At 57.9% G+C, this 55,920-nt stretch carries 57 protein-coding genes (1 of these 57 only partly in view); 38 read left to right on the top strand and 19 right to left on the bottom strand.

What is annotated here, in order from left to right; translation table 11 throughout:
• On the top strand, positions 1-511 hold the 3' end of the coding sequence (locus tag ACR0LX_RS16170; protein ID WP_480784593.1) for an amidase. 773 nt of this gene lie to the left of the window's left edge; only the last 511 of its 1,284 coding nucleotides appear in the window; its start codon lies beyond the left edge, outside the window; the stop codon is at positions 509-511.
• A gap of 73 nt (positions 512-584) precedes the next feature.
• Here ACR0LX_RS16170 and ACR0LX_RS16165 read toward each other — a convergent pair whose 3' ends face one another.
• Genes ACR0LX_RS16165 through ACR0LX_RS16150 form a run of 4 tightly spaced genes read right to left on the bottom strand, consistent with a single transcriptional unit; the run spans position 585 to position 5,484 of the window.
• Positions 585-1,082 (bottom strand): sarcosine oxidase subunit gamma, encoded by a 498-nt coding sequence (locus tag ACR0LX_RS16165; protein ID WP_480784592.1) that lies wholly within the window; start codon positions 1,080-1,082, stop codon positions 585-587.
• 1 nt (position 1,083) lies between these two features.
• Positions 1,084-3,954, bottom strand: coding sequence for a 2Fe-2S iron-sulfur cluster-binding protein (locus ACR0LX_RS16160; RefSeq protein WP_480784591.1), 2,871 nt, complete (start codon positions 3,952-3,954; stop codon positions 1,084-1,086).
• The gene (locus tag ACR0LX_RS16155; RefSeq protein WP_480575989.1) at positions 3,941-4,198 is read right to left on the bottom strand and encodes a sarcosine oxidase subunit delta; all 258 of its coding nucleotides are present in this window, start codon (positions 4,196-4,198) and stop codon (positions 3,941-3,943) included. The genes ACR0LX_RS16160 and ACR0LX_RS16155 overlap by 14 nt, the downstream gene beginning before the upstream one ends.
• 14 nt (positions 4,199-4,212) lie before the next feature.
• The gene (locus ACR0LX_RS16150; protein WP_480784590.1) at positions 4,213-5,484 is read right to left on the bottom strand and encodes an FAD-dependent oxidoreductase; all 1,272 of its coding nucleotides are present in this window, start codon (positions 5,482-5,484) and stop codon (positions 4,213-4,215) included.
• A 285-nt stretch (positions 5,485-5,769) separates the two neighbouring features.
• Between ACR0LX_RS16150 and ACR0LX_RS16145 the strand changes: the two genes are divergently transcribed.
• A complete protein-coding gene (locus ACR0LX_RS16145; RefSeq protein ID WP_480784589.1) occupies positions 5,770-6,558 on the top strand; it encodes a phytanoyl-CoA dioxygenase family protein in 789 nt (262 codons plus the stop codon).
• Between the two features lie 212 nt (positions 6,559-6,770).
• Positions 6,771-7,247, top strand: a complete 477-nt coding sequence (locus ACR0LX_RS16140; protein WP_480784588.1) for an N-acetyltransferase family protein — start codon at positions 6,771-6,773, stop codon at positions 7,245-7,247.
• A 45-nt stretch (positions 7,248-7,292) separates the two neighbouring features.
• On the opposite strand, the gene ACR0LX_RS16135 is transcribed toward ACR0LX_RS16140, so the two are convergent.
• Complete coding sequence (locus ACR0LX_RS16135) at positions 7,293-8,339, bottom strand: aromatic ring-hydroxylating dioxygenase subunit alpha (RefSeq protein ID WP_480784587.1); 1,047 nt, start codon at positions 8,337-8,339, stop codon at positions 7,293-7,295.
• Positions 8,340-8,441: 102 nt separating this feature from the next.
• Positions 8,442-9,365 carry a LysR substrate-binding domain-containing protein gene (locus ACR0LX_RS16130; RefSeq protein ID WP_480784586.1) on the bottom strand — a complete coding sequence of 308 codons (924 nt, stop codon included), beginning with the start codon at positions 9,363-9,365 and terminating at the stop codon, positions 8,442-8,444.
• A gap of 96 nt (positions 9,366-9,461) precedes the next feature.
• Here ACR0LX_RS16130 and ACR0LX_RS16125 point away from each other — a divergent pair, with 96 nt between their 5' ends.
• From ACR0LX_RS16125 to ACR0LX_RS16115, 3 genes are all read left to right on the top strand, one after another.
• Positions 9,462-10,547 (top strand): hypothetical protein, encoded by a 1,086-nt coding sequence (locus ACR0LX_RS16125; RefSeq protein ID WP_480784585.1) that lies wholly within the window; start codon positions 9,462-9,464, stop codon positions 10,545-10,547.
• A 153-nt stretch (positions 10,548-10,700) separates the two neighbouring features.
• Positions 10,701-11,642 carry a fatty acid desaturase family protein gene (locus tag ACR0LX_RS16120; protein WP_480784584.1) on the top strand — a complete coding sequence of 314 codons (942 nt, stop codon included), beginning with the start codon at positions 10,701-10,703 and terminating at the stop codon, positions 11,640-11,642.
• A gap of 3 nt (positions 11,643-11,645) precedes the next feature.
• The gene (locus tag ACR0LX_RS16115; protein ID WP_480575968.1) at positions 11,646-11,963 is read left to right on the top strand and encodes a non-heme iron oxygenase ferredoxin subunit; all 318 of its coding nucleotides are present in this window, start codon (positions 11,646-11,648) and stop codon (positions 11,961-11,963) included.
• 21 nt (positions 11,964-11,984) lie between these two features.
• Here the strand turns inward: ACR0LX_RS16115 and ACR0LX_RS16110 are convergent, their stop codons facing one another.
• The 4 genes from ACR0LX_RS16110 to ACR0LX_RS16095 are packed head-to-tail and all read right to left on the bottom strand — an operon-like array spanning position 11,985 to position 15,383.
• Positions 11,985-12,866, bottom strand: a complete 882-nt coding sequence (locus ACR0LX_RS16110; protein ID WP_480784583.1) for an amino acid ABC transporter permease — start codon at positions 12,864-12,866, stop codon at positions 11,985-11,987.
• Between the two features lie 55 nt (positions 12,867-12,921).
• Positions 12,922-13,755, bottom strand: coding sequence for a transporter substrate-binding domain-containing protein (locus ACR0LX_RS16105; RefSeq protein ID WP_480575963.1), 834 nt, complete (start codon positions 13,753-13,755; stop codon positions 12,922-12,924).
• A 36-nt stretch (positions 13,756-13,791) separates the two neighbouring features.
• Positions 13,792-14,634, bottom strand: coding sequence for an amino acid ABC transporter permease (locus ACR0LX_RS16100; RefSeq protein WP_480575960.1), 843 nt, complete (start codon positions 14,632-14,634; stop codon positions 13,792-13,794).
• A 2-nt stretch (positions 14,635-14,636) separates the two neighbouring features.
• Positions 14,637-15,383 carry an amino acid ABC transporter ATP-binding protein gene (locus ACR0LX_RS16095; RefSeq protein WP_480575958.1) on the bottom strand — a complete coding sequence of 249 codons (747 nt, stop codon included), beginning with the start codon at positions 15,381-15,383 and terminating at the stop codon, positions 14,637-14,639.
• A gap of 287 nt (positions 15,384-15,670) precedes the next feature.
• Between ACR0LX_RS16095 and ACR0LX_RS16090 the strand changes: the two genes are divergently transcribed.
• The 3 genes from ACR0LX_RS16090 to ACR0LX_RS16080 are packed head-to-tail and all read left to right on the top strand — an operon-like array spanning position 15,671 to position 18,240.
• Positions 15,671-16,249: a carboxymuconolactone decarboxylase family protein gene (locus tag ACR0LX_RS16090; RefSeq protein WP_480784582.1), complete on the top strand. Its 579-nt coding sequence runs from the start codon at positions 15,671-15,673 to the stop codon at positions 16,247-16,249.
• 11 nt (positions 16,250-16,260) lie between these two features.
• Positions 16,261-16,848: a helix-turn-helix domain-containing protein gene (locus ACR0LX_RS16085; protein WP_480784581.1), complete on the top strand. Its 588-nt coding sequence runs from the start codon at positions 16,261-16,263 to the stop codon at positions 16,846-16,848.
• A gap of 12 nt (positions 16,849-16,860) precedes the next feature.
• Positions 16,861-18,240, top strand: coding sequence for an MATE family efflux transporter (locus tag ACR0LX_RS16080; RefSeq protein ID WP_480784580.1), 1,380 nt, complete (start codon positions 16,861-16,863; stop codon positions 18,238-18,240).
• A gap of 159 nt (positions 18,241-18,399) precedes the next feature.
• Here the strand turns inward: ACR0LX_RS16080 and ACR0LX_RS16075 are convergent, their stop codons facing one another.
• Both ACR0LX_RS16075 and ACR0LX_RS16070 read right to left on the bottom strand, forming a co-directional pair.
• Positions 18,400-18,978 carry a histidine phosphatase family protein gene (locus ACR0LX_RS16075; RefSeq protein ID WP_480784579.1) on the bottom strand — a complete coding sequence of 193 codons (579 nt, stop codon included), beginning with the start codon at positions 18,976-18,978 and terminating at the stop codon, positions 18,400-18,402.
• Between the two features lie 59 nt (positions 18,979-19,037).
• Positions 19,038-19,919, bottom strand: a complete 882-nt coding sequence (locus ACR0LX_RS16070; RefSeq protein WP_480784578.1) for a LysR family transcriptional regulator — start codon at positions 19,917-19,919, stop codon at positions 19,038-19,040.
• A 125-nt stretch (positions 19,920-20,044) separates the two neighbouring features.
• On the opposite strand from ACR0LX_RS16070, the gene ACR0LX_RS16065 reads away from it, so the two are divergent.
• The 11 genes from ACR0LX_RS16065 (at position 20,045) to ACR0LX_RS16015 (ending at position 29,126) form a co-directional block, all read left to right on the top strand.
• Positions 20,045-21,457: a form I ribulose bisphosphate carboxylase large subunit gene (locus tag ACR0LX_RS16065; protein ID WP_480575940.1), complete on the top strand. Its 1,413-nt coding sequence runs from the start codon at positions 20,045-20,047 to the stop codon at positions 21,455-21,457.
• A gap of 41 nt (positions 21,458-21,498) precedes the next feature.
• Positions 21,499-21,831 (top strand): RuBisCO small subunit-like domain-containing protein, encoded by a 333-nt coding sequence (locus ACR0LX_RS16060; RefSeq protein WP_480575937.1) that lies wholly within the window; start codon positions 21,499-21,501, stop codon positions 21,829-21,831.
• A gap of 42 nt (positions 21,832-21,873) precedes the next feature.
• The gene (locus tag ACR0LX_RS16055; protein WP_480784577.1) at positions 21,874-23,832 is read left to right on the top strand and encodes an alpha-carboxysome scaffolding protein CsoS2; all 1,959 of its coding nucleotides are present in this window, start codon (positions 21,874-21,876) and stop codon (positions 23,830-23,832) included.
• Positions 23,829-25,343, top strand: coding sequence for a carboxysome shell carbonic anhydrase (locus ACR0LX_RS16050; protein WP_480784576.1), 1,515 nt, complete (start codon positions 23,829-23,831; stop codon positions 25,341-25,343). The genes ACR0LX_RS16055 and ACR0LX_RS16050 overlap by 4 nt, the downstream gene beginning before the upstream one ends.
• On the top strand, positions 25,340-25,606 hold the full coding sequence (locus ACR0LX_RS16045; RefSeq protein WP_480784575.1) for a EutN/CcmL family microcompartment protein: 267 nt from the start codon (positions 25,340-25,342) through the stop codon (positions 25,604-25,606). The genes ACR0LX_RS16050 and ACR0LX_RS16045 overlap by 4 nt, the downstream gene beginning before the upstream one ends.
• Positions 25,603-25,887 carry a carboxysome peptide B gene (locus ACR0LX_RS16040; protein ID WP_480784574.1) on the top strand — a complete coding sequence of 95 codons (285 nt, stop codon included), beginning with the start codon at positions 25,603-25,605 and terminating at the stop codon, positions 25,885-25,887. The genes ACR0LX_RS16045 and ACR0LX_RS16040 overlap by 4 nt, the downstream gene beginning before the upstream one ends.
• A 28-nt stretch (positions 25,888-25,915) precedes the next feature.
• Positions 25,916-26,215 (top strand): alpha-carboxysome major shell protein CsoS1, encoded by a 300-nt coding sequence (gene csoS1 / locus ACR0LX_RS16035; RefSeq protein WP_180888108.1) that lies wholly within the window; start codon positions 25,916-25,918, stop codon positions 26,213-26,215.
• A gap of 91 nt (positions 26,216-26,306) precedes the next feature.
• Positions 26,307-26,606, top strand: a complete 300-nt coding sequence (locus ACR0LX_RS16030) for a 4a-hydroxytetrahydrobiopterin dehydratase (protein WP_480784573.1) — start codon at positions 26,307-26,309, stop codon at positions 26,604-26,606.
• Positions 26,607-26,781: 175 nt separating this feature from the next.
• Positions 26,782-27,768 (top strand): NUDIX domain-containing protein, encoded by a 987-nt coding sequence (locus tag ACR0LX_RS16025; protein WP_480784572.1) that lies wholly within the window; start codon positions 26,782-26,784, stop codon positions 27,766-27,768.
• Positions 27,762-28,772, top strand: a complete 1,011-nt coding sequence (locus ACR0LX_RS16020; protein ID WP_480784571.1) for a sodium-dependent bicarbonate transport family permease — start codon at positions 27,762-27,764, stop codon at positions 28,770-28,772. Before ACR0LX_RS16025 ends, ACR0LX_RS16020 begins: the two co-directional genes overlap by 7 nt.
• 30 nt (positions 28,773-28,802) lie before the next feature.
• Entirely contained in the window at positions 28,803-29,126 is a 324-nt protein-coding gene (locus ACR0LX_RS16015) for a P-II family nitrogen regulator (protein WP_480784570.1), read from the top strand.
• Here the strand turns inward: ACR0LX_RS16015 and ACR0LX_RS16010 are convergent.
• A complete protein-coding gene (locus ACR0LX_RS16010) occupies positions 29,123-30,040 on the bottom strand; it encodes a LysR family transcriptional regulator (RefSeq protein ID WP_480784569.1) in 918 nt (305 codons plus the stop codon). The two genes, ACR0LX_RS16015 and ACR0LX_RS16010, sit on opposite strands and share 4 nt — an antisense overlap.
• Before the next feature lie 126 nt (positions 30,041-30,166).
• On the opposite strand from ACR0LX_RS16010, the gene ACR0LX_RS16005 reads away from it, so the two are divergent.
• The 11 genes from ACR0LX_RS16005 (at position 30,167) to ACR0LX_RS15955 (ending at position 41,875) form a co-directional block, all read left to right on the top strand.
• Positions 30,167-31,156 (top strand): class 1 fructose-bisphosphatase, encoded by a 990-nt coding sequence (locus ACR0LX_RS16005; protein ID WP_480784665.1) that lies wholly within the window; start codon positions 30,167-30,169, stop codon positions 31,154-31,156.
• A 15-nt stretch (positions 31,157-31,171) separates the two neighbouring features.
• On the top strand, positions 31,172-32,044 hold the full coding sequence (locus tag ACR0LX_RS16000; protein WP_480575907.1) for a phosphoribulokinase: 873 nt from the start codon (positions 31,172-31,174) through the stop codon (positions 32,042-32,044).
• Between the two features lie 10 nt (positions 32,045-32,054).
• Positions 32,055-34,052, top strand: coding sequence for a transketolase (tkt, locus tag ACR0LX_RS15995; protein WP_480784568.1), 1,998 nt, complete (start codon positions 32,055-32,057; stop codon positions 34,050-34,052).
• 10 nt (positions 34,053-34,062) lie between these two features.
• Positions 34,063-35,064, top strand: coding sequence for a type I glyceraldehyde-3-phosphate dehydrogenase (gene gap / locus ACR0LX_RS15990; RefSeq protein ID WP_480784567.1), 1,002 nt, complete (start codon positions 34,063-34,065; stop codon positions 35,062-35,064).
• Positions 35,064-36,272, top strand: coding sequence for a phosphoglycerate kinase (locus tag ACR0LX_RS15985; RefSeq protein WP_480784566.1), 1,209 nt, complete (start codon positions 35,064-35,066; stop codon positions 36,270-36,272). Before gap ends, ACR0LX_RS15985 begins: the two co-directional genes overlap by 1 nt.
• Before the next feature lie 14 nt (positions 36,273-36,286).
• Entirely contained in the window at positions 36,287-37,366 is a 1,080-nt protein-coding gene (gene fba, locus ACR0LX_RS15980; RefSeq protein ID WP_480784565.1) for a class II fructose-bisphosphate aldolase, read from the top strand.
• Positions 37,363-38,118: a triose-phosphate isomerase gene (gene tpiA, locus ACR0LX_RS15975; protein ID WP_480784564.1), complete on the top strand. Its 756-nt coding sequence runs from the start codon at positions 37,363-37,365 to the stop codon at positions 38,116-38,118. The genes fba and tpiA overlap by 4 nt, the downstream gene beginning before the upstream one ends.
• Positions 38,115-38,795, top strand: a complete 681-nt coding sequence (gene rpe / locus ACR0LX_RS15970) for a ribulose-phosphate 3-epimerase (RefSeq protein WP_480575889.1) — start codon at positions 38,115-38,117, stop codon at positions 38,793-38,795. The genes tpiA and rpe overlap by 4 nt, the downstream gene beginning before the upstream one ends.
• A gap of 26 nt (positions 38,796-38,821) precedes the next feature.
• Positions 38,822-39,376 (top strand): thioredoxin family protein, encoded by a 555-nt coding sequence (locus ACR0LX_RS15965; RefSeq protein WP_480784563.1) that lies wholly within the window; start codon positions 38,822-38,824, stop codon positions 39,374-39,376.
• 2 nt (positions 39,377-39,378) lie between these two features.
• Positions 39,379-40,050 carry an HAD-IA family hydrolase gene (locus tag ACR0LX_RS15960; protein ID WP_480784562.1) on the top strand — a complete coding sequence of 224 codons (672 nt, stop codon included), beginning with the start codon at positions 39,379-39,381 and terminating at the stop codon, positions 40,048-40,050.
• 409 nt (positions 40,051-40,459) lie between these two features.
• Entirely contained in the window at positions 40,460-41,875 is a 1,416-nt protein-coding gene (locus ACR0LX_RS15955) for a tetratricopeptide repeat protein (protein ID WP_480784561.1), read from the top strand.
• 27 nt (positions 41,876-41,902) lie between these two features.
• Here the strand turns inward: ACR0LX_RS15955 and ACR0LX_RS15950 are convergent, their stop codons facing one another.
• On the bottom strand, positions 41,903-42,799 hold the full coding sequence (locus tag ACR0LX_RS15950) for a LysR family transcriptional regulator (protein ID WP_480784560.1): 897 nt from the start codon (positions 42,797-42,799) through the stop codon (positions 41,903-41,905).
• A 125-nt stretch (positions 42,800-42,924) separates the two neighbouring features.
• On the opposite strand from ACR0LX_RS15950, the gene ACR0LX_RS15945 reads away from it, so the two are divergent.
• Together ACR0LX_RS15945 and ACR0LX_RS15940 are read left to right on the top strand one after the other, a co-directional pair.
• Complete coding sequence (locus ACR0LX_RS15945) at positions 42,925-44,118, top strand: phosphoglycerate kinase (RefSeq protein WP_480784559.1); 1,194 nt, start codon at positions 42,925-42,927, stop codon at positions 44,116-44,118.
• Positions 44,115-44,843, top strand: coding sequence for an HAD-IA family hydrolase (locus ACR0LX_RS15940; RefSeq protein WP_480784558.1), 729 nt, complete (start codon positions 44,115-44,117; stop codon positions 44,841-44,843). The genes ACR0LX_RS15945 and ACR0LX_RS15940 overlap by 4 nt, the downstream gene beginning before the upstream one ends.
• A 12-nt stretch (positions 44,844-44,855) precedes the next feature.
• Here the strand turns inward: ACR0LX_RS15940 and ACR0LX_RS15935 are convergent, their stop codons facing one another.
• Both ACR0LX_RS15935 and ACR0LX_RS15930 read right to left on the bottom strand, forming a co-directional pair.
• Complete coding sequence (locus tag ACR0LX_RS15935; protein WP_480784557.1) at positions 44,856-45,695, bottom strand: LnmK family bifunctional acyltransferase/decarboxylase; 840 nt, start codon at positions 45,693-45,695, stop codon at positions 44,856-44,858.
• Positions 45,696-45,718: 23 nt separating this feature from the next.
• The gene (locus ACR0LX_RS15930) at positions 45,719-46,879 is read right to left on the bottom strand and encodes an MSMEG_0568 family radical SAM protein (RefSeq protein WP_480784556.1); all 1,161 of its coding nucleotides are present in this window, start codon (positions 46,877-46,879) and stop codon (positions 45,719-45,721) included.
• Between the two features lie 367 nt (positions 46,880-47,246).
• On the opposite strand from ACR0LX_RS15930, the gene ACR0LX_RS15925 reads away from it, so the two are divergent.
• Entirely contained in the window at positions 47,247-48,629 is a 1,383-nt protein-coding gene (locus ACR0LX_RS15925) for an aminotransferase-like domain-containing protein (RefSeq protein ID WP_480784555.1), read from the top strand.
• Between the two features lie 20 nt (positions 48,630-48,649).
• Here ACR0LX_RS15925 and ACR0LX_RS15920 read toward each other — a convergent pair whose 3' ends face one another.
• Complete coding sequence (locus ACR0LX_RS15920; RefSeq protein ID WP_480784554.1) at positions 48,650-49,279, bottom strand: helix-turn-helix domain-containing protein; 630 nt, start codon at positions 49,277-49,279, stop codon at positions 48,650-48,652.
• Between the two features lie 172 nt (positions 49,280-49,451).
• Here ACR0LX_RS15920 and ACR0LX_RS15915 point away from each other — a divergent pair, with 172 nt between their 5' ends.
• Positions 49,452-50,423, top strand: coding sequence for an AIR synthase related protein (locus tag ACR0LX_RS15915; protein ID WP_480784553.1), 972 nt, complete (start codon positions 49,452-49,454; stop codon positions 50,421-50,423).
• A 3-nt stretch (positions 50,424-50,426) separates the two neighbouring features.
• Here the strand turns inward: ACR0LX_RS15915 and ACR0LX_RS15910 are convergent, their stop codons facing one another.
• Both ACR0LX_RS15910 and ACR0LX_RS15905 read right to left on the bottom strand, forming a co-directional pair.
• Entirely contained in the window at positions 50,427-50,969 is a 543-nt protein-coding gene (locus tag ACR0LX_RS15910; RefSeq protein ID WP_480575853.1) for an MSMEG_0567/Sll0786 family nitrogen starvation N-acetyltransferase, read from the bottom strand.
• A 148-nt stretch (positions 50,970-51,117) separates the two neighbouring features.
• Positions 51,118-51,759 carry a hypothetical protein gene (locus ACR0LX_RS15905; RefSeq protein ID WP_480784552.1) on the bottom strand — a complete coding sequence of 214 codons (642 nt, stop codon included), beginning with the start codon at positions 51,757-51,759 and terminating at the stop codon, positions 51,118-51,120.
• Positions 51,760-51,950: 191 nt separating this feature from the next.
• On the opposite strand from ACR0LX_RS15905, the gene ACR0LX_RS15900 reads away from it, so the two are divergent.
• From ACR0LX_RS15900 to ACR0LX_RS15890, 3 genes are read left to right on the top strand one after another with little or no spacing between them, the layout of a single operon-like run.
• Positions 51,951-52,958 (top strand): carbamate kinase, encoded by a 1,008-nt coding sequence (locus tag ACR0LX_RS15900; RefSeq protein WP_480784551.1) that lies wholly within the window; start codon positions 51,951-51,953, stop codon positions 52,956-52,958.
• A complete protein-coding gene (locus ACR0LX_RS15895) occupies positions 52,958-54,550 on the top strand; it encodes an acyl-CoA synthetase FdrA (RefSeq protein ID WP_480784550.1) in 1,593 nt (530 codons plus the stop codon). The genes ACR0LX_RS15900 and ACR0LX_RS15895 overlap by 1 nt, the downstream gene beginning before the upstream one ends.
• Positions 54,551-54,571: 21 nt before the next feature.
• Positions 54,572-55,732: an MSMEG_0565 family glycosyltransferase gene (locus tag ACR0LX_RS15890; RefSeq protein WP_480784549.1), complete on the top strand. Its 1,161-nt coding sequence runs from the start codon at positions 54,572-54,574 to the stop codon at positions 55,730-55,732.
• Positions 55,733-55,920: the final 188 nt, after the last annotated feature.

Here is a 55,920-nt window from a genome sequence, read left to right as displayed (position 1 = left end):
CACGCGCGCGCTGGCCACCCTTGCCACAACCGGGGCCGAGACCGGAGAAATCGCCCACCCGCCGATTTTTTCCCAACTCACTCAGGCTCAAATCGTTGTCATGGGATACGAGGTCGCGCGGCAACGCGCACATGAATACGCTGTCGGTGTTCCCGGCATCAGCCCACAGTTTCATGACCTCGTCACCGCAGGGTTGGCGGTCAGCGATATTGACTACCGCGCAGCGCTGGACCTGCGGGATCACGCAGGTGCGATGCTGGATCAAATGTTCCGCGACGTGGATGCTCTGTTGGTTCCGTCCGCGCCCGGACCAGCACCGTTGGGATTAAATGCGACCGGAGATCCGCTTTATTCTCGGATGTGGAACCTGTTGCAAGTACCATCAGTCGCCTTGCCCTTCGGAGCTGACCAGCGAGGCCTGCCTTTGGGCATTCAGCTGATCGGGCGAAAGGGCGGCGATGCCCGCCTTTTGGACATCGCGACGTGGGTTCATCGACACCTGTCGAAATGACCTGCCACAAAAGCACGCGGTCCCGCCGATTGCCCAGCGCGTCCGAAGACGCCCTGCCCGTGGTATCCTGCGATCAGGCCATGGCCCTTGCCACATAGTCTTCGACCATATCGGCAAAACTCTGCTCTACGGCGAACTCAAAGCCATCCTGAAACCGCATCACCAATGCCTTGAGGCCAAAGACCTCGGTATAGGTTACTGCATCCGGCGCAAACACCGCGTCGTGCAGATCCAACGGACAGGCAATTGCCATGATCTCGCCCGCATCCGGGCCGGTCACCTTGAAAAAAGTCATCGTGTCCGAGACCCGCACAATGCTGATATCCGCCGGGCAGTCTGTGGGTTTCAGGGCGGCATCCAACGGCTCTTCCTGCTCAAGCGGTGCGCGCACGATCCAATGATTGCGGCCGATATAGAACAGCTCTTTGCCATCCTTTTCGGTTCGATGGTTGGGACGGTCCGGAAAGCCCGGCAAAGCATCGCCAACCCAGGCCTCAATCCCCTGCGACAGGCCTTTGAGGTCGAACAGAGCCATCATCCCGCAGCGTTGAAACATGACGTCATAGCTCATCTCAGGACCTCAGCAGTTTGCCTTCGGGATCATGGAACACCGGTTTCGTCACCGTCACGGGGATCACATCATCCTGCAGCCGGACATGGGCAGTTTCACCCTGACGTGCGCGGCCGTTTTCCAACAGCGCCAGCCCGACCCAGCGGTTGTTCACCACGCTCCAGACGCAGGCTGTGACCAGCCCGTCCGTGGCCTCTTTCCGACCTCCCGGAGTCAGGGGCGCACCTTCGGGGACCTGCCGGTTCGGGTCTTCGGCCAGAATGCCCACCAACTCGCGCCGTGGAGCCCCGCGCGCTCGACGCAGCGCAATCGATCGTTTGCCCAGATAATCCGGCTTTTTCTTCGACATCGCCCAGCCCATGCCCAGATCATAGGCATCCACGGTGCCGTCAACCTCGTGTCCCAGCGACAGGAACCCCTTTTCGACCCGCAGCACGTGGCTGGATTCCGAGCCAACCGGCAAAATCCCAAAGGGCGCGCCGGCATCCATCACCTTATCCCAAAGCTCGACCATGTGGCGCGGGGCAACATTCACCTCATAGGACAGCTCTCCGGTAAAGCTGACGCGAACCACGCGTGCTGGCAGGCCCGCGACAGTGCCATCGCGGAAAGACATGAACGGGAACGCCTCGGGTGACAGGTCGATATCCGTGCCCAGCGCCTGCATCACCTCGCGCGCCTTGGGGCCGCAAATGGTGGCGTTGTTCCACTGGCTCGTGACGGTGGTGATCATCACCTGCCAATCGGGGAACTCGGTCTGCAACAGCTTTTCCATATGCTGGTTCACCGCGTCCGCATGACCGGTCGAGGTCGAGATCAACCAGCGATGTTCATCCAGCCGAAACGCAACGCCATCGTCCAGGATCAGTCCATCCTCGGACAGCATCAGCCCATACCGCCCGTCGCCCGGTTTCAGGCTCGACATGACGTTGGAATAGATGAAATCGAGGAATTTCGGAACGTCCCGGCCCTTTAACTCGAATGTCCCGAGCGGAGAGCCGTCGTAGACCCCGACGCCTTCGCGCACCGCGCGGCATTCGCGATTCACGGCCTCCTGCAATCCTTCGCCCGGTTTCGGGAAATATCCCGGTCGCCGCCAGCGGGCGCCTGCTTCGTACATTACCGCGCCATTGTCCTTGTTCCATTGCGTCACTGGGGTATGGCGGTACGGGAACAGACCCCAGCCTTCGCGCAGACCACCTATCGCGCCGAATGACACCGGGGTGTAGGGCGAGCGGAACGTCGTTGTGCCGACCTCTTGCAACGGCAGCCCCTTTTGCATCGCTACAGTACCGATGATGTTGATATTGCCGGTTTTGCCCTGGTCGATCCCCATGCCGCCGGTCGTGTAGCGTTTGACATGCTCGACATTGTCATAGCCTTCGCGCAGAGCCAGATGCACATCACTGACGGCGACGTCGTTCTGAACGTCCAAAAACGCCTTTCCGCGTTGACCCGCAACATCCACGCGCCAGAGCGGTTCGATCGCATATGGCAGGTCTACGCCGCCCTCAATAATAAGATCGAGCGTCAAATCACCGGCGGCGGCACCAACGGCCCGACAGGGTTGTACCGCCTGATCGGGACAAAAAGCGGCCAGATTTTCGTCGAACCGCAACGTGCTGCGAGACTGAGACCACAGGTGCACGGTTGGATTCCAGCCCCCGGAACACGCGAGCAGATCGCAGGTGATCCAGGTCCCGGGACCGCCTGTGTTGGGTACTGCCTTCACGGCGCGGATGCCTTTGTGGCCCCGGACCTCGCCAACCACGGTTCCGGAATAAACCGTAATACCGGTGACTAGGTCCAACGCCGAATTCGGTACCGTTTCGCGGCTGTCGAGGATCGCCGCGACAGCGACCCCAGCGGCCGACAAGTCAGCCGCTACCGCATATACGCTGTTGTTATTGGTAAAGAGGACCGCGCGCTGTCCAGGCGTGACGCCCCAGCGGTTGACATATGCCGGTACCGAAGAGGCCAGCATCACTCCGGGTCGGTCATTGTTGCCGAACACCATCGCGCGTTCCGTGGCCCCGGTGGCGATGACAACCTCTGCCGCGCGGATCCGCCAACTGCGCTCGAGGATCGCGTGCTGTTTGGGCTCGCGCTCGTTCACGATCATCAGATTGTGTTCTCGATAGGCCCAGACGGTTGCATTTTGCAGATGGATCACGTTCTCCATCCGGTCCAATTCGGCCACTGCATCGGCCACCCAGTCCATCGCCGGACGGCCATTGATGGTCAGGTTTCGGTTGAGCAGACTGCCACCCGCCTCGGGCCCTTCATCTGCCAGAAACACCCGTTTACCCGCGCGCGCCTCCTCAAGCGCAGCCTGCAGTCCGGCAGGACCAGCCCCGGCGACCAGCACATCGGCATGCGCATTGCGCGCCTCGAAATGACCCTTGCTTGGGGGTCTGGCGGGCGCGGCAGCCAGACCTGCGGCCTTGCGGATCGACGGTTCAAACAGGTGCCAATTGGGCCATTTGAAGGTCTTGTAATAAAAACCCGCCGGGATGAACCGCGCAAAGAGCTGGTTGATACCGCCCAGATCGAACTCTGGCGAGGGCCAGCAATTGACCGACCGGGCGCTCAGACCGTCGCGCAACGGGACCGTCGTCGCCGGACGATTGCCCGAGGCGTCTTCACCGTCCAGTTCAACCAATGTCGCCGGTTCCTCGGGGCCGTGAGCCATGATCCCGCGCGGGCGATGGTATTTGAAGCTGCGTGCCGTGACGCGCACGCCATTTGCCAGCAACGCTGAGGCAAGCGTGTCGCCCTCGAACCCTTCGTAGGGTTTGCCATTAAACGTAAATCGCAGTGGGCGGTTTCGGTCGATCCGCCCGCCCGAGGCGCGGCGATTAGCTTGTACCATCGGGCGCCTCCACAATGTCATGGGTCCGCGTGTCACGCCAGATCGTGAACCATTCTCCACATCCACGCGCATGCCACCATTTCTCGTGAACCGGGCCCAGGGGGTTCGGCGTCACCGTCAGGTATTCGACCCATTCCGCGTCGCTGGCAGCATTGGGATCGGGACGATCCGCCCCGACCGGGCCGCCATAGATGAACTCGCTTTCATTACGCTTGCCACAGAATGGGCAGGTTATAAGCAACATGATCCTGTCCTTTCCTAGCGCGCGGTGGTGGTGCCGGCTTCCATCACGAAGTCCAGATGCCGGAAACGGTCGAGGGTGAAAGGTGCCATAAGCGGATGCGGTTCTCCTTTGGCGACCAAATGCGCCAAAGTGAGCCCCCCAGCCGGAATCGCCTTGTACCCCCCCCACCATCCGGCAGTGACGAACAGGCCCGGAACCTCGGTCTGATCCATGATGGGCGAGGCATCATGAGCGATATCCAGATGTCCGCCCCATTGCCGCATCAGTTTGAGCTTTTTGAAGCTTGGGAACAGCGACAACATCGCGGTAACGGTGTCTTCGAAAACATGCTGTTTGATATCTCGGCGAAAGCTTTGCCCCATGTCGGGCGCACCGCCAATCACCATCTCGCCCTTGTCCGACTGACTGAAATAGAACCCGCTATCAGGGCAGTTCACAATCACATCGACAAGTGGCTTTACCGGTTCCGACACAAACGCTGTCAGGTTCATCGTCCGCAATGGCAGTTTCAACCCTGCGGTTTCGGTCAGAGTCGTCGTATGTCCCGAAACGGCCACGACGACCTTGCTTGCTTTTACGACACCGCGATTGGTCTCGACCCCTTCGATCGCCCCGTTCGCCCCCCGTATCAGCGATTGCACTGCGGTTTGCTGATGAATTTCAACCCCGCGCGCGTCAGCCGCGCGCGCATAGCCCCAGGCGACAGCATCATGCCGGTTTACCCCCGCATCCGTGTGGACCATCCCGCATATTACCGGCAAACGGGCCTCAGCGCCTCCGCCGGTCAGTGCCGGAATGCGACGGCGCAGTTCCTCGGTCGTAATCTGTTCATAAGTCGAACCGTAGATGTCCATCGCAAGCTGCCGTCGACGCAATTCACGCAGCTTTGGCCAGGTCTGCACGACGTCCACCATGGTGCGCTTTGAATGCATCATGTTGAAGTTCAGCTCATCCGTCAGCCCTTCGTACATGGCGACGGATTTGACATAGAACGGGATCGACTCGTCCCGCATGTAGTTCGAACGGATCGTAACGGTGTTTCGGGCGATGTTTCCGCCGCCCAGCCAACCCCGCTCAAGCACGGCAACATTTGTGACGCCGTATTCCTTGGCCAGATAGTAAGCCGTCGCCAAGCCGTGCCCACCGGCCCCGATTACGATCACATCATAGCTGTCCTTCAACGGCGGGCTGCGCCACGCCAAAGGCCAGTTGCGGTGACCGGATAGTGCATTTCGTGCCAGTGAGAAAACGGAATACTTTTGCATATTGGTAATAATATTTATCAACACGCATCTTCAGTCAATGATTTTCTACCGGCGTGGCCATCCAACCCGATGCCCGGATAGCGGCTCTATGCCGATGCCGAAAAATGGTTTAGCCTGCAGCTATGAGCCTTCGCGTAGCACAGTTCCATAACCGCCTTTCCGGCAAGTGGTCGGCACGCTCGCTGTGGCCGTGTTTCATCATCAACTGCCGCAGTTCACCTGCACTGTAACGTCAGAAAAACCGGGCGCGATGCGCCCTCCGTTTACAACCGCCTCAGCGCATGGGGCGAAAAATAGAGACGTTACATGACACAAATACCTGACCTCAAAACTCTGCAAGAGAGCTACGCGCGCGACGGAGTCGTGCTGTTGAAAAACGTGCTGTCGCAAGACTGGCTGCACAAACTGCGCCAGGCTGTCGACGACGAAACCGCCAAAGGCGATCGCTATTTTGCCTATAAGAATATGCGAGAGCATCCAGGCGTGTTTCAGGACTATTGCCTGATGTCGGATATCGGTCAGCGCGTGGCCGAAGTGGCGGACAGCCCCTGGACATCGCTGATCTACGACCAGATTTTTGCGAAAGAGCCCGGGACCAAAACCCAGACCGGCTGGCATACCGATCAGCCCTATTGGCCGGTTGCTGGGCCGATTATGACCATGTGGATCGCCTTGGATCCGGTAGACCCGGACAATGGCGCATTGGAATTTGTCCGCGGGTCACACGCTTGGGGTGCCAAGTACCGACCGTTCAAGACCGACCAGCTTGGCGGGTTCCTGCACTATCTTGAGGAAGACAACCCCGACTATATCGATATGCCCGATTTTGAGGCTAACCGCAGCGCATACGATATATTTCACTATCCGCAGATGGAGCCCGGCGACGCGTTGGCCTTTGACGGCATGACCGTGCATTCGGCGATGGGAAACCGGACATCGACCCGGCGCAGGCGCGGCTATGCAATCCGCTTTGCTGTCGATGGTGCAACCTACGAGCCCCGCGATACCGTGACCGAATGGCTTCATGACGACAGCCTGCGCCCCGGGGCACCCTTTGCTGGTGGCCGGTTTCCGGTGATCTACAGAGCAGCGTAGCCAGAGATAGACCTCACCACGTCGATCATGCATCGGGCAACTTGACGATTATCTGCCGAAGGCACATGGTTGGGTCATGATGATCATGACCCAACCTTTCGGACGCTATTGCCACGCCCCCTAATCGGTGCGGTCAACGATGTTCAGTCTGAAAATGCCGCCACAGCGCGGCATTTTTCTTTTCGCTTCTGTGGCGCCCACAGGAGAAAACGATGAGAGAAACAGACACTGACGCAACCGCGAACATCCGCGATGCAAGACCTGCAGACTTGCCGCGTTTGATCGCGATGGTTCGCGCTCTGGCCACCCATCACGGGGATATCCCAAAGGTCAACGCTGCAGCATTGCGGCGGGATGTGTTTGGGTCACCACCATGGCTTTATGTGCTGGTTGCCGAAGTGGAAGGCGACGTCGCTGCCTATACTTCGCTGTGTCCGCTGACCCAGTTGCAAACCGGTCGTCGCGGCATCGACATGCATCATCTTTTCGTGGATCAGAGGTTTCGTGGCACCGGCATTGGGCGGCAGCTTATCGAAAGCGCAAAGCAAAAGGCGTTGGCCCTATCATGTACCTACATGATGGTCGGCACCCACCCCGACAACGCAGACGCGCAGGCCGTTTATCGGGCGTGTGGGTTCGAACGACATGATGCTACGCATCCCAGGTTTTACATTTCGCTCGACACTTAGTGGGTTTCCGATCCTGTCAGACAGGCTTATGCGCGAAGCCACGCATCAAGCCCGAGCGGCAATTTCCGCCGGGCTGGCTTCGGCTTCGATGGTCCGATCCAATGTCTTGCGAAACAGTTTGGCACCTGCGTCGAGCCCCAGGTCGATATGGGGCGTTTTGGCGTGTTTCATTCCCAGATGAACCTGTTCCAGAACCTCCTTGTCCTCAAGAAAGGCCATACGCGCGCCATCATTCATGAATTTGGACACCTCGGCATTGTCGGGGTCGGAATTGCGGTGCTGAAACCAGAAATATCTGGTCCGATCTTCATCAATCGGCGTCATGAAATTGTATGAGATGTTGATGAATGTCTCGGCGACAGGAGGCTTGCCATACCCGCCAGTCCCAACCGGCGTGTAAATGGATTTGTTCAACCCGATTGCGGGCATGCACATCTCGTAGTGCTGCAAGCGATCACAATCGCCGTCAAACGCGACAAGTTTTGCGTAGTAGGGCGAAGGCGGCTTGTTCTCAATCCAGCGCGAAACGATCACTCCCCGGTCGGTCCGTTCTACATTCAGGGGCTCTTCGTCCGTGCCAGCACCGGCAAACGAAGATACGTGAACCCAGGCGACGTGACTGGGGTCAAGAAGATTGTCGCAGACCCAAAGGTAATGGCAATCGATGTCCATCACGCCGCCATCGGTCATTCCCCAGCCTGGATCGTCAAAATTATCAATCGGGAAAATCTTGTCCGGATCCGCCAGTTCCGGATCCCCCATCCAGATCCACAGGAACCGATAGCGGTCGACCACAGGATAGGATCTCACGACCGCTCTGCGAGGCGTCATGCCGCGTTGGGTCGGGCTGTCCGTGCATTTGCCCGAGCAGTCGAATTTCAGACCGTGATAGCCGCATTCAACTACATCCCCGATCAGGTTGCCTTTGGACAGCGGCAGCTTACGGTGCGGACAGGCGTCCTCGAGCGCGACAGGGGTACCATCCTGCTGTCGATAGAAAACGATATTCTCACCAAGAAACGTCTCGGCCTTCAGTTCGTGCTTGATATCCTTGCTCCAGGCGGCGACGTACCAGCAATTTCTCAGAAACATGGATAGGCTCTCCATTCGGTCAGATGGCTTGCACCAGTATGAGCGGCAGAGCCGCGTTGCGCCATGCCGGAAATGTAATGGCTTGTATAAGCCTTGCTAATTTCAAACCGCGTCCGGGTCGGGTATTTCCGGCTGCGCCTCGACCTCGGCATGAATCCAGTTCAGAAACTCTGTTACTTTCGGACTGTCCTTGGCTTCCTGGGTGCGGACCAGCCAATAGGACAGCGGCGATTGGGTCATTTCAGTGAAAGGACGGATCAAACGCCCATCCGCCAGCATATCGATGACCAGCGGCTCACGCCCTAATGCAACGCCCAGACCTTCGATCGCGGCTTGAACAACCATGTTCGATTGCCCCAATCGCCGAGTCCGCACCGTGTTGGGCAATGTCAGGCCGCATTGCCGCGCCCAGAATTCCCAAGTTGGACTGGCCGCCCCGTGGTGGAGGTTTTCATCCACCAGCAGGGTGTGCCGCGCCAGATCCTCGACCCGATGCAAATCGGACCGCAATGAAGGGGCGCACACGGGAAACAACCTTTCTGACATCAACAAATCAACCTGGTACCCGGGAAAATCGCCCAACCCATACCGGATTCCAACATCGGCATCCGAGCCAGAAAACGGGTATTGCCCTGTATCCGTGGCAATGGAAATCGACAGGTCGGGATGCGCCATGTCAAACCGCAGGAGCCGCGGAAACAACCAATTGAATGCAAAGCCAGGCAGACAGGAAATCACGATCGTCCGATCGGTACGCGTTTTGTCCCGAAGCTGCATACACACATCAGAGATACGTCCCAGCCCTTCCGAGATTGCCAGCGCAAGCTGCTCACCTTCGCGAGTGGGGCGCGATTGCCGCGCGCCGCGCACCAGCAGATCTCGACCCAACCACTCTTCCAGCGAGCGGACATGCTGACTGACTGCGCTTTGGCTAACGCCCAACTCTGTCGCCGCAGAGGAAAATCCGGAGTGCCGGACGACAGCCTCAAACGCGCGCAGGGCGGAATAGGGCAAATTCAGGATCATATTAGCCACCCTAATGACAACCATTATCACATTCAAATGGATTGGCCATGAAGCCACGCGCTACTTTAAAGCAACCGGAATCCGCAGGAGATCGCAATGTCGGACATCACACCCGAGCGCGGCGCGCGAAATCTCTTGTCGAACTGCGCCCGTGCGGTGGCAGGGGATCGGTTGTTGATCGCCTATGAACCGCCCGAGTTTGGGTATTTCGACGCCGATAGTGTCGGTATCGTCTCGGGCGTTGCCCGCTCCATGGGTTTGTCGGTCGACGCGGTGGATGTGGGGTTCAATCCCGGCAACCCAAACCTGACTCCGGAATTGCTGGCGCGGTTCGAAGATGCCGACATCATCCTGTTTCTGGCGCGCCTCGGGGACCAACTGCGGTTCTCAGATATGCCGCAGGGCAAGAAGATCATCGTCAGCTTCGCCCTCAGCCGAGAGCTGTTCGGATCAGGGTTCTCGAACGGGCATCACGACGCGTTCATGGAACTCAAAGCCGGGATCAACGCAGTGCTGAACACCGCGCAAGACGTGCGCTTTACCTGCCCTCTTGGCACGGATGTCAGGGGAAGACCAGAGATGAACCTGAACCCATCAGGCGACACTTCGATCCTGCGCTTTCCGATGTCCGTCTTCACACCGGTTCCCGCGCACAGTTTTTCCGGCCGGGTGGCATTGACATTCCTGACCGGCACGGGATCGAAGTACTATGACGACTATACGATCGAATTCGACCGCCCGGTCTTTGCCAAGCTGGACAACGGTCGGCTAACAGGGTTCGACGGTAATCCCGCCGACACCGCCCGCGCCGAGGCCCATTACGATCGGGTTGCAACGCAGTTCGATATAGACCGCAATTTTGTACATTCCTGGCACGCTGGCTTTCATCCGGGCTGCGGATATCCTTGGGACATGCGCGACAATTACGAGCGCTGGGGAGGCTCGGCCTTTGGCAATCCGCGTATTCTGCATTTCCATACCTGCGGTGCCTATGCGCCGGGCGAAATCAGTTGGAATGTGTTCGACCCGACAATCGTGATAGACGGCGTAACTTTATGGGAGCACGGAATTTTCCACGCCCATCGGTTGCCGGGCGGGTCCCGGATACTGGACCGCTATCCTTGCGCAGCCGGGCTGTTTGTCAGCCCCGACACGGATATCGGATTGCGCAGCGTTGGATAACTTTCCGGCTTGATCGGACATCCCATGCCGCGATAACCTGACGGCAATAGCGCGATCAGTATGGGCGCTATGGTGCGGAGCACTCCCGTCTCCGGTGCCGGATCATGTGGTGAGGGCGCGGCCCCCACACCGGCAAAAAAATGTGGAACTCACATGTCACAAGCAATCGTTACCCCATTGAGTCAGGCTCTGGCCGAAGGGAAACTTACGCGTGAAGAACTGAAAGGCTTCATGCAGCGGTCAAACGGCCCCGGTTTGCGCCATCTGGCGCTATGGATACTGGTGCTGGCCTTTACCACAACACTCGTCACGCTCGCGTGGAACAGCTGGCTGATCTGGCCCGCAATGTTCCTGCAAGGCATCGTTTTGGTGCACCACTTTTCGCTGCAGCACGAGTGTGTGCATTACACCGTGTTCCGAACCCGATGGCTGAATGATCTGGTTGGCCAGATTTGCGGCCTGATCATCATCCTGCCGCATCGCTTCTTCCGCTACGAACATTGCGATCATCACACCTATACGCAATTGACCGGAGAAGACCCTGAGCTCATCCCGCTACCCAAAACCATTGGCCAATACCTGCTGTACCTGTCCGCCCTGCCCTATTGGCGCGGCAAATTCACCGAGCTGTTTCGTCACGCAAGCGGCAACCTCAGTGAGACCGAATTGCGGTTCATTCCAAAAGTCGAACATCAGGCTGTGTATCGCGATGCCCGTCGAATGCTGGTCATATATGCTGCGATTTTTCTGGGCATGGCCGTCACCGGTTGGTGGGGTCTGATCTGGTACTGGATCATACCGTTGTTTTTGGGTGAACCGGTCATGCGCTTTATCCGAATGACGGAACATGTCGGACGCCCAACCGTGGCCCAAATGTCGGAAAACACCCGTACAAATTTGGTTTCAGCCCCTTGGGCATTCCTGTGCTGGAACATGAACTACCATGCAGAGCATCACTATGTCGCCTCGGTTCCATTCCATGCCTTGCCGCACCTGCATGAGAAACTCAAAGACCACATTCACGTCGAGCCCGGCGGGTATCTCGCTGCACATCGCGAAATCCTGCGACAAATCCGAAACGGGGCGAGGGTGTGAACCATGGCAAATGAGAAACCGTGGAAAGATGTGATCGAAACGTCTCGGCTGGAAAAGAACTGGGTCACGCGCGTCGAACTCGGCACGCGTCTGATCGCGGTCTATGACACGCCAAGTGGCATCTATGCTTCGCTGGCGCTTTGCAATCACGGCGGCGCCGATCTGTGTGACGGATATTTTGACGGGCATGTCATCGAATGCCCTTTGCACCAGGGCGCATTCGACGTGCGCGACGGCCATCCGGTTTCAGCACCAGCGACACGGGTGATGAAAGTATTCGAAACCAGGGTCGAAAACGGCATGGTTCAGATCAGAGCCTGAACCCTTCGTTCCCTTGACCCGCTAGCGTCTGTCCGAACGTTTTTCGAGGCGTGCGAACAATCGACTGAGCCCGAAGCAGACCACAAAGTAGAAGGCCGCCGTTGTGATCCACGCCTCGAATATCATGCGCGAAGAGGCGACGAGTTCGACCGTTTTGTAGGTCAGTTCCTGCACCGAGATCAGCGACAGGATCGAACTGTCCTTGATCAGTGAGATAAACTGGTTCGCCAGCGGCGGCACAACTTTTTTCATCGCCTGCGGCAAAACCACATAGCGCAGCTCCTGTAAGCGGCTCATCCCGATGGACCGCGCCGCCTCGCGCTGGCCTTTCGGGATCGACTGAATCCCGGCACGGACGATTTCGCCGACGAAGGCGCTCTCAAACAGGGCCAGAACGATGACGCCCGAAACCAGCGAGGGGAAGCGGCGCATTTCGCCAAAGAAGAATTCCCAGACCTGATTATCTTCCTGACGCGCGATGCCGCGTGCCCAACGCTCCAGATTGAGAGCATCAATCAATTGCTGTGACAGAAAGAAAAAGAAGATGAAGACAACGACCACGGGCGGCACGTTGCGCAGAAATTCAAGATAGGTGCGCGCCAGCATCCGGACCGTAAGATTGCCGGAACAACGCGCCACGCCCAGAATGGTACCAAGGATCAGGGCCAGAATGCCGGAGTAGATGCTGATGCGAATTGTTGCCACAAGCCCCTGCAACAGCAGATTGGCGAAGTATTCTTCGCGCCCCGAATGCCAGCCGACAACATAGCCGGGGATCAACTCCCACCGCCATTTGTAGTTGAGCGTTCCTTCGATCGACAGCCAGATATACCCGAAAAACGCGATCAGAACCGCCACGATCAAATAGTCGGGCCATCTGAGTTTTTTCAGAAAGTCTTGCACCGGGTCCGCTCCGCTTCAGGGTCGGGGGCGACGAGGCCGCCCCCAATCACTTTGGTTATTGGGCAACCTGATCGGCCCACTCTTCAGTGGCGAACCAATAGTTGTGACGCTCTTCCAGCCACCCGGAACGCCACTGCTGGGCAATCCAGTTGTTGAAGTAGTTCATCGCGTCAGGATCACCCTTGCGAAGGGCAAAGCCTTCGCCGCGCGGATCGAACAAGTCACCTTCGATCACAACCAGCGTTTCCGGGTTGCGCCCGGCTTCGCGGTTCGGTGTGGGCTGAGCCGCCATTGTCGCATGGGCATTGCCATTCAGAACCTCCTGAGCGGAGGCGCCATCCTCATCAAACAGCAGCAAATTCGCTTCGGGGAAGTTTTCGGCGATGACGACCGCAGGCGTCGCGCCGCGACGGGCCGTAAAGGTCACGTCCGGCGAATTCAGATCCGCCATGGACATGCCTTCGGTCAGCGACTTGTTGGCCATGATCGCCAGACCCGAATAGGCGTAGGGTTCGGTGAAGTTCACGGTCAGGTTCCGCTGCGCCGTGATCGACATACCCGAGATAATCACGTCGAAATTGCCCGACACAAGCGCCGGGATGATGCCATCCCAGGCTGTGGGAACAAATTCGACTTCTACACCCATGTCTTCGGCCAGCTTGCGCCCGACATCCAGTTCGAACCCGATCAGGTCGCCATTCTTGTCGCGCATTGACCATGGAACGAACAGTGACAACCCGATGCGGATCACGCCGTCCTGTTTGATGGTTTCAATTACACTTTCGCTGGACAGCTCCTGGGTCGCGCTTTGCGCCCAACCCGATGTGGCGACACCTGTTGCAACGACCGCTCCGAGGGCGGCCCCCAACATTCTGCGAGAAAGCTTCATCTTGGTTCTCCTTGTTGTCCGACATAGTTTTCAGGTTCATTGGTCGACGGCATATTTCTTCTCCAGGTGGCTTACGCCGATCGACAGGATCAGGGTCACCACCAGATAGACCAGGGCGATGGTGAACCAGATTTCGAAACTCATGTAGGTATCGGAAATGATGTTGCGGCCAAAGGTGGTCAGCTCGGCCACCGCGATCACACTGACAATCGCCGAGGATTTGATCAGGTGAACAACTTCGCCTGTCATTGGCGGCAACATGAAACGCACCGATTGCGGCAGGATGATATAGCGATAGGTCTGATACGGGGTCATCCCGATGGATTTTGCAGCTTCCCATTGACCGGTTGGAATCGCATTGATCCCGGCCCGGAAGATCTCGGAAATCAGAGCCGAATGGAAAACGGCCAGCGTAAGGATGCTGGCGGTGTAGCGATCGAACCCAAAAATCGGGCCAAGGACGTAGTAGAAAAGATAGAGCAGTACCAAAAGCGGGATGTTGCGGATCAGTTCCAGGAACCCAACGGCCACGGCAGACCCGATCACAAGGCGCGACAATCGCAGCAACGCGATCAGCAGGCCAATTGCCGTCGCCAGAAGGAACGAAATCACCGACAGTTTGATTGTGGCCACCAGCCCGATGGGAATCTGGCCCCATTCAAACCCGACCTCGGTGTTGCGGTAGAGGAATTGCGGCACGCGGTACCATTGCCAGTTGTACCCCATACTCTGGGCCCCAACATAGGCTCCGTATGCAATCAGACCGACTATGATCGCGTAGATCGCAACAGAGATCAGAACCGAGTCAAAAAACCGTTTGAGGAATGGCGGCCTTGGCAATGGCTGGCCCTTTGGCCCGGATATGCCCAAATCGCTCATGCTCAATGTGCCAAAATCTGATCCAGGAACAGGCGGCACCGTTCACTCGAAGGATTGGTAAAGAACTGGTCGGGCGGCGAGATTTCAACGATCCGCCCAGCCTCCATGAACACCATCGTGTCCGCGACCTTGCGGGCAAATCCCATCTCATGCGTGACGACGACCATGGTCATGCCTGTGTCGGCCAGTTCGACCATCACATCCAGAACCTCGTTGATCATCTCGGGGTCCAGCGCCGAGGTCGGCTCGTCAAACAGCATGATCCGAGTTTCCATGCACAAGGATCGCGCGATCGCCACACGCTGCTGTTGCCCACCAGACAGCTGCGCCGGGTATTTGTCGGCCTGTTCCGGGATATGGACACGGTCAAGATACTTGCGCGCCGTCTCTTCGGCCTGCGCCTTGGAAATCTTGCGCACTTTCATCGGGCCAATCATCAGGTTTTCCAGAACCGTCAGGTGCGGAAACAGGTTGAACTGCTGGAATACCATGCCAACTTCCTGACGAAGTTCGCGAATTTCCTTGGCCCCGTCATAGACCTCGATCCCGTCAATCACGAGACGACCTGAGTTGTGCCATTCCAATCCGTTGAAACAGCGGATCAAGGTCGACTTGCCCGACCCGGATGGGCCACAAATCACAACCTTCTCGCCCTGATGCACCGTCAGATCGATATTCTTCAGCGCGTGGAACGTGCCGTAATACTTGTCCAGATTGGTCACTTCGATCATCGGAGTGGCTTGGTTCATGTCGTGCCTATCTGGGTTTGGGACACATTGGTCGGGTGTCTTTTGTCGTCTCGGGCGCAGCGCGCTTGACAGCGCAGCCTGATCGACCATCGCAGAGCCGCAACACAGCCTGCACCAGACAGGCGCTGCGATAGGTTTGAGCGGTCGTTCAAGGCCAGAAACTCCTCAAATTCGTTGCACTCTGATTAATATGGTTGCTTAATATGCAATACTCGTCAATAAAAAAACTCATGGCATTGAACTGCATTGCTTGAAATTTGCGCTGATGACCGAAGGAGGAACTGCGAATGTCCGCATGGATCAGGATGATATCTGACGAAGATGCCGACGCACAGCTGCAGGCCACTCTGGACCTGGCGCGTACACCACATGGAACCGTGGATAACGTGATGCGGGTTCACTCCCTGCGCCCCAACACCATGAAAGGGCACGTGATTTTGTACCGGGCCTGCCTGCACGATCAGGTCAACACGGTCCCGATGTGGTTTCAGGAAGTGATCAGCTCTTACGTATCCACACTCAACACATGCCCCTATTCCTACGCCAATCATTGGGCCAATGCGCGCCACCTGATCGGCGACGAAGCACGCGCCGACAAGATCGAGGCCGCGCTTAAGGCACACCGTCCGCAGGATGCATTCGAAGGCGCGCATCTTGAGGCGCTCAAATACGCTGGGAAACTTACAATCTCGCCGGGCACGATGGTCGAATCGGATGTTTCCGCACTCCGAGAGGCGGGTTGGGCCGATGGTGAGATTCTCGAGATCAACCAGATCGTCGGCTATTTCAACTATGCCAACCGATTGCTGAACGGTCTTGGTGTTACTACCGATGGCGATGTGGTGGGGTATTACAGCAGCGAGTGAAAGGACGGATCATGCAAGGGGACCCTCCGGGCAGACAGATCGACCGCGCCATCGGCGCTTCGCTGAAAGAGTTGCGCCAAAGTCGCAAACAATCCGCACGCAGGCTTGCCGAACAATCCGGTATCTCGGCCGCCATGGTCAGCCGCATTGAAAACGGTCTGGTTTCTCCTTCGATCGATACACTTGCGGCGCTGGCCGAAGCGCTTGAAGTGCCGATTGTTTCGTTGTTCCGCGAGGCCCGCACCGATCACACCGACTACACGCTTGTCCGCCATGGCGAAGGGCTGAAATCCACTCGCATCGCGGCAGGGCACAGTCATGAATATGTCAATCTAGCGCTGCATTCGCGCAAAGACCTGCGCTTTCAGGCGCGCCGGGTCACGCTGCTGCGCGAAGGCGGCCCGCCCCCGACCTATGTCGGCCACGGCGTGGTCTTTGTGCAGGCAATCGAGGGCCAGGCCATCTATCGATACGGCGAGGCCCGCTTTACGCTGTCGGCAGGCGACTCGATCAGTGTAGACGCAGAACTCAACCATGGGTTCGACGACGTGTTGACACCCGAATTCGTCTTTCTGACCGTTCAGGCCGAGCGCCCGTAATGCGATAGGAACATGGCGCAGGTACTCGACCTTGACCTAACGAAAGGACCCATTCCCGGTCACTTTCGAACCCTTGCAATTCCAGGCGCAGTCGGAATGTTGTTCAGCACGCTGTACAATATCGTCGACATCTTTTTTGCCGGGCTTCTTTCGACCAGCGCCCAAGCCGGGCTTGCACTTGGGTTTCAGGCCTTTTTCATCTCGATCTCGGTCGGCGTTGGTCTGGGCGCCGCCATGAGCGCGCTGGTCGGCAATGCCCTGGGTGCGGGCGACAACAGAACCGCGCGGCGACTGGCCGCACAAGGGATGGCATATGGCGTTACCGCGTCCTGCCTGCTTGCGCTGGCGGGTTTATGGTTCGGACCGTTGCTGATCAAGCTGGTCTCGGAACCCGGAGTGTATCGCGATGCCGGTCTGCGGTATTTCTATTGGCTGCTTCTGGCAATGCCCGGATTTCTTCTGGCCCATGGATGCAATGGCATCCTGCAGGCCCATGGCGACGCGGTTTCGATGCAGCGGGCTCTTATAGTGGCCTTTTTGGCGAACATCGTTCTGAACCCGCTTCTAATCTATGGAATTCCAGGCGTCGTCCCGGGTATCGGGTTTGATGGGCTGGCGCTGTCCACCGTCATAAGCCAGACCGGTGTAATGATCTTTTTGATCCGTCAGGTTCTTCGACGACGCCGGATGAGACGATTGCGCGCTGCGCATTTCGTTCCGCGCGTGGACCGGTTTTTCGAGATCTCCCTACAGGTGCTGCCGACTGCATTCTCATTTATGGTCATGCTGCTGTCAGTCTTTGTTCTGCAATTCGCGCTGAAGCTGTTTGGCGAGCATGCCATTGCAGGATATGCGATCGCCATTCGTCTCGAACAGGTTATGCTTCTGCCCATTCTCGGCGTCACCGGTGCCCTGTTGCCGATTGCGTCTCAGAACTTTGGCGCGCGCGACAGCCATAGGGTGCGAACGGCGCTGTTCTACTGCTGGCGCGTCGGATTCATGATGTCTCTGGTCGCGATCCCGATCCTATGGCTTGGTGGGCCATTGCTGATGCGGCTTTTCACGACTGACCCCGAAGTCATCCGCGTCGGCGTCAGCTACTTGCGCGTCGATAGCCTGATCCTGCCATTTTACATGATGCTGTTTTCGATCAATTCGCTGCTGCAAGCATTCAAAAAGCCCATCTGGACAGTCTGGATCAGCCTGTATCGTCAGGGCTTTGGAGTCGCGTTCTTTGTCTGGGTGTTTGTCGGCCTGCTGGGCTTTAGCGAAATTGGCGTTTGGCTGGGAACTGCTGCAGCTGTCGTCACCGGTTGGGTCATCGCGATGGCATTGACGAACCGCATAGCACACGCGCAGATCGGCGGATTGTGGACGTCTGCTCGGCAATAATGAAAATATTGCTCAGAAAACCAATCCCTTGGCAAATCGCAGCGCCTGACAAGGAATGAGCGGGGTGCTGAGGCCCCGTATGTTACCGGCATTTCTATTTGGTCGGATCAGACGCCCAAAACACCCTTGTTCCACACCTATCTTTTGAGGCCAGATAGTTCATCCAGACTGGTTCGAACGAACTATTTTTTCCTTTCCATCGCGAAGATGAAAAATACATCCCTGTTCTCGGGACAGGCCAACCATTGCCGCGCGATCCAAGCCGGTGCTCAATCCACGCATAACGCTGGATGTCGCGCCATGAGTGACGACGATGGCGGGACGTCTGAGATCAGAAAGAAAGCTCAGAACCCGTTCGGATATCATGTCAAAGGTCTCACCATCCGGGCTGCCAAAGCTCAAATCATCGTCGCTGAGAACGCGATCCGACTTTTCGCGAATTTCCTGTTTCGTCAGCCCTTCCCATCGCCCAAAGCCGATTTCCTGCAAGCGATCATCTACAACGAAATTGATCTCTGACCCAAGCGCGAGCCGCGCGGTATGCAACGCGCGCCCAAGCGGGCTGACAAAAACGTCACTCGGAACGTGATCGAACCTTTCGAGCAACGTTTTTTGGGTCAGAGCCTGGGCGATTCCTTTTTGCGTCAGAGGGGAATCCTTGCGCCCCTGTAATCGGCGTTCCCTGTTCCAGAGTGTTTCTCCGTGGCGCAATACAAATAGTTCCGGGTGATCAATCATCCTGCATCCTGCAACCGATCTCAGAGTTCTGCTTTGGCAAGCCAATACCGCACGCGTTCTCAGTCTGAAAGCAACTGTTCACGAAATTCCAGGGCGGCCGGAGGTAACCGGCGATAGCTGCGATAGACAACGTACCAGGTGCGCTTCAGCGATAGCTTGTCGCAATCCAAAAGCGCCAACCGTCGGGTTTCGGTCTCAAGCTCGGTTGTCTGGCGCGAAATGACGGCCAGTCCCAACTGGGCCTGCACTGCTTGTTTGACGGCTTCATTCGATTCCAACACGCAGGAGGCCTGACACTCCAACCCGTGTTCCCGAAACGCGCGTTCCATCGCTGCGCGCGTGCCCGAACCCGGTTCGCGCACGACAAAGGGATACTGCGCCAGGTCTGATGGCTCCAAATCCGTTCGATTGGCTAGTGGATGGTCAGGTGGCGCGATGACGACCAGGGGATTATCCTTGAACTGGCGCGCGATCAGATCGGAATCCTCGGGCGGCTGGCCGGTGATGGCAAGATCGGATTCGTTCGAGGCCAACATCTCAAGAATATTGTCGCGGTTGGCCACGCGAAAATCTATCTCGACACCGGGATGGCGTTTTCTGAAGCTGGCCAGGTAATCCGGGATGAAGTAGTTGGCCGTCGAAACCACGGCGATACGTAAGACGCCTTTTTGTACCCCTTTAAAATGACGCAGGTTTTCACGCAGATCATCCAGAACCCGGTTGATCCGTCTGGCCTGATGCAAGACCTCCTGACCGGCCTCGGTAATTTTGATCCCGCGCCCGGCGCGTTCAAGCAGAGCCAGTTCCACCTGAGCTTCGAGCTTTTGCATCTGCAATGTTATCGCAGGCTGAGTGACGTTCAGCGCGTCGGCTGCAAGGGTCAAAGACCCATATCGCTCGATCGCTTCGAACATTTCCAATTGGCGTAGATCGATCCGCATTCCTATTATTAGCAATAGTAATGAAACTCATACAATAAGTAATTTGTGGAAATGTATTCCCCGCTCATATCCTGCAAATGACCAAGGCAACTGTCGTTGCAAAGACTTGATTCAGGAGGCGCAGCGTGGCTGAGAAAATGTACCAAGCCGGTGTGAAGGATTACGCCAAAACCTATTGGACACCAGACTACGTTCCTTTGGATTCGGACCTGCTGGCGGTGTTCAAAGTTGTGGCACAAGACGGGGTTCCCGCCGAAGAGGCCGCCGCCGCCGTTGCTGCCGAAAGCTCGACCGGAACGTGGACCACTGTCTGGACCGATCTGCTGACCGACCTTGATTACTACAAGGGTCGCGCCTACCGGATCGAGGCCGTTCCGGGTGACCCAACCGCCTTTTATGCCTTTATCGCCTATCCGATCGACCTGTTCGAAGAAGGATCGGTGGTAAACGTGTTGACCTCGCTGGTTGGCAACGTCTTCGGCTTCAAAGCCGTGCGCAGCTTGCGTCTCGAGGATATTCGGTTCCCGTTGGCCTATGTCAAAACCTGCGGCGGCCCACCTAACGGCATTCAGGTCGAACGCGACAGACTGAACAAATACGGTCGCGCGCTGCTGGGATGCACCATCAAACCCAAGCTGGGTCTGTCGGCCAAGAACTATGGTCGCGCGGTCTATGAGTGTCTGCGCGGTGGACTCGATTTCACCAAAGATGACGAGAACATCAACTCGCAACCATTCATGCGCTGGCAGCACCGGTTCGAGTTCGTGATGGAGGCGATCCAGAAGGCCGAGGCCGAAACCGGCGAACGAAAAGGTCACTATCTCAACGTCACCGCCGCGACGCCGGAAGAGATGTACAAGCGCGCAGAGTTCGCCAAGGAACTCGGTGCCCCGATCATCATGCACGATTTCTTCACTGCCGGGTTTACCGCGAATACGGGCCTTGCCAACTGGTGCCGCGAAAACGGGATGTTGTTGCATATCCACCGCGCCATGCACGCGGTCGTTGACCGCAACCCGATGCACGGTATCCATTTCCGCGTCCTGACCAAATGCCTGCGCCTTTCAGGCGGTGATCATATGCATTCGGGCACCGTGGTCGGCAAGCTGGAAGGCGACCGCGAGGCGACGCTGGGCTGGGTCGACCAGATGCGCGAACCATTTATTCCTGAAAACCGCAAACGGGGCCTGTTCTTCGATCAGGACTGGGGCGCGATGCCCGGTGTCATGCCGGTGGCTTCTGGTGGGATTCACGTTTGGCACATGCCCTCGCTGGTGCAGATCTTCGGCGATGACGCCTGCCTGCAATTCGGCGGCGGCACGCTGGGCCACCCCTGGGGCAATGCGGCCGGTGCCCACGCGAACCGCGTGGCGCTGGAAGCCTGCACCGAGGCGCGCAATCAGGGCCGTCAGGTCGAACGCGAAGGCCGCGAGATCCTGACCGAAGCCGCCCGGCACAGCCCGGAACTGGCGATCGCCATGGAGACCTGGAAGGAAATCAAGTTCGACTTTGATGTTGTCGACAAGCTGGATGTCTGAGTTCTGCGCCGCATCCAAAACCCCAAGAAACGGAGACAGCGATGACCGACGCATCCGCATACCCGACGACCCAGCCCAGAACCGAGACATTCTCGTACCTGCCGCCGATGACGCCCGAGCGGATCGCCCAACAGGTGGCCTATATGATCGCGCGCGGCTGGAACCCGGCGATTGAATATACCGAACCGGAGAAGTCGTTCTCGAACTTCTGGTACCTGTGGAAACTGCCACTTTTCGGCACGCAATCGGTCGAACATGTGCTGAACGAGCTTGAAGCCTGCCGCCGCGCCAATCCGGGGATGCATGTGCGTCTGATCGCCTACGACAACTACGCCCAGTCGCAAGGCATGGCGTTTGTCGTCTACCGCGCCTGATTGGAACCCGAACCCAAACCCTGAACCGCACCGAGGACCGATATGAGCACCGAAGCGACACAAACCGGATTGTCCGGGCGCGAAGCCTCGATGGCGCGGCGCAAGGCTTTGTCACAGGGCAAAGCAGCGTTGCCGGCGGCAGCCGAACGTGTCCGTTCAGGGTTTCGCCAGGCAGCAATGCCAAATGACAACACCCTTGGGGGCACTGACGTTGTCGTCCCATCGACATCGTTGCCTCCGGCCCCCGTAGCAGCGCCAGTTACCCGTGTTGACGCTGGCCCTGCTACGGGGCGCGAAGCTTCGATCATGCGACGCAAAGCGCTGTCGCTTGGAAAGGCGGCGCTTCCGGCAGCGACCGAACGTATCAGATCCGGTTTTCGACAAGCCGCGATGCCGCACGAGACCGCCGCGCCTGCATCAACGCTGCCCGAAACGCCGGTCAAATCCGAAGCGGTGGCCGCTGCGACAAATGGCCGGGAAACCGCCATGCAGCACCGCATGAATCGGACCCAATTCGGCAAAGGTACCGCCGCGGCAAAGCCCCGTGTCGAACAGCAGGGCACTGTCACCTACCCGCCCAAAGTTCCCTCCGTCACAACCGCCAGTGCGAACACCCCGGTAACCGGTTTGAGCTATGCAACCGGGCAGATGATGACAGGCGCGGAAGCCGGGCGCGACAAGCCATTGACTGGAACTCAGTATGTGGCCGGGACCGAAGGCGGGTATCGCCCGGCACCCGGAAAAGTCGGCCACGCGCGAACCTCAAAAGGTCAGACGGTTTCCGGCACGATGTTGCGTTCGGCAGTGCAGATCACCGGGGATGAAGAACGCGGTGCCGCCGCTGTGACCGGGAACGCCGATCAAACCCTGGACGACGTGCTTGATGACCGAGCCGACACCGCGCTGCCTGTCTCTGCGCAGTTCCCGCGACAGTCGCAACCGCATGGCCAGACAGTCCACGGGACAAGCCTGGGCACCTCGACGCATCGGATCGGATCGAAGTCCACAATGGGCGAGCATGTGATCGAACAGACGTCGGGCGGACAAGACATTTCGGGTACGGTTATCGGCAGATCGCTGCGTGTCACCGGCAATGAATCCGGTGCGGACCGGACGCTGACCGGCTCGCAGTACTTCGCCCCGGCAGCGCTGCCCGAGGCAGTTGCCGCAGAGGCAGGCCGGGTCGACCCGGCCTCGGGCGGAAAGGTCAGCCAGTCGCAAACCTGGACAGGTCAGACAGTCACCGGCCCGCAAATGGAACATGACCCACGGGTCACCGGAGGCGAACACGGCACTTGCGCAGCCATGACCGGCACCCCTTATTTCGGAGCTGACAGCGCCCAGGGCTGGTGCGATCGCGAACGCGCACAGGACCAAGAGGCCACGCAGACCGCAACGGCACCCCGTACCATCACCGGAGACGTGCCGTTGAACGACCCGATGGTTTCGGGCACCGGGCGCGGCGCCGAGCGGGACATAACCGGATCACGCTACTTTGTATCGAACGCAACCGAGACATCGGGCAACCCCGAAGACCAGATTGCTGGATCCATCGACGGGTTTTCCGTGAGATCACCGCAACGCGCGGCCCATCTAAAAACACGCGCCAATTCGGCAACCGACGCAACAAACATCACAGGTACTTTTGCCCAAGGGCAGGGCAAGATCACCGGCAATGTCGAGTTCAGCGCCCCGGCGCGATCCGGCCCCGGCGGCGTGGCCCCTGCCCATCGCGCCGTAACCGGCGAAGGGTCTGTCAAGGGCACGGTCATCACCGGCTCGGCCTGGCGCGACGACGCCCGTATCACGGGAACCGAGGACAGCTCGGCCACATTGCGCAACCCAACCGAACGCGGTGGCGCGGCCCATGGATTTGCCGGAGCCGCCCGGTTTGGAGCAAAAGCCGTGAAACCGGATCAGACCAGCCCGGTGACTGGAGCTGTCGGCTGGACACCTAAGTCCGGAGCGACCGTGACCTTGTCCGGCGGAGCCGCAGGATGATGGCCACCCGACGCATAAAGTCCGGCCCCAATACGGCCTGGAAAGCGGGATGGATGCCCAGCGCTCAGATCGCGCGCGCACGTCCCCGACACGCGGCACAACCGACCGTTCGCAGCGCTCATCCCTTGGCCGAGCCGGCAATCGCCGCCCTGCTGGTCCAACGCGAGAACGCGTTCGAAACCCGGTTCAACCAGTTGATGAGCACATTGATCGAACTGGCACCCCGCCAGTACGAGCCGGATTTCGCCCGTGTTGCAGTTGCCGCCCTGTCGGCGATTGACATTAAGGCTGATCCGGAATGGTTCGCCGCGGACTGGAGCGCCCCTTTGAACATAGGTGACATCCACGCGCGGTGCGTGACCCGACTGTTTGCCTGGATGGCTGAAGCGGGGGACGATCTGAACCTGTTCGACCGTTTCGATGGTGCTCCGATCAAGGACCTGATTGCCCGCTGGGGGTTTCACGCGATTGACATAACACCCTGCGCCGACGGTCGCCTTGCCGGGCTATTGGGCACAGTACTTCGGGTGCCCCCTTCGATCGTAACCGCGCGACGGTCATATGCAGGGGCGATGTTCGATGTCGCGGATGCCGTTCGCAATTGGGAAAAGAATGAACTTGGGCGTTGTCGCGCAGACCAACCCAGTTCTAGCGACGCAAACTCGCGGTATTTGAAGATCGGCGTTTACCATTTCTCCAGCGGCGATCCCACCCATGCAGGTTGCGCGGCGCATGGATGCGATGATGACGCTGCAACGCGCACATTGCTGGAACGGCTGGAACAGTTCCACGACGCCATTACCGCCCGGTATGGTGCGCCCGATGCAATCGCTTTGCTTCTGGTCGGCGTCGACACCGATACGGACGCGATCCGCGTTCATGTCCCGGACAATCAGGGAAAGGTGGATGCCACGCGCTTTGTAGATGCCTCCGACCTTTATTCCGAAACGCAGGGTCTGGCCCGCGACGATGCCAAGGATGCCATTAGGTCGCGCGTTGCGGCTTGCGCCGGAGTGGCCACGGACAACATCGAAACCGGAGCGATGCGTTGGTTCTGTGGCTATCTGCTCAAGAACAATCTGGCGCAGGTTGACGCTGTGCTTCAGAAACATGGCGGCGCGTACCCGATTACGGATCACGCCGAAAAACTTATGGTGATCGGCGATCCGCTGGACGATGTGCAGCAACGCAATATTTCGTTTCAAGCGCAGATGAGCTCGGTCGAAGAAGGTGCCGGAGATCTGGCTATTGGCCTGTCGATCCTGAACGGGCTCTGCCGCGTCAAGAAAGTTTCTATCCCGGTTTTGGTCATGCGTTGTTTCGATCCGCTGATCCCAGGGGACGAACAAGCGGCCACGCGCGCCGCACGCCGCATGGCCCGGGCTGTTACAGCTTCTGCTGGCAACGCAAACGTAACGGTCGAAGCCGCCATCCGCCCCGAAAGTGGCGGGCCACTGCGCTTCGTGTCCTCCAAGCGCGATGAACTGATCTCAGCGGAGGTAGCAGGATGAGAATCTTTCAAGTCGAAGGCACGCTTGTTGCAACCGCGCGGATCAGCAAACTGGAGAACCGACGCCTTTTGGTGGTGCGTGAAAAGAACGGCAGCTGTTCTGTTGCCGTAGATCCTGTCGGCTGTAAGGAAGGTGACTGGGTTATCGCCGTCGGTAGCTCGGCCGCCAAGGACGCGGCGGGGCACAAGGATTACCCGTCTGACCTGACGATAGTTGGCATCATCGACTATTGGGAAGCTGACGCGAAAGGCGGTGTGTCATGAACATCATGCGCGTTGTCCGCGATCTTGTCACCACAAAGCGGGTTTTCGGCCTGCACGCGAAGAAGTTGCAGGTTCTCGAAGATCAGCGCGGCAATGTCGAGGTCGCCGTCGATCCGATCGGCTGCCGCGAAGGCGATTTCGTAGTCACCATCGCCTATTCCGCCGCCCGGATCGCAACAGGAAATCCGAAAGTCACCACCGACCTGACAATCGGCGGAATAATCGACGACTGGACCGAAGAACGCTGGAGTCCCGCACCGCTGCGGCCCCAGTTGAACTAGAGAAACTTAGCCGGAAAAGGAGAACATGATGGCGAGTGAAAAAACGGGCATTGCCCTTGGAATGATCGAAACCCGCGGGTTGGTACCCGCAATCGAAGCCGCCGACGCCATGACCAAAGCGTCCGAGGTTCGTCTGATCTCGCGCCAATTTGTTGGCGGCGGTTATGTGACCGTGATGGTCCGTGGCGAAACCGGGGCCGTGAATGCCGCCGTTCGCGCAGGCGCTGATGCCTGTGAACGGGTCGGCGACGGCCTGGCCGCTGCGCATATCATCGCGCGTCCTCATGCCGAAGTGGAAGGCGTTCTGCCAACCGCTGCGTCTGTCTAAGCCGTAGCGACGCAGGCTTCTGGCTTCGTTTCTGTCTTAGCTGCCGGGTCGCTCTGACCCGGCGCCCAGGCCCGAAAGGAGACTGTTTGCAATGGATACTGTCAAAAACGATATTGCTGTACCGACCGAGGTGATCCCACCCGATTGCTGGACGACAATTGCGTCAGCAGGTGCGCTGCATCGCCGCTTTGAATTCGAAAACTACGCGGGCGTCAGTGCTTTTCTCGAGCGGCTCGCCGGCCTGTCGAAAGAGGTTCGCCTGTATCCTGATCTGAGCTTCTCCAAAACACATGTAAATGTCACAATCCCGGCAAGCGGTGATGATGACTTCCTGACGCAAAGCGATTTCGCCGAGCGGTCAAATCAGTTGTTCGACACAAGCACCCAATGACCCGCGCACCCAAGAAATCCGCTGCACGATCCGCGCCTGCAAAGTCTGCGGCCCCAAAGGCCGCCGCGCGACCTGCCCCAGCAAAATCTGCAGCTAAGAAACCCAAGCGCAAATCCGCGCCCGCCAAACCGCGCCCTTACCTAGGCCTTCCGAATTCGGGCGTTTGGCCGGACTGATGCGATGGTCGCCCAAAAAGCCGCAGGACCTCCGGCCACGAGGCACCGTGCATGTTGCCGCCTGCGTCATACGCGACCAAGATGGGCGCATATTGCTGGCGCAACGGCGCGCTGATCAATTATCTGGTGGCTATTGGGAAGTGCCCGGCGGGAAAATCGAACCCGGCGAGACGCCCAAGGCTGCAGCCGCTCGGGAATTGTTCGAGGAGACAGGCCTGTCCGCGACGCGTTTGAAACGCTTCAGCGCGTATTCTCATCAGTTTGCCACCGGCCGGGTTTCATTGGATGTCTTTCTGGCGGATGACTGGGCCGGCACGCCAAAGGGGCAGGAAAACCAAAGGCTTGCCTGGGTTGACCCCGCATGCCCGCAAGTTGCGCCGCTGTTGCCATCAAATCAGAAAATCCTGACGCTTTTGACACTCCCTAAACAGGTGCTTTGTGTCACAGCCCAAAGTACCCGCAACCCTGACTGGGTCGACACGTCCCTCAACGCGGCAAACGAGATTGGTGCAGGTGCGCTGATGCTCACTGGCCCAATGACGGATGCGCAGCGCGTCTCGCTGACGCGCCGGTTGAACCCGCAGGCGCAAGCGCGCGGCCTGACAATCTGGCAATCGGGGGTTTCCGCCCAAAGCGCGCCGATCCGTATCCTGTCCGCCCCTGCCACTGTGGCGCAACCCATCATTTCGTCAGAAATAGTTGGTGTAATCGCGAAGACCCTGGCAAGCACCTCGGTCGGGCCAAGCCTGCAGGGCGACATCCTCGTCATCCCCAACTACAACGACCCGGCCCGCATGGAAAAAGAGATCAAGGCGTTTACGCAGTCGCTCGCCACCCCCGTCTATGCGGTGGTTACAGCGGATCTTTCCCAGCAACGGGCGGCGCTGTCCGCAGGAGCGGCCGGTTTGCTGATTGACGAACAGAAAAGCCTGTCGGAACCGAAACGGTTTAAGCCCTTCTGGCGCGAGGCTGAACTGGCATGTTAGGATCGGCTGCTGCAAACCTGATCGACCCGGCGGTGCTGTTCTTTGTGCTCGGCGCGGCGATTGGTCTATTGCGCTCTAACCTTGAAATTCCTTCGGCGATCGCAAAGTTCCTTACGCTCTACCTGCTGATGGCATTGGGACTGAAGGGGGGTGCGGCCCTGGCTTCGGGCGGTCTGCCAGCCGAAGGGATCCTGGCCATCGTTGCCGCAATCGCGATGGCCGGTTTCGTCCCGGCCTATGCTTTCTACTTCCTTTCGCGCCGGATCGACCCGTTCGACAGCGCGGCAGTCGCTGCCACCTATGGATCGATCAGCGCCGTTACATTCATCACCACTCAGCAATTCCTGAGCGTCAAGGGCGTCGACTATGGCGGCTACATGACCGTCGCAATGGTGTTGATGGAAACCCCCGCCATCCTTATGGCCGTGGTTCTGGCCACGGCGGTACGGGCCCGCCAGGCCGCGCTTGAGGTGGCCGAGGACGATCCCAATGATGACGTGTTCCAGCCGCTATCCATTCGCGAAGTATTGCAAGAGGCGTTGACCGACGGCGCTCAGCTACTGCTCATTGGTAGCTTGATAATCGGCTATCTGGCCGGGCAGGACGGAAAGGCGGAGATGAGTCCCTTCACAGCCGATATTTTCAAAGGGATGTTGGCCTTCTTCCTACTGGAGATGGGACTGCTGGTCGGGCGTCAGATCAGCGAAGGCCGCGCGAAGATCGACAAAGAGCTGTTTCTGTTTGCATTCCTGTCACCTCCGATCAATGCGGCGATAGCGCTGGGATTGGCCTATCTCATCGGCTTGCAGGTCGGCGATGCGGTGCTGTTGGCAGTGCTGTCCTCATCTGCGTCATATATCGTGGTACCCGCCGTGGCGCGTTACGCCATCCCCGAGGCACGGCCAGGCGTCTACTTCACCATGGCATTGGGCATGACATTCCCCTTCAACATCCTTGTCGGCATTCCGCTGTATTATGCGGTGGCCCAGTCCGTCTGGACATAGGCGCATCCCGTTTGGAAAGGACCTGACCAGATGCGAGAAATCGAAGAAAAGAAGCTACTGACCATCATCACGCCCGGCGAACTTCAACGCATGGTCGTCGAGCAGCTCAAGAAACGTGGCATCGGCGGTTACACAGTCGTGTCTGCATCGGGTGCCGGAACATCTGGCTTGCAATCGGGGATGCTGATCAGCGATTCCAGCGTCATCCTCTACGTCATCATGTCCGAGGAACGGTTGCAAAAAGTGCTGGTTGACATGGACAAGCTCATGTCGCGCGGCTACCGGGTCAAAGCCTTCTATCAGGATATCTCGATCCTGCCCCGAAAAAAGGTCCGCTCGGACAACAGGACCTAGTTCGGCAGGAACGAACCGCCCAATTCACCGATGGCCTGCGAAATGCGCGTGGTACTTTCCTCGGAATGAGTGTCCAGTCGTTGAACAAGATACCAGTACCTCATCACCGGCAGACCGGGCCAATCGATCCGGTGCAAGATGTCTTCGTCCAGTTCACGCTGAACCACATGGGCCGACAACATCGCCACACCCAATCCTGCGATCACAGCCTCTTTTATGGTTTCATTCGAATCGAACGTGACCAATTCCGGCGTGCCGTATGTGTCGATCTGGCCCAGATAGCGTTCCAGAATGATGCGTGTCCCGGATCCGGGCTCGCGCGCCAGTACCGTCTGGCGGACCAGCTCGGCCGCGTCGTAATCCTTGCGTTGTGCCAGCACATGATCGCGCGCGACATAAAGACCATAGGGGTGAGGGCCAATCGGTGTCGCCTGGGCAGCAGGCCCGCGCGGCGGGCGTCCCATGATTGCAAGGTCGATCCGATCTGAAAACAAGTCATTCACAACCGCCGTCCTGTTGGCCACGCGAAAGGACAACCTGATTCCCGGACAGGCCTGCTGCAATGAGGCGATGAGCCTCGGCGCGAAATATCGCCCCGTGGTCTCGAATCCCAAGGTCACATGACCCGCATGACCTGCACCTAACGCTTCCAAATTGTCGCAGGCAGACGCAAGAACACCCTCGATCCGCTCCATGGCGCGGACAAGAACTGCACCGTGATCTGTTGCAACCAATCCTTCTTCGCGCCCGCCCCTGACAAGCATCGCAGTTCCGGTGGACTCCTCTAACTTCTTGATTTGATTGTGAACAGCAGGCGGGCTGAGCGATTGAAGCGACGCGGCGCCCGTAATTGATCCCGTGTCGGCCACCGCCTTCAGACTGCGCAGTTGCTTGAGGGTAATTCCGTTGAGCATGACTATTCCAAAAATATTAGCCTTCGTTTCATTTTATTAAATTTTCTGAAATTCCGCAATGTGGCAGACCATTAACGACCACGCTGGGAGGATGGATAAGTGAACGCGCAGAACGGACATGGTCTCATTGAACAGGCCGCAGCAACCGAGCCGGCACTCGCCGATGTCGTTGATCGTCTGACCGACGTCTTTGCGCAGATCGCACTTCGCATCGCGCGCGGAGAACTTGTCGAAGATCTCGCAAGCGCTGCCGGAACCAATACCGACGGAGACGCGCAAAAAGCGCTGGATGTGATTGCAGATGATGCATTCATGGAGCGCCTGTCTGACAGTGCTGTCCGCTATTACGCGTCCGAAGAACAGGATGACGTTGTTGAACTGAATCCCAACGGATCGCTCGCGCTGGCGATTGACCCGCTGGACGGGTCATCAAACATCGACACCAATGTCTCAGTTGGAACAATCTTTGGAATCTACCACTGCGCCGATGGCCCCGAGGCCAGCTTTCTGCGCCCCGGCCGCGATCTGATTGCGGCAGGTTATGCGATCTACGGGCCGCAATGCAGTCTTGTCATTTCGTTTGGAAGAGGTGTGCAGAAATACGTCCTCGATCCCGAAGACCGCCGGTTCAGACAGGTCGATGCACCGACTGGCATTTCGGTAGATTCACCCGAATACGCCATCAACGCGTCAAACTACCGTCATTGGTCGAACCCGGTGCGCGCCTATATCGACGATCTGGTCGCTGGGGCGGATGGCCCCCGCGCACGCAATTTCAACCTGCGCTGGATTGCGTCGCTGGTGGCGGAAACGCACCGTATTCTGACCCGTGGTGGGATCTTTCTATACCCTGGCGACAATCGCGACGGGTATCAGTACGGCCGGTTGCGGCTGGTCTATGAATGCGCACCAATCGCATTTTTGATCGAGAACGCCGGCGGCAGCGCGTCGAACTGCTGCGACCCTATTCTCGATCAGGTTCCAGACAGTCTGCATGCGCGCTCACCGCTGGTCTTCGGCGGATCAGACAAGGTCATGCGCGTCGCAAGCTACCACGATCTTCCCCAGGAAGAAAATGCCGCCCTGTTCGGCGAACGCGGCCTGTTCCGTACCTGAGCGAGGATTCACCACATGTCCAGAAAACACCCCATCATTTCGGTTACTGGTTCCTCGGGCGCGGGAACAACAACGGTCAAACGCACGTTTGACCAGATTTTCCGTCGCGAGAACCTGAGCGCTGTTTCTATCGAAGGCGATGCGTTTCATCGTTTTAACCGCGCTGAGATGAAGGCGGAACTTGCCAAACGGTTGGAACAGGGCGATTCCACCTTCAGCCATTTCAGTTTTGATGCCAACGAGCTGGAGGAGCTGGAACGCGTGTTTCGCGAATATGGAGATACCGGTAAGGGCCGCACCCGGCACTATGTCCACGATGATGAGGAGGCCGAGAAACTCGGCGTCGCGCCCGGCGAGTTCACCGCCTGGGCTCCGTTTGAAGACGATTCCGACCTGCTGTTTTACGAAGGCCTGCACGGGGCCGTTGTGAATGATCAGGTTGATCTGGCCGCTCTGGCTGATCTGAAAATCGGCGTCGTTCCGGTGATCAATCTGGAATGGACTCAGAAAATCCATCGCGATAAGGCCAGCCGGGGCTATTCGACCGAGGCGGTCACCGATGTCATCCTGCGACGGATGCATGACTATGTGCATTGTATCTGCCCGCAATTCACCCAGACAGACATCAATTTTCAACGGGTGCCCGTTGTTGACACGTCAAACCCGTTCATCGCGCGTTGGATACCAACAGCGGATGAAAGCCTTGTGGTGATCCGTTTCGCAAACCCGCGCGGGATCGATTTTCCCTATCTGATGTCGATGATCCACGACAGTTGGATGACGCGCGCCAACTCGCTGGTCATTCCGGGCGGCAAGATGGATCTGGCGATGCAACTTATTTTCACGCCGATGATCCACCGCCTGATCCACGAAGCCCAACGCGCCTGAGGGAACAGCCATGACAGCCCAATCGAAACTGATCTCTGACGAAACACAGATGGCGAATGCGATCCGTGTTCTGGCCATGGATGCAATTGAACAGGCAAACTCCGGCCATCCCGGTGCGCCGATGGGAATGGCCGATGTTGCCACGGTTCTGTTCAACCGTTTCATCAAGATCGACCCCACCGACCACGCGTGGCCTGACCGGGACCGCTTTGTCCTGAGCGCGGGCCACGGCTCGATGCTGGTTTATTCGATCAATCATCTGCTGGGTTACGATGACATGGACGCCAAGCAGCTGCGCAATTTCCGACAGCTGGGCTATCGCACGGCGGGACATCCCGAATACGGCCATGCCAAGGGAATTGAAACGACAACGGGTCCACTGGGCCAGGGTTTGGCCACTGCTGTTGGCATGGCTTTGGCCGAGCGGATGCAAAACGCACGCTTTGGCGATGAACTGGTCGATCACTTTACCTATGTTTTGGCCGGAGACGGTTGTTTGATGGAAGGTGTCAGCCAAGAGGCCATCGACCTCGCGGGTCATCTGGGGCTGGGTCGTCTGATCCTGTGCTGGGATGACAACGGCATTACCATCGACGGAACAACCGATCTGTCCACCTCGACGGATCAACCCGGACGGTTCGAAGCGGCAGGATGGCACGTTCAGTCAATTGACGGGCATGATAACGAGGCCATCGCAGCCGCCATTCAGGCAGCGCAGGCCGAGACCGGGCGACCTTCGATGATCGCTTGCCGATCGACGATCGGCAAAGGAGCACCGAACAAAGCTGGCAGTCACAAGGTCCACGGTGCACCTCTGGGGGCCGAAGAAATCGCCGCAACCCGCGCCGCGCTTGGCTGGACAGCGCCTCCCTTCGAAACTCCACCCGAAGTCGCCAATGCTTGGCTGGCAGTAAGCCAGCGCGGTGCCAAGGAACGGGCCAGCTGGCAAAATCGGAAGGCGATGCATCCCAAAGCCAAGGAGTTCGATGCAACGCTGGCACCCGTTGATCACCATACGCTTGGCAGGGCAATCGCCGCACACAAGGCAAGCATTTCGAGCGAAAAACCCAAACTCGCTACGCGAAAAGCGTCTGAGATGGCATTGGAAGTGGTTAACGCGGTATTGCCCAACTCGGTGGGCGGTTCAGCAGACCTGACCGGATCAAACAACACCAGAACCGGCGACATGCGCCCCGTGACCCGAGACGATTACTCAGGCGACTATCTTCACTATGGCATCCGGGAACACGGAATGTCAGCGGCGATGAACGGCATCGCCTTGCATGGCGGGTTTTTCACCTATGGTGGCACTTTTCTTGCCTTCGCAGATTATTGCCGCCCCGCAATCCGACTGTCTGCGCTGATGCAGGTGCCGGTAGCCTATGTGATGACACATGACTCGATTGGTCTGGGCGAAGACGGCCCGACCCACCAGCCGGTTGAAACCATTGCCTCACTGCGCGCCATGCCGAACCTGACCGTGATCCGCCCCGCGGACGGGGTCGAAACCGCCGAGGCCTGGGAAATTGCAGCAACAGCCACGACAACGCCCACATTGCTTTGCCTGTCGCGGCAGGGGCTGCCAACGATACGTACGGTTCACGACGCGACGAACCTGACGGCGCGCGGCGCTTATGTGCTGCGCGAGCCCGAGGCCGAACGAGACGTTACCCTGATTGCTACCGGATCAGAGGTCGAGATTGCGCTGCAAGCCGCCGATCTTCTGGCCGAGAAATCCATCAATGCGGCCGTTGTATCGGCACCCAGCTTTGATCTGTTTGAGGCGCAACCGCTTGAATATCAGGTCGAAGTTCTTGGCACTGGCCCACGCGTCGGCGTCGAAGCCGCCGTGTCTCAGGGATGGCACAGATGGTTGGGTCACGACAGTGCCTATGTCGGGATGACGGGCTTCGGAGCGTCGGCACCTGCCCCCGACCTGTACCAACATTTCAATATAACAGCCGACGCTGTCGCCAAAGCCGCAGCGGGCCTTCTGAGCGAAGATTGAAGGAGATCAAATGTCTGTAAAAGTTGCAATTAACGGCTTTGGCCGAATTGGTCGCAATGTGTTGCGCGGAATTCAGGAATCCGGCCGCAACGATGTCGAAGTTGTCGCGATCAACGATTTGGGGCCGGTTGATATGAACGCCCATCTTCTGCGCTATGACAGCGTGCACGGCAGATTCCCCGGCGACATCAACGCGACGGACAGTTCGATCGATGTCGGATCCGGCCCGATTGAGGTTACGGCCATTCGCGACCCCAAAGATCTGCCCTGGCAAGGGGTGGATGTGGCGTTGGAATGTACCGGCATCTTTACCGCCCGCGACCAGGCGGCGAAACATCTCGAAAACGGTTCAAAGCGGGTGTTGGTGTCCGCTCCGGCCAGCGGCGCCGACAATACCATCGTGTACGGGGTCAACCACAAAACGCTGCGGTCGGCGGACACCGTGGTTTCGAACGCCTCCTGCACAACCAATTGTCTTAGCCCGGTGGCGCAGGTGCTGAACGAGGCAATTGGTATCCGTCGCGGTTTCATGACCACGGTTCATTCCTACACGGGCGATCAGCCATCGCTGGACGTGATGCGCAAGGATTTCTATCGCGCCCGGGCGGCCTCACTGAGCATGGTGCCGACATCGACCGGTGCTGCCAAGGCGGTGGGCCTGGTGCTGCCGGAACTGGATGGCAAGCTTGATGGCGTAGCTATCCGGGTGCCGACCCCCAATGTTTCCGTGGTCGATCTGGTCTTTGAGGCCGAACGCGACACCACAGTCGACGAGGTCAACAACGCGATCCGATCTGCCGCCGACGGCCCGCTTGCAGGTGTTCTGGGCTATACGGACGATCCCAATGTATCGATGGATTTCAACCATGATCCGCATTCGTCCATTTTCCACATGGACCAGACCAAGGTGATGGGCGGAAACATGGTCCGAATCCTCAGCTGGTACGACAACGAGTGGGGATTCTCGAACCGAATGGCAGATACTGCGGTTGCCATGGGCAGGCTGATCTGATGCAGCTGCCGCGGATCACTGACATGGATGTGGCAGGCAAACGCCTGCTGGTGCGCGCTGACCTGAACGTCCCCGTCGAGGATCGTCGGGTGACGGACACCACCCGCATTGACCGTTTTGCTGCGGGTATGAAACCTCTGCTGGAGAAAGGCGCGCGGCTGGTTGTCCTGACCCATTTCGGACGGCCAAATCCGAATGAGCTTGATCCGGCCTATTCGGTCGACAAGCTGCGCCCGTATCTTGCAGACGCCTTGGGTGCTTCGGTTCGGTTCTCTGATGTCTGTGCCGGTGAATCCGCCCGCATCCACAGCTCTCAACTGTCGGATGGCGAAGCGATGCTGTGCGAAAACCTGCGTTACAATGCGGGGGAAACGGGGAATGACCCAAAGTTTGCCGCCGAACTGGCTGAATTGGGGGATATCTACGTCAACGATGCGTTTTCGTGTTCGCATCGCGCCCACGCGTCGACAGACGCCCTGTCTCGGATGATGCCATCAGCGGCGGGTCCTTTGCTGGTCGAAGAGATCGACGCGCTTGGCGCGGCACTGGAATCGCCTGGATCACCTGCGGTTGCTATCGTCGGTGGTGCCAAGGTTTCGACCAAAATTCCTGTCCTGAAAAATCTGGTCGGCAAGCTGGACGCGATAATCATCGCGGGCGGTATGGCCAACACCTTCCTTTATGCTGACGGCGCGCCAATGGGGAAATCGCTTCACGAGGCGGACCAGATTGACACCGTAAAGGAAATTCGCGCGTTGGCTGCGCAATCCGGGTGCCAGTTGGTGCTGCCGATCGACAGCGCCTGTGCCACCCAATTTGCCAAGGGCGCCGACCGTCATGTGTTTGCGGCGCAGGAGTGCCCTGATGACATGATGATTCTGGATGCGGGCCCTGCCTCGGTCGAGGAATTCACGCGCATCCTGACCTCTGCTCGAACGATCCTGTGGAACGGACCGCTTGGCGCCTTTGAAATCCCGCCCTTCGATGCGGCGACGGTCGCGCTTGCAAAGGTGGCGGCAAAAGTAACGAATGATGGCACCGCAATCTCGGTCGCCGGAGGTGGCGACACAGTTGCAGCGCTGAATGCAGCCGGGGTCACCGATCAATTCACATATGTCTCTTCCGCCGGAGGGGCGTTTCTGGAATGGCTGGAGGGCAAGACGCTCCCCGGTATCGCGGCCCTGTTGCGGGCCGGTCAAGCCGCCTGAGGAGGAACCGACACATGGCACTGATCACCTTGCGCCAGCTTTTGGACCACGCCGCCGAGCATGGCTATGGCGTACCAGCATTCAATATCAACAATATGGAACAGGGCCTGGCAATCATGAATGCCGCCAAGGCCGTGGACAGCCCGGTGATCCTTCAGGCCAGCCGGGGCGCACGGTCATACGCAGGCGACATCATGCTGCGTCACATGGTTCTGGCATTGGCTGAGATGTACCCGGACAATCCGATCTGCCTGCATCAGGATCATGGGAACAACGAACAAACCTGCCTGTCGGCCATCCAGCACGGGTTTACGTCGGTGATGATGGACGGCTCGCTTGAGGCGGATATGAAAACGCCAGCGTCATATGAATACAACGTTAACATCACCCGGGCCGTGTCTGAGATGGCCCATTGGGTTGGTGCCTCTGTCGAAGGTGAACTTGGAGTGCTGGGATCGTTGGAAACCGGCGAGGCCGCGAAAGAGGACGGATCGGGCGCCGAAGGCAAACTGTCGATGGACGACCTGCTGACCGACCCTGATCAGGCGGCAGATTTCGTCGCCAAGACCAAGGTCGATGCATTGGCGATTGCTTGCGGCACCTCGCACGGGGCGTACAAGTTCTCGCGCAAACCGGATGGCGAGATTCTGGCGATGGGTCGCATTGCCGAAATCCATGCGCGCATTCCCGATGTACACCTTGTGATGCACGGTTCATCATCTGTGCCGCAAGAGCTGCAGGATTTGATAAACGCCCATGGCGGGGATATGCCGCAAACTTACGGGGTGCCTGTCGAAGAAATCGAGAAAGGTATCAAGTCGGGTGTTCGCAAGGTCAATATCGACACCGATTGCCGGATGGCCATGACAGGCCAGTTCCGCAAAATCGCGGCCGAGAGCCCCTCGCAATTCGACCCGCGAAAGTTCCTTGTCCCGGCAATCAAAGAGATGGAGGACCTGTGCCGGGATCGCTTTGAACGGTTCGGAACGGCGGGCAATGCCTCCAAGATCAAGACCATCGCGCAGGATGACATGGCGGCGCGCTATGCCGCGGGCGCGCTGGACCCGGTTACCAGAAGCGCCGCAGCTGCATGACGGTTCGACGTCATATCGCTGCGGGCAACTGGAAAATGCACGGGCTGGGCGCGGATCTGGTTGAGCTGGCCGAAATTGCCAGCGCTGCGAAACCTCTCTCGGGGATCGTGACTCTGTTGTGCCTGCCAGCGACTTTACTTGACCGCGCGCGTGGTCGAGGCGTCGAATTGGGCGGCGAAGATTGCCATGTGCAGGCATCCGGCGCACATACCGGAGACCTCTCGGCCCGGATGTTGCGCGATGCAGGAGCGGATTTTGTTATCGTCGGGCATTCGGAACGGCGCAGTGACCACAAAGAGGCAAACGCCGATGTTGCGGCCAAGGCCAAGGCCGCATGGGCCGCAGACCTGACCGCGATCATCTGTATTGGCGAAACCGAGGACCAGTACCGTTCGGGACAGACAGCGAAGGTGATTGAGGCGCAGATCGCGGGCTCGGTTCCGAACGGTGCAAACCCCGAGAACACTGTGATTGCCTATGAACCCGTTTGGGCTATCGGCACCGGCCTCACGCCGGAGCCCGAAGACATCCAGACAACCCATGCCGCCATTCGCGCCAATTTGGCAGCCCGGCACCCACATGGAGGCGATATGTCGATCCTCTATGGCGGATCGGTCAAGCCTGCCAATGCGGATGTCATCTTTGCGGCACCTGATGTGGATGGTGGACTGGTTGGCGGGGCCTCGTTGAAAGCCGCCGATTTTGTTCCGATCATGCAAGCCCTGAATGCCAGCAAACGAGGTGCCAAATGAGCTTTGATCGTTCTGTGAAAATCGCACCCTCGATCCTGTCCGCCGATTTTGCCGATTTCGGACGCGAAATTCAGGCGATCGAAGCGCAAGGGGCGGATTGGGTGCATGTGGATGTCATGGACAACCACTTTGTCCCGAACCTTACCTTTGGCCCGCCAGCGGTCAAAGCCTTCCGCAAACATGTGAAGACGGTGATGGATGTGCATCTGATGATTGCTCCCGTAGACCCGTTCATCGAGGCTTATGCTGATGCCGGTGCAGACATCCTGACCGCGCATGTCGAAGCGGGGCCGCATATTCACCGTACCTTGCAAGCCATTCGCGGGGCCGGAATGAAAGCGGGCGTTGCGTTGAACCCGGCGACACCGGCCGAGGCGGTCTCTCATGTCCTGGATTTGTGCGATCTCGTGTGTGTCATGACAGTAAATCCCGGTTTCGGAGGCCAGAAATTCATCGACATGACGGCAAAAATCAGGGCATTGCGGCAGATGATCGGTGACCGCGAGGTCCACATCGAAATTGACGGCGGGGTAGACCCGGATACAGCGCCGCTGGTCCGCAATGCCGGGGCGGATGTGCTGGTCGCAGGTTCCGCAGTGTTTCGGGGCGGCTCGGTCGAGGCGCCGGACGCCTATGGCCGGAACATTTCCGCCATCCGGGCTGCGGCAGGCGATTGATCAGATCAGGCGACAGGAGACCTCAGATGGCTGAAACAACTCCGGTTTGCGATTTCGGACGCCCTGCCCCCGAGTTTTCGCTTCAGGCGACGGATGGCAGGATTGTTGGACTGGCAGATGTTGCCGGCGCAAACGGAACTCTGGTCATGTTCATCTGCAACCACTGCCCTTATGTTCTGGCGGTGCTGGACAGGATCATCCGAGACGCGCACGAGCTACAGAATCTTGGCATTGGCGTTGTTGCGATTTCGGCCAACGATGTGGACGCCTATCCGGCGGACAGTTTCGACAACATGAGGCGGATGGCGGAAAGTCGAGGGTTTCCTTTTCCCTATCTTTACGACCAAGACCAAAGCGTCGCCCGGGCCTATGGCGCGGTCTGCACACCCGATTTCTTTGGCTACGATGCCGGTTTCGGATTGCAATACCGGGGGCGGCTGGACGCGTCGGGCCGACAGGAAGGTCCCAGTGATCTGCGGCGGGATTTGTTTCGGGCCATGAAGCAAGTCGCAGAAACCGGACGGGGGCCGAAAGATCAGGTTCCCTCGATCGGCTGCTCAATAAAATGGAAGGTGAACTAGCAATGGCTCGGATTGTTTTTGATCTCGACGGCACGCTGATCGACAGCGCGCTCGATCTGCACAACATCGCATGTGAAATCATGCGCGAAGAGGGCCTTTCGCCGATTACCGTTGACCAGGCGCGTTCGTTCATAGGCCATGGCGTCGATACGTTTGTCACCAAGCTCAGAAAGGTGCGCCAGATACCGGATGCCGATCACGACCGCATTCTTGGCATGTTCAAAGACCGATATCAGGACGCGGTTCATCTGACCCTGATCTATCCGGGCGTCAAACAGGCACTTGAGGGACTGACACGGGCCGGTCATAGCCTAGGAGTTTGCACCAACAAGCCCCTCGGCCCCTGTCTGGCGGTGCTGAAACATCTGGAACTCGATCGGTATTTTCATGTGGTGCGCGCGGGCGACAGTCTGCCGGTTCACAAGCCCGATCCAGCCCCCTTGCATTCCGCCTTTGCAGACATGCCTCCGGGACACGAGATCTATGTCGGCGACAGCGAGGTCGATGCGGAAACGGCAATGCGCGCGAAGGTTCCGTTCCTGCTGTACACCAAAGGGTATCGCAAGAAACCAGTCGGCCTGATCCCACACACTCAGTCCTTTTGCCACTTTGACAACCTGTCGGATCTTGTGGACGCGCTGTTGGCCGAGACTGAAGAAGCCCGCACAGCCTGAGGCAAAGCCGCTTGCGCGAGCCGGTCGGAATTGGGGCGGATGCTAAGGCGTTTCGCCTGTTCGTTTGATCCGGCGTTTATTTCAGAGTTTTAGGTGTATGTTTCAGAATTTGGCCGTTTGCGGCCAAAAATCCTGAATGGGCGCACATTTTTGCGCCCCGTAGCGGGTATTGAGCGCCCATCCAACACATCCATTCACAAATCAGCGAAGCCAATACTCGGCCGTATCCTGCCTATGGCATAACTGCAGCAGAACGAGCTTGTATCGGCAAAGTCGAGTCATGTTCGTATATGCATATCGCCCCTGCCCTGCTCCGGCTTTTGTTCGGGCGCGCTTTGCCGCAGGTTTGGCGTTAATGCAGGCGATGGGAATGTGTAAGTGACTGAAGGAAGCAGATAAGGACATGAAAATGGCTTTGGGCAGCATGCAGGCCGCTCCGCAATCCGCAAAGGACATTCGTGGCGTTCCGATTTCTTATGTAGATGTAAATGCGATTGATGCGCTGGAGCATGCTATTGAGATGGCCCTGTCCTTTCGTGGTGAGTCGATTGCCACCATTGATGCGGTTCTGGCCGAACACCCGCGCTTTGTTATGGGCTGGCTGTTCAAGGCCGGGTGGCTGACGCAATCGATGGAAACGCGGGTTTATCCTGAGTTCATCGAAGCGATTAATCGCGCCGAGCAGCTCTCGGGACTGGCCAACACTCGAGAAAAGGGCCATCTGGCAGCCGCCAAAGCCTGGGCCGCAGGTGATTTCTTTGGGGCGGTTCAGAAATGGGAAGAGGTGCTGACTCAATATCCCAAAGATCTGTTCGCGCTGGGATTGATCCACTACACAATGGTTTTGCTGGGCGATGTCCCGGGCCAGCGCGATGTGGTTGCGCGTGTCTTCAACCAATGGGACGCAGACATCCCCGGTTATGAGTTTGTTTTGGGTTTCTATGCCTTTGGGCTGGAAGAAAACCGCGATTTCACTCATGCAGAGGACCTGGCGCGACAGGCTTTGGATATCCGCCCCGACAACCCTTATGCGATCCACGCGGTCAGCCACGTGATGGAGATGCGCGGGCGGCAATCCTGCGGAATCAAGTTCATGAAAGACCGTGCCGACCTCTGGAGCACGTCGAATTTCGCAAACCATCTGTGGTGGCACACGTCGCTCTATCATCTCGATCTGGAACAGTATGATCACGTCTATGGCATCTTCGACCAACATCTGGATTCCAGACGCAAGGATGGCAACAAATACGAAGAGCTCGACGCCGCAGCCCTGCTGTGGCGCATGAACCTTGCTGGTCAGGACAGCGGTGACCGTTGGGTTCATCTGGCGAACAAATGGGAACCCGCAGCGCAAGACACGCTTTATGCGTTCAACGATGTGCATGCGATGATGACATTTGCGTCCGATGGGCGCGAAAAGGCGCAAGACCTGTTGGTCAATGCAAACAAGCGCTATCTCGAAAGTGCCTCGGATGCGAACGCAGCCATGAGCCGTGAAATCGGAATGCCGTTCTGTCTGGCCATTCAGGATTTCAAACGCGAGGATTACGCCGCGTGCGTGGATCGTTTGCTGCCGGTTCGCTACATGACGCACCGGTTGGGGGGCAGCTTTGCCCAAAGGGACATAATTGGCTGGACCTTGCTCGAGGCCGCTTTGCGTGCAAAACGCTTTGATCTGGCATTGGGGTTGGCCAATGAACGCACGGGTCTGAAACCCACATCGGTTCAGAACTGGCGGGCCGTTGCGCGTGCGCTGCGAGGTTTGGGCAATATCGGCAGGGCTGACCAGGCCATGGCGAAAGCCGACGCGCTTGCCTCTGCCTGACATGTAACGATCATTCCTGCCCGGGGCCTATCGGGGCAGGAACGCGCCATCCATTTCCACAACTTCTTCCCAGATGGTTTTCGCGGCGGGTGAATCCGGAATGTTAAGCGGCTTGATCAGATGCCAATGCCGATGCAACGGGAGGCCATTCAGGTTCAGGCTGACCAGACGTCCCGTTTTCAGCTCTTCCATCACCGTGTGCTTGGACAACATCGCAATACCGAGCCCGGCTATGACCGCCTGTTTGATTGTCTCGTTTCCGCCCATGACAGCGACCCGATAGCTTTGCCCCGCCCCGATATCATCCAAAAAGCGCGCCATCAGAATGCGGGTGCCCGACCCTTCTTCGCGGGCGATGAACGTCTCTTTCAAAAGCGCCTCGGACGGCACGGCGCTGAGTCCGGCCAGCTTGTGCTCGGGGTTTGCGATCAGGATATAGGGATGCGATCCGATGGTGGCCGAGACCAGTTCAGGCGATTTCGGAGGGCGGCCCATGATCGCCAGATGCAGGGCTTTTGCATCCAGCATGGCGATGATCTGTTCTCGGTTGCCGATGGCCAGATCAATCTCGATATCGGGGAGTCTGGCATTCAGATCTGCAACAAGTGACGGTGCGAAATACTTTCCCGTACTGACAACACCCAACCGGATATGGCCTTTTTTACCCTCTCGCAGCGCCTCGATATCGCGCATGCTCTTCTCAAGCTCAGAGTTGATGCGCGCCGCGGCAGCGACAAGGATTTGACCTGCTTCCGTGGCCTTCATTGGCCCGGACCCACTGCGGATGATCAGCGGCGTATCGACGATTTCTTCCAGGTTCTTCAATTGGGTATGCACAGCGGGGGATGTCAGGTTCAGTTCCTGAGACGCTCCGGAGAACGAGCCATGGCGGCTGACCGCGCTCAGCGCCAAGAGCGAACGCAAGTTCTGGTATCTCCGGATCATCTTTAACATAGGTTAAGCCTCGTTTCCTATATTTAAATATCATTAACGGAAGGAAACATAAATACTCTTCTTAAGCTATTGAAGCTGGCAGAGGAGATTCGCTTATGTCACAGCTGACTTCCATTAACGACGTGGACGTGTCTGGCCGTCGCCTATTGGTACGCGCTGATCTGAACGTACCGATCCAGGATGGCAAAATCACGGATATGACACGGATCAATCGGTTCGCCGATGGTATGCGCCCGTTGCTGAAAAAGGGTGCCAAACTGGTTGTTTTGACCCACCGGGGCAGACCTGACCGGCCCTTTGACCAGTCGCTGTCAAACGAGAAGATCAGAAAGGCCCTGTCGGATGCGCTGCAGGCGCCGGTCTGGTTTTCTGCCTATTCGACCGGCCCCTCCAGCGAGAGCTTTGCCAGCCGTCTGGGCGAAGGACAGGTATTGCTGTGCGAGAATGTGCGCTTTCTGAAAGGCGAAACCGCAAATGACCTTGAAGTGGCCGCTGGCCTTTCCCGTCTGGGCGAGGTCTTTGTTAACGATGCGTTTTCAAGCGCGCATCGTGCGCATTCCTCGATCGAAGGCGTCACTCGTTTCCTGCCCTCTTTCGCCGGTCCACTGATGCTGGACGAAATCGACGCGCTTTCCCATACATTGGATACCCCTGACCAACCTGCTGTTGCGGTGATTGGGGCGGACACGCTGTCCAGCAAAGCATCGATCCTTATGAATCTTGCCGGAAAGCTGGACAAGCTGATCATCGGAGGGAAGATTGCGAATACCTTCCTTCATGCAAGTGGTACACCCATCGGTCAGTCTCAGTTCGAGGCAGATCACCTGGATACTGTCGCAGAAATCCGGGCACGCGCCGAAGCTGCTGGATGCAAGATCCTGCTTCCGGTCGACCTCGTCGTCTCCCGGGACGGGGGTCAAGCCACCGAGACGGTCGACCGAACATCGTGCCCGCAGGACGCGACGATTCTGGACGTCGGACCCAAAAGTGTCGAGCGCTTCAAAGAAGCGCTCGGGTCGGCCTGCGCAATTCTGTGGAATGGCCCGATCGGACGCGTGGCGGATGAAACCTCGACAGTGGGTCTTGCGCAAGAGGCCGCGCGGATCACGCGCCTGGGCAAGTCGATTACCGTCGCTGGTGGGCGCGAAACCGTGCGCGCACTGAACCAGGCTGGCGTTTCGGACGACTTTTCCTATGTGTCGACCGCGCGCGGAGCCTTTCTAGAAAGCCTGAGCGGAAGAAACCTGCCGGGCATCGCCGCGTTGAAAGGCGCGCAGTGCGCATCATGACTTTACGGGCCCTGATCTTTGACGTCGATGGAACACTGGCTGAAACCGAAGTGGTCCATCGCGTCGCCTACAACACCGCTTTCGCCGAAGCCGGACTGGATTGGTATTGGAGCGAGGAGGCATTCATCAAGATCCTGCGCCACGCCGGAGCCAAAGAGCAGATGCGCGCCTATGCCAAGCGGGTTGGCACCCCGCTTTCGGAACCCGAAATCGTTCATCTTCACGACCGCAAGATGCGTGCCTATCGCGAAATGCTCAGGGAAGGTGACCGATTGAAACTGCGCGACGGCGTGCGGGACCTGATCGCGCGGGCGCGCCATAAGGGCCTAAAAATAGCCGTTTCGACCGCATCACACAGGATGAATGTCGAATCGCTCTGTCACGCCTGTTGGGGCACGTCCGCCGACCGCATTTTCAACGTCATCGCAACCGGCGAGGAAGTTCGTTCTAAGAAACCATCACCGGACGTTTACCATTTGGCGCTGAACCGATTGGGGGTCCACCCAGACGAGGCCTTGGCTATTGAAGACAGTCAGAACGGACTGCGCGCCGGATTGGCCGCAGGTTTACGCGTCTTGGTCACCCCGTCAGACTTTACGCGCTCAGATGACTTTTCCGGAGCCACCTGGATTCGCAACAGCCTGGCCCTGGATACGCTGCCGAATGTACTGTCCGAGGTGCTCAAAGACGACGCCACCCCAGCCTTGCTGCAGATGGCGCGCTAAAATGGAGCCAGATCAGACACCAGCGAGAAGCGGTTCGAAATGCCTGTCAGCTACAAATTCATGGCGTCCTGAAACGGGGCATAGCTGATCGGCCATTCTGCTGAAACTTCGAGCGATGCATTTTTGATCACTCGATCTCGTCATCGCCGACGTTACCTCACTCGCTTCTCGCCGAGAAGATATACAAGTCCATTCGAACGGATCCACGTTTCCGAAATAGGCAATCTCACGCGACGCCAACGGCGTCTTTGCCCCAAGTTCGGGGTATTCGTATCGCTTGAACAGCTGCGAGAAATTGGCGAAATACATGAACTTGGCCGCGTTGAAATCGACCGCTGGATTCACAAGATGCTGACTGGACTGCACCAGTTTCCGATCATCATATGCGCGCAACTGCCGGAACCGCAGACGGGTTTCTTCCAGCTCAGCCTCGCCAAATGGCTTCGACTGAAACGCCATCGAGGTTTTGCCGAACCGCGTATTGCTTGAGCCCTGCGCAGTTGACAGGGTCGACATCATCCGTGCCGAGGCAATCAACCCGGACCCGATCTTTGAATAGGTCGTTTCGGTTATGAAAAACGGAGGCTTCAACGCGCAGGGATGGCAGACGACCGATATTTTGTCGTCTTCCGACACCTCGATGTCTCGGTTGTAATTCAGAGACGTGTAGATGAAGCTCGCGTAAATTCGATGCCCATTCTCGGAAATCCATTCGGACGGACGTTTCGCGGTCAGCGTAGAGATCCATTTCCAATGCAGATTCCCTGCATGCGTCAAACAGAAATGTTCGGACAGGCCAAAAATATCCAGATGCGGCATTCCAGCGAAAAAGCTGTCGTGGGTTGCTAACATCGTGTCACCTCCTTGGATCGGAGTTATCCCGCTGGCGCTTTGAGCTTTTCGTACAGGGAAAGGGCCGAACACGCGCCGCATTTCGCGCAGCCTGCGGTCATTTCTTCGGACTTGATGCCGCTTTCCCGCAGCATCTTGCCAATGGGCATCAGAATTTCGTGCATAAAGCCCGATGACGGGGTCGGGTGGCTTTCCATCGGGGTCCCCGAGATCGGTACGAACGGCACGACGAACGGGTAAACCCCAATGTCGATCAGGCGTTCGCTCATGTCGATGATCTGTTCCTTGGTGTCCCCCAGCCCAGCCAGGATATAGGTGGATACCTCACCGCGGCCGAAGACTTCGACCGCCGCCTCGAAAGCTTCGAAATAACGATCAACCGACACTTGCGCTTTGCCGGGCATAACCTCTGCGCGAACCTCTTCACTGACAGCCTCAAGATGCATCCCCAGCGAGTCGATGCCGGCATCTTTCATGCGCTGGAACCAGTCATCCGTGTCGGGCGGTTCGCACTGGCCTTGAATGGGCAGATCGACGCGCGCCTTAACACCTTCGGCGCTTTCACACAGAATGTGGGCACCCCGGTCCTTGGTGGGCGGTGTCCCGGTCGTCATGATCATCTGCGTTACGCCGTCCAGCTCAACTGCGGCCTTTGCGACCTCGCCCAGCTGTTCCGGCGTTTTGCGTTCGATGGTGCGGCCGGCTGCCAAAGACTGACCGATCGAGCAGAACTTGCAGGTCTTGGTGCGACTTTGATACCGGATGCAGGTTTGCAGGATCGTTGTTGCCAGCACATCCTTGCTGTGCAGCGCAGCAATATGAGAATAGGGAATGCCGTCTGCCGTGCTGCAATCGTAAAACTTCGGGCGAAACGGGAACTTTACGCGCCCAACATCCACGCCATCGCGGCGAACGCGGCTATTGCCCTCGGCATCGGGAGCGTCGACAACATAGGGGCTGCTGAAAGCCGGTGCCGTGTGAACCGGAATCATGACGGTCTTGTCGTTGATGGTCAGGGCGGTGTGGTCCGAGGGACCGGCACCCCCTCTGCGGCTTTCGCCACTATTTTTCGGATCGACAAGGCGTACGCCGTTTGACTGCAGTTCATTGATAAGTTCTTCACCACTCATCGGCCGCGCGGGCTTGGCGGTTTCGGGTTGGTCGTAGGCACGAGCGACGCTCATTTTTTGGTTTCCTCCCGGTCTTGATTGGGGTGGTCCAAACACCTCCGTCAGGCCACCCAAGGGACCTATTGCGCCTTTGAATCTGGCAACATCCATCCCAAGCAACGCCTCGGCTTCCCCCGCCGATCATTGGCATTGATTGCTGCCATTTCACGCTACTTTCGCAAAAAATAGAACAATCAATTGTTCCTGTCAATGTAATAGTATTGGAAATAATATTTCCCATATGTATATGAAGTTTCTGCTGATATTTGCCCATTCAACGCCAATTGTCGGAAAATTTCGCTAGTTTGCTCACAGCACTCTTGACCGGATTTAGATATACAATATACAGTCAATCATAGAAACAAACAGGTTTTGACCGTATATGGAAAATTGGCTCCCCACTCTCGCCGACGATGGAAACCCCCGCTATATGGCGCTGGCAAACGCCATAGCTGAGGATATCCATACAGGCCGATTGTCCGTCGGTGACCGATTGCCGCCACAGCGGGAGCTGGCTGAGAGACTGTCAATTCACTTCACGACCGTCGCACGAGGTTATGTGGAGGCAAATGCCCGGGGTCTGATCGAATCGAAGGTCGGACGGGGTACGTTTGTCAGCAAGCAGACCCGCAGCGAAGCTCATGTTTTTCCCGACCGCCCCGCCGATGCGTCCATGAACCTGCCCCCGGAACCTCATGACGCAGAACTGGCGCGAAAAATGCGGACCGGCGCGCAGTACGTGGTCGAGGATATTGTATCCTTGCTCAGGTACCAGGGGGCTGCGGGGGGTGACGCGGACAAGCAAGCCGCCCTGACATGGCTCAGCCGGAGGTCAATGACCCCGAAGCAAGATCGCCTGCTTATAGCGCCCGGCGCACAGGCAGCGCTGGATGGCATCCTGCACGCAACCACGAAACCCGGGGATACGATTCTATGCGAGAACATCACCTATCCCGGCATTCGGTCGCTCGCCGCCCAGCACCGCCTGAATCTGGTTGGTCTGACGATGGACGAGGATGGGATCGATCCGCAAGCGCTGCAGGATGCATGCGAATCTCACGCGCCAAAAGCGCTCTATCTGAATCCCACTCTTCAAAACCCGACCACTCTGACAATTCCGATTGAGCGGCGCCGCGAACTGGCCGCAATCGCGCGTAAATACAACGTACCGATTCTCGAAGATGACGCTTACGGCCTCATACCGGCGCGGGGCCAGCAACCAGCCCCATTTGCCTCGATCGCGCCAGAACTGACCTGGCATATTGCAGGCCTTTCAAAATGCATTGGCGCAGGTTTGCGAGTGGCCTATGTCATCGCCCCTGATGCGCGCAGCGCCTGGCCGTTGTTGTCAGCGATGCGAGCGACATTTGTCATGGCTTCACCGCTTACAGTTGCTGTTGTGACCAAGTGGATCGAGGACGGAACAGCGACCAGTATATTGCGCGCCGTGCGCAACGAGACGATCGAACGCAACAAGCTGGCCCGGCGCATTCTGCCCGAAGGCTCGTTCCGCAGCGATCCGCTTAGCTTCAGTATCTGGCTGGAACTGCCCGCACCCTGGACCCGAACCGCGTTTGTTGAACACATGCGGTCGAAGAACATTGGTGTTGTTGCCAGCGATGCATTCGTGGTCGACCGTGTCGCGCCGGAAGCTGTCAGAATGTGCCTCGGCGGTCCCGCGACACGCGGGCAGATCGAATCCACGCTCGGCTTTGCGGCGCACGCCCTGACCGAATCTCCGGCGCTGACTTCGGCGTTTCTATGAGAACAGATTGCCCCCTGGCCCTATTCGCCACGCAACGCTACCCAGACCAATTCGGCCTCTTCTTCGCCGACATTCTTCCATTTGTGCGGAATTTCACCGCTGAAATGCAACGAGTCTCCGGCAGCCAGGTGGTATTCGGTTTTCCCTACCTGAAACTCGACCTCTCCCGAAAGAACGTGCACAAGCTCTTCGCCGGAATGGCGCAAAAGCTTGCGTCCGCTGCTGGCGTCGGGCTTCATGACCGCGATCGCGGCTGCGGCCCGGAATTGTTGATAGGGACCGGTGATGCCTTCAAGATTCAGACCCTTGTGCGGCGTAAAAACGATCGTGCGATCATCTCGCTTGGTGTGCAAAACCGGCTCGGGAAGATCGTCGCCATCTTCGATAAAGTAATTTACCGGCACTCCCAGAGCATTACTGAGTTTCAGCAGGGTCGTGATCGTGGGCACCATATCACTGCGTTCGATCTTGTGGATCGCAGGGCCGGACACGTCGCTTTTCGCCGACAATTGTTGCAAGGACATGCCTTGCTCACTGCGCAGGTCCAACAGCTTCTGCCCCACGCGACTTACAATTTTTTCAACCTCGTCCGTCTTGGCCGCAGGACGAACCGATTGGTTGGTGGTCTGTTTCTTGCTTTGCTTTTGCACCGAAATCTCCGGATCAGACAATCAAATCAATTCACAGGGCAGAAACGTGCGTGCGACGCGCCACGCAGGGCAACACGTCGACCGGTCCATTCCCATTGTGCTCAGCAAGCCTCGGGCGACGCAGACGCCTGATAACTATACGTAACACATCCTGTAGCTTCCGAGATACATCATGACACAAGAAACCAAAAGTCTAAACGACCAGCTTGGAAATATTGTCGAGACCGTACGTGCATACGCGGGCGTCACCGGGAAAAAGGCCATCAACGGCGCCAGCCGGTTTGTTAAACATGAAGACCCGATTCACGGGCCCGGCGATGATGGAGCTGTCGTCGATGTAGACGGCACTCATATCATCGGATGCGGCGAAGCGATCCTGCCCGCATTTTATCAACACGACCCTTACGGGGCCGGAATCGCGGCCGTTCTAGCAAATGTAAACGACGTGGCCGCAATGGGGGGCGTACCCAAAGGGATCGTCAATACGGTCGTCGGCCCCAGGGAAACCACGGATACCGCCTTGCGCGGCCTTCAGGATGCGGCGGAAATGTACGATGTCCCGATCATCGGAGGGCATCTGACCCAGAACGCAGACACCTATGCCCTATCGGCCTTTGCACTTGGCCATGCCGACAAGATTCTGTCGATGGCAAATGTCCAGCCGGGGATGGCCTTGCTATTCGTCGCCTGCTTGAACGGACGCATGCGAGAGGATTTCCCTTTCTTCACCTCGCTCGACACACAAGGACCGACCCTCGCGCGTGATGTCAGATTGCTTGCCAAAGTCGCTTCTTCGGGTGCTGCACTGGCGGCCAAGGATGTTTCAATGGCAGGCTCGCTCGGGTCTCTGGCGATGTTGCTTGAATATTCGCGCTGCGGCGCACAGCTCGATATGGAAAAACACCCGATGCCTGCAGGGGTCGATCCCGCCCGCTGGTTGATTTCTTTCCCAACATACGCCTTCTGGCTGGCGACCGAGCATGACCGCATCAGTGAATGCGTCAAACTGTTCGAGGCCCATGATCTGGTCTGCGCCCATGTTGGCGACACGACGGCCAGTCCTGAGATTATCCTGAATCACTCGGGATCGAGCCTGTCTCTGATGGACCTCAGCCGCGAGAGCATTACCGGATTGTGGGACTGACCCCTAGCCTGTGGGACAAAGCGGCGTCTGCTGCTCGCGCGCCAGCCATTCTACCGACATTCCGTCCGGACGGCCTGGCCAGTCCAACGGTGGCGCTGTTGTTAGATCGAACAGCATCGGTTGATGCGGGATGCCAAAGGACATCGTTTGCTCGCCATCGCAGGTCCACCCCAACCGCTGAAAGAAGTTCACATTGGCCAGCTGAACGCTGGCCTCCATCTCGGACCCGCCTTTGACAGCGGCGGTTGCCGTGGCAAACCGGACAAGATGGGCGCCAACAATTGTGCGGTGGCGTTGCAATACGGCAAGCCGATCACCTTTCCACCTGCCAGATGCGTTCACCGGATAAAGGCGCACTGCCCCTGCGCATTCACCCTTTCTGGCAGCAAGGGCGTGAACAACTTCGGGGTTGTGATCGTGTTCGTCAACATCGGTCAGGGTGAGAACGCCTTGCTCGAGAACAAATACCCGATGGCGGATCGCGTAATGTGCGGCCAGATCATCGCCGCGGTCGGCCGCCCAAACTGGAATACGTTTCTTCTGCATTGCGGGCACCCCCTCTGAACGCGCGCAGAGGTTCAAAACGCGAATCCCCGTCGCGAAAGCACCCCTGCGCCGCTGCCCGATCTTAGCATAGCTGCGACGTTTCGTCTACAATAGTAGATGATCCTCGGATCGGAATCGCCAATCGATTTCAGGACCAATCCGTGCGGATTCTTTTGCGCAGAACATCTCGTGCCGCAGTCAATTCGGCCGCCGCCGCGTATTCCGTCCAGTCGGCAAGACCCGGTTCGGCATCAACCAATTGCCCGGTCTTACGGTCCACCCGAATGACAGACAGCGAATAAAGAACGCCGGCGCCCGAGGGCTCTGGTTGCGTGATCGTGACAATAGCAAGCCCCGAGGCAAGATGCATTTCGGTGCAACCATATGGATCGAGAAGGCCGTGTGACAGATCTCCGGTTTCGTTCAGAATGACCCATTCCTGTTTGGAATCCTGAGCGTCCTTGATCGCGTTAGAAAGCTTAGATGCTTGGTTTTCCTCAAAAATCCTTCTTTCACGCATTGCAAACGCAGCACCTGAAACTTTGCTATGAGGCAGGGTGTCTGCCCCGATCTCCAAAGCCTGCGTGGCTCGGACATAAAATTCCTCAGCTTTGGGCCAGGCAGCCTCGAGAGCTTCGGGTGTTTTGAACTCGACCAGGATGTCCGACATCGAGCGGATTGTGGTGACGATCTTCTTGTATTGCTCGGGATCCATCGCCGAGATTGAAAACAGCTGTTGTTCACATTCCGACCAGAACTGACGCGGATGTCCTGCGTTTGGAGTCAGCATTACGGTTTTCTCCCATTCTTGGCCAAACGCACACGCACGCACCCCGGCCACATCACATTTATCTTGTGTCGGATACGATATGCTGTTAATTATCCGAAAGTCTAATTCACTTTAATACATTCCGGAGGCGATAGCCAGTTTTCTGTGCGCCGACGAAATGTTTCGAATGAATAAAACGATGGGAGGTCGTCGTGAGCAAAACAGCGGTCGTAGCGCTGGGAGGAAACGCCCTGACACAAGAAGGTCAGGACGGAACCCAAGAAGAACAATATGCCAACGCAATCGCGATGGCCAAATCCGTGCGTTCGCTATTGCGGCAAGGCTGGAAGATCATCATCGTCCACGGCAACGGCCCGCAGGTTGGCAATCTGGCCATTCAGCACGAAGAAGGTGCCAAACTGGTCCCGGCGCAACCCTTGTTTGCGCTCGGCGCGATGACGCAAGGAGCGTTGGGCAGCCTGATCTCGCTTGCGATGCACGAAATCTGCGGCGAAGAATGCTCTGGCATCGTCTCGGTCGTGACCCATGTGGTTGTTGACCCAAATGATGCTGCCTTCGAGAACCCAACCAAACCCATTGGCCCCTTCTTCTCCGAAGCGGAAGCAAAAGAATTTTCCGACAGTCGCGGCTGGTCCATGATTCAGGATTCAGGCCGCGGTTATCGGCGGGTCGTCCCCTCCCCCGAACCCAAAGCGACGTTAGAAGCAGAAGCGATCGCCCAGTTGACTGAGGCTGGCAATATCGTCGTCGCGGCGGGTGGCGGAGGAATTCCGGTCATGCAGGATGGCGGTATCTATAAAGGCGTCGACGCTGTTGTCGATAAGGATTTTGCAGCCGAGCGAATTGCCGACGCGGCCAATGCGGACGCATTGGTCATGGTAACAGGCGTTCCAACGGTTATGCTGGACTTTGGCAAACCCACTCAGCGCGCAGTCGAGCATTTGTCGGTTTCCGAGGCGCGACAGCACTTGGAAGATGGACAATTCCCGCCTGGCAGCATGGGCCCCAAAATGGAGGCCGCAATGAAATTCGTGAAGGGAGACGGATCGAACCCGAACCGTCTGGCGGCAATTACTACGCCGGAACTCGTCTACGGAACGCTGGCTGAAACCTCTGGCGGTGTGGTCGAAGGTGGGGTCGGAACCTGCATCACGGCGGATACCGCCATTGCCGATCGCTCGAACAAGGAAGTTGCCTAATGCCCAGTCTCGTATCCGTTCACCAAAATTCCTACAAAGACAGCGTAAAGCTTCTTGAAGCAACGCGCGCTTTGTTGAGTGCTGACGGCGTTCAATGGGGCTGGGCCTTCATGGCAACGCCGGCAAATGTCGAAGCAGCTGTACAGGAAGGTGCCTCTGACGGTCTGGACAGTGCGGGGGCCAACGATCTGGTTCTGGCCGTGCGGGCTGATGATGATGACGCTGCCAAAGCCGCACTTGAAACCGCTTCGGGCATCCTGTTCGAAGCCGCCAGTGCGGCAGATGGTGACGAAGAGAAGATTGCGCCCGACCTTGCCTCGGCCGTGAAAGAGCAACCCGACTCCAATCTGGCCATTGTGTCGGTACCCGGAGCCTATGCCGCACTTGAGGCGCATAAAGCACTTAGCGCCGGGCTGAACGTTCTGCTGTTCAGTGACAATGTCCCGCTGGAAGACGAAGTTGCGCTGAAGAAACGCGCGCAAGAGCTTGGCTTGCTGGTCATGGGTCCGGGCGCGGGCACAGCCATGCTCGGCGGCACCGGACTGGCCTTCGCCAACCGTGTCAACAAAGGCTCGGTCGGCGTTCTGTCTGCAGCAGGCACCGGTGCGCAAGAGGTTATGAGCCTGCTTGATCGCTGGGGCATCGGCGTGTCTCATGTCATCGGACTTGGTGGCCGCGACCTTTCCCCGGAAGTTGGGGGGCTCATGGCGCAATCCGCCATCAAGGCATTGGACGCAGATCCGGACACCAAGACGATTTTGCTGGTCTCAAAACCGCCGTCCAAGGAAGTGGCCGAAATGCTGGTCGATCTGCCCAAGAAACCGATGGTCGCCGCCTATATCGGTTTGCAGGAAAAAATTCCGGCAGCGCTTCATATCAAAGTCTGCAATACACTGGAACAAGGCGTACGTGATACCCTGCCCTTCCACGGCCTGACCCCGCCGGAAATCGTCGGCGATTTGCCCACTCGACTGGACAAAATCATCAATAATATGGACGCGGGTCGCACCCGATTGTCCGGCCTCTATAGCGGCGGTACGTTGTGTTACGAGGCGATGACGATCGCAACTCAGCGGATTGGCCCGATCCATTCCAACATCCCCCTGGACAAAAGCTGGACGCTCGACTCTGCGGCGCCCGACGCACATGTCTTCCTCGACCTCGGTGAAGAAGAATATACCGATGGCCGCCCTCACCCCATGATCGACACCGAAGCCCGGATCGAGTTCATGCGCAAACAGATCGGCGACCCCTCGCTTGCTGCCGTTCTGTTGGATGTGGTGATCGGAGATGGCGCCCATGAAGACCCCGCCAGCGTTCTGGGCCCCGTCGCTGGCGAGATCGTCGCCTCAGGCGTGCCGGTGATCGTCTATGTTCTTGGCACCGACAGCGATCCACAAGCATTTGACCGACAACGGAAAACCTTTGAAGAGGCTGGCTGCGTCGTGACGGAAACTGCTGCTCGCGCAGCTCTGGCTGCCTGCGCTTTGGTCAAGCGGGACTCTTCCATTGTGTCCGAGGACCTGGCCGTACCTTTACAAACCACCAAAACCGATCACCCCGCTTTCGCCGATCTGGGCGCATCGGGATGATCTAGACAGAAACGGAAAGATATGACGGATTCCCTTCCCCGCGTTGCCCTGACGACCTATTCGATCAAGCCCCGAGGCGGCGTTGTCCATACTCTGGAACTGGCAGAAGCACTTCAGGACGCGGGGATCGACGTCACCGTCATCGCAATGGGAGAACCCGACGCAGGGTTTTTTCGCGATCTGTCCGTTCCCTATGAGATCGTCAAGACGCCCGAATGGCGTGATTCACTTGAAGACCGGGTGTTCAGCTGGATCGATGCCATGGAAGCCGGGCTGAAAGCCATGGGCGATCGCTTTGACATCGTGCACAGTCAGGATTGTATCTCGGCCCGCGCGGCGGCCCGGGTCCGGGATGCTGGCGCCGGATTCAAACTTATCCGTACCGTGCATCATGTGGATGACTTCACAACCGAAGCACTGATCAATTGTCAGAAACAGGCCATTCTGGAACCAGATGAAGTTCTGGTGGTCAGCAAGCTGTGGCAGGACATTCTGCGCAGAGACTACGGCGTCGACGCAAAGATCGTAACAAATGGTGTTCGCGCGGATCGGTTTGCTCAGCAGATCACCGACGACCGTCGCTCGGATCTGAGATCCCGCGCGGGACTGGTTAATGGATCTTCGGATCGGTTCATGTATCTGACGGTTGGCGGGATCGAGCCCCGTAAAGGAAGCCGTCACCTGATCGATGCACTGGCCAAGTTGAAATCCGAGCGTGACGACGCGCCAGTGTTGGCGGTGATTGGCGGGCATTCTTTTCAGGATTATCGTGCCTATCGCGAAGATGTTCTGGGCTCATTGCCTGAACTCGGGCTGGAGTTGGGCAAGGACGTCGTCCTGCTTGGCACCATCGACGACGAGGAATTCCCACAATGGTTTTCAGCCGCAGACGGGTTTGTGTTTCCATCGGTCAACGAAGGTTGGGGGTTGGTCATTCTCGAAGCAGCCAGTGCGTCGCTGCCCGTGGTGGCCTCCGATATCGACGTCTTCCACGAATTCCTCATGCATGATCAGGATGCCATTCTGACCCGCACCGCTGACGCCAACTCTCTGGCTTCGGGTATGGCACGTTTACTGGACGAGCCCGAAACCGTCGAGCGCCTGACAACAAACGGCCCAGAGTTGGCCGCGCGCTTCAGCTGGTCGAACACGGCGCAACAGCATATCGATATCTATTCATAAACGCGTTTCTCGCGTCGCGGCCCGAACCATCCCTCGGATGTTTCATCCAAAAGCGTTCCCTTGATTCCGCAAGAGCGATTACTGTTTGGCGTCCGCTGTTCTGAATAGCAGTAGGAAGACGAAGATTGATCCGATTGAGGTTGTTACGATGCCGACGGGCAGTTCTTGTGGAGCGAGGAGCAGTCGGC

This window comes from Ruegeria sp. CH11 (assembly GCF_056537105.1).
Note: the sequence above shows the minus strand (reverse complement) of the source record. Positions and strands in the feature narration are given on the sequence as shown.

Excerpts from the sequence above, each read along its gene's own strand:
- ACR0LX_RS16165 (WP_480784592.1), bottom strand. The coding sequence starts at position 1,082 with ATGAGCTATGACGTCATGTTTCAACGCTGCGGGATGATGGCTCTGTTC.
- ACR0LX_RS16160 (WP_480784591.1), bottom strand. The coding sequence starts at position 3,954 with ATGGTACAAGCTAATCGCCGCGCCTCGGGCGGGCGGATCGACCGAAAC.
- ACR0LX_RS16155 (WP_480575989.1), bottom strand. The coding sequence starts at position 4,198 with ATGTTGCTTATAACCTGCCCATTCTGTGGCAAGCGTAATGAAAGCGAG.
- ACR0LX_RS16145 (WP_480784589.1), top strand. The coding sequence starts at position 5,770 with ATGACACAAATACCTGACCTCAAAACTCTGCAAGAGAGCTACGCGCGC.
- ACR0LX_RS16140 (WP_480784588.1), top strand. The coding sequence starts at position 6,771 with ATGAGAGAAACAGACACTGACGCAACCGCGAACATCCGCGATGCAAGA.
- ACR0LX_RS16135 (WP_480784587.1), bottom strand. The coding sequence starts at position 8,339 with ATGTTTCTGAGAAATTGCTGGTACGTCGCCGCCTGGAGCAAGGATATC.
- ACR0LX_RS16130 (WP_480784586.1), bottom strand. The coding sequence starts at position 9,365 with ATGATCCTGAATTTGCCCTATTCCGCCCTGCGCGCGTTTGAGGCTGTC.
- ACR0LX_RS16125 (WP_480784585.1), top strand. The coding sequence starts at position 9,462 with ATGTCGGACATCACACCCGAGCGCGGCGCGCGAAATCTCTTGTCGAAC.
- ACR0LX_RS16120 (WP_480784584.1), top strand. The coding sequence starts at position 10,701 with ATGTCACAAGCAATCGTTACCCCATTGAGTCAGGCTCTGGCCGAAGGG.
- ACR0LX_RS16115 (WP_480575968.1), top strand. The coding sequence starts at position 11,646 with ATGGCAAATGAGAAACCGTGGAAAGATGTGATCGAAACGTCTCGGCTG.
- ACR0LX_RS16105 (WP_480575963.1), bottom strand. The coding sequence starts at position 13,755 with ATGAAGCTTTCTCGCAGAATGTTGGGGGCCGCCCTCGGAGCGGTCGTT.
- ACR0LX_RS16100 (WP_480575960.1), bottom strand. The coding sequence starts at position 14,634 with ATGAGCGATTTGGGCATATCCGGGCCAAAGGGCCAGCCATTGCCAAGG.
- ACR0LX_RS16095 (WP_480575958.1), bottom strand. The coding sequence starts at position 15,383 with ATGAACCAAGCCACTCCGATGATCGAAGTGACCAATCTGGACAAGTAT.
- ACR0LX_RS16090 (WP_480784582.1), top strand. The coding sequence starts at position 15,671 with ATGTCCGCATGGATCAGGATGATATCTGACGAAGATGCCGACGCACAG.
- ACR0LX_RS16085 (WP_480784581.1), top strand. The coding sequence starts at position 16,261 with ATGCAAGGGGACCCTCCGGGCAGACAGATCGACCGCGCCATCGGCGCT.
- ACR0LX_RS16080 (WP_480784580.1), top strand. The coding sequence starts at position 16,861 with ATGGCGCAGGTACTCGACCTTGACCTAACGAAAGGACCCATTCCCGGT.
- ACR0LX_RS16075 (WP_480784579.1), bottom strand. The coding sequence starts at position 18,978 with ATGATTGATCACCCGGAACTATTTGTATTGCGCCACGGAGAAACACTC.
- ACR0LX_RS16070 (WP_480784578.1), bottom strand. The coding sequence starts at position 19,919 with ATGCGGATCGATCTACGCCAATTGGAAATGTTCGAAGCGATCGAGCGA.
- ACR0LX_RS16060 (WP_480575937.1), top strand. The coding sequence starts at position 21,499 with ATGACCGACGCATCCGCATACCCGACGACCCAGCCCAGAACCGAGACA.
- ACR0LX_RS16055 (WP_480784577.1), top strand. The coding sequence starts at position 21,874 with ATGAGCACCGAAGCGACACAAACCGGATTGTCCGGGCGCGAAGCCTCG.
- ACR0LX_RS16050 (WP_480784576.1), top strand. The coding sequence starts at position 23,829 with ATGATGGCCACCCGACGCATAAAGTCCGGCCCCAATACGGCCTGGAAA.
- ACR0LX_RS16045 (WP_480784575.1), top strand. The coding sequence starts at position 25,340 with ATGAGAATCTTTCAAGTCGAAGGCACGCTTGTTGCAACCGCGCGGATC.
- ACR0LX_RS16040 (WP_480784574.1), top strand. The coding sequence starts at position 25,603 with ATGAACATCATGCGCGTTGTCCGCGATCTTGTCACCACAAAGCGGGTT.
- csoS1 (WP_180888108.1), top strand. The coding sequence starts at position 25,916 with ATGGCGAGTGAAAAAACGGGCATTGCCCTTGGAATGATCGAAACCCGC.
- ACR0LX_RS16030 (WP_480784573.1), top strand. The coding sequence starts at position 26,307 with ATGGATACTGTCAAAAACGATATTGCTGTACCGACCGAGGTGATCCCA.
- ACR0LX_RS16025 (WP_480784572.1), top strand. The coding sequence starts at position 26,782 with ATGCGATGGTCGCCCAAAAAGCCGCAGGACCTCCGGCCACGAGGCACC.
- ACR0LX_RS16020 (WP_480784571.1), top strand. The coding sequence starts at position 27,762 with ATGTTAGGATCGGCTGCTGCAAACCTGATCGACCCGGCGGTGCTGTTC.
- ACR0LX_RS16015 (WP_480784570.1), top strand. The coding sequence starts at position 28,803 with ATGCGAGAAATCGAAGAAAAGAAGCTACTGACCATCATCACGCCCGGC.
- ACR0LX_RS16010 (WP_480784569.1), bottom strand. The coding sequence starts at position 30,040 with ATGCTCAACGGAATTACCCTCAAGCAACTGCGCAGTCTGAAGGCGGTG.
- ACR0LX_RS16000 (WP_480575907.1), top strand. The coding sequence starts at position 31,172 with ATGTCCAGAAAACACCCCATCATTTCGGTTACTGGTTCCTCGGGCGCG.
- tkt (WP_480784568.1), top strand. The coding sequence starts at position 32,055 with ATGACAGCCCAATCGAAACTGATCTCTGACGAAACACAGATGGCGAAT.
- gap (WP_480784567.1), top strand. The coding sequence starts at position 34,063 with ATGTCTGTAAAAGTTGCAATTAACGGCTTTGGCCGAATTGGTCGCAAT.
- ACR0LX_RS15985 (WP_480784566.1), top strand. The coding sequence starts at position 35,064 with ATGCAGCTGCCGCGGATCACTGACATGGATGTGGCAGGCAAACGCCTG.
- fba (WP_480784565.1), top strand. The coding sequence starts at position 36,287 with ATGGCACTGATCACCTTGCGCCAGCTTTTGGACCACGCCGCCGAGCAT.
- tpiA (WP_480784564.1), top strand. The coding sequence starts at position 37,363 with ATGACGGTTCGACGTCATATCGCTGCGGGCAACTGGAAAATGCACGGG.
- rpe (WP_480575889.1), top strand. The coding sequence starts at position 38,115 with ATGAGCTTTGATCGTTCTGTGAAAATCGCACCCTCGATCCTGTCCGCC.
- ACR0LX_RS15965 (WP_480784563.1), top strand. The coding sequence starts at position 38,822 with ATGGCTGAAACAACTCCGGTTTGCGATTTCGGACGCCCTGCCCCCGAG.
- ACR0LX_RS15960 (WP_480784562.1), top strand. The coding sequence starts at position 39,379 with ATGGCTCGGATTGTTTTTGATCTCGACGGCACGCTGATCGACAGCGCG.
- ACR0LX_RS15955 (WP_480784561.1), top strand. The coding sequence starts at position 40,460 with ATGGCTTTGGGCAGCATGCAGGCCGCTCCGCAATCCGCAAAGGACATT.
- ACR0LX_RS15945 (WP_480784559.1), top strand. The coding sequence starts at position 42,925 with ATGTCACAGCTGACTTCCATTAACGACGTGGACGTGTCTGGCCGTCGC.
- ACR0LX_RS15940 (WP_480784558.1), top strand. The coding sequence starts at position 44,115 with ATGACTTTACGGGCCCTGATCTTTGACGTCGATGGAACACTGGCTGAA.
- ACR0LX_RS15935 (WP_480784557.1), bottom strand. The coding sequence starts at position 45,695 with ATGTTAGCAACCCACGACAGCTTTTTCGCTGGAATGCCGCATCTGGAT.
- ACR0LX_RS15930 (WP_480784556.1), bottom strand. The coding sequence starts at position 46,879 with ATGAGCGTCGCTCGTGCCTACGACCAACCCGAAACCGCCAAGCCCGCG.
- ACR0LX_RS15925 (WP_480784555.1), top strand. The coding sequence starts at position 47,247 with ATGGAAAATTGGCTCCCCACTCTCGCCGACGATGGAAACCCCCGCTAT.
- ACR0LX_RS15915 (WP_480784553.1), top strand. The coding sequence starts at position 49,452 with ATGACACAAGAAACCAAAAGTCTAAACGACCAGCTTGGAAATATTGTC.
- ACR0LX_RS15910 (WP_480575853.1), bottom strand. The coding sequence starts at position 50,969 with ATGCAGAAGAAACGTATTCCAGTTTGGGCGGCCGACCGCGGCGATGAT.
- ACR0LX_RS15905 (WP_480784552.1), bottom strand. The coding sequence starts at position 51,759 with ATGCTGACTCCAAACGCAGGACATCCGCGTCAGTTCTGGTCGGAATGT.
- ACR0LX_RS15895 (WP_480784550.1), top strand. The coding sequence starts at position 52,958 with ATGCCCAGTCTCGTATCCGTTCACCAAAATTCCTACAAAGACAGCGTA.
- ACR0LX_RS15890 (WP_480784549.1), top strand. The coding sequence starts at position 54,572 with ATGACGGATTCCCTTCCCCGCGTTGCCCTGACGACCTATTCGATCAAG.